Here is a 55,832-nt window from a genome sequence, read left to right as displayed (position 1 = left end):
GTCGCGGCGGCGAACCCGAACCGCTCCGCGGCCTCCTCCGCCCGGCCGGGCACCTCGTCCGCGACGACGAGCAGTTCCGGCCGCACGGACAGCTGGGGGAAGTGGTGCGGCAGGCGGGCGTACGCCTGGGTGTGCACGCGTCCCATCCAGCCGAATCCCACGACGCCGACGCCGAGCGTATTCACCATGAGCGCCCTTCTTTGGACCGTTCCAGAGGTTGGACGCTCACCATGAGTCCCAATGAAGCCGGGTGTCAAGGGGCTTTACAGGAGCCGACAGGCTATGGAACGGTCCATGCCGTGAGCTCTCCGACCATCCGTGACGTCGCCGAACGGGCCGGCGTGTCCAAATCCCTCGTCTCGCTCGTGCTGCGCGGCTCGGAGGGTGTCCGGCCGGAGAAGCGCGAGGCCGTCCTCGCGGCGGTCGAAGCGCTCGGTTACCGGCCCAACGCGGCCGCGCGCAGCCTGAGCGAGCGGCGTACCCGCACGGTGGGGGTGCTGCTCAACGACATGCGCAACCCCTGGTTCGTGGAGTTGCTCGGCGGTCTCCAGGCACGGCTGTACGACAACGGCCTGCAGATGCTGCTGGCCGACGGCCACCTCAACCGGCGCCTCGGCGAGGACCTCACCCGGACCTTCACCGAACTCCGCGTCGACGGCCTGATCGCCGTCGGCACGCTCCAGGACCCCCAGGCCCTGCGCACCGCCGCCCGTCTGGTCCCCACGGTCGTCGCCGGCACCCGCGAACCGGTGCTGCCCGGCGTGGACATCGTCGCCAACGACGACGAGCACGGAGCCCGCCTGGCCACCGAGCACCTCATCGGCCTCGGCCACCGGCACATCGCCCACATCGCCGGACAGGGCGCGGTCGGCGAGCTGCGCCGGCGCAGCTTCGAGGCCACCATGCGCGAGCACGGCCTCGCCGACACGGCGGTCGTGGAACAGGGCGACCTGACCGAGGAGGGCGGCTACCGGGCGACCGTCCGGCTCCTGAGCCGCCCGCGGCGCCCGACCGCCGTCTTCGCGGTGAACGACATGACCTGCGTCGGCGCGCTCTCCGCCGCCGAGGAGACCGGCCTCCAGGTACCGCGGGACCTCTCCCTGGTCGGCTACGACAACACCTACCTCTCCCGGCTGCGCCATCTGTGGCTGACCACCGTGGACAACGCCGGCCACGACGTGGGCCGACGTGCCGCGCAGCGGCTGCTCGACCGGATCGACGAGCCGGACCGCCCGAGCGAGGTCGACCTCGCCACCCCGGTCCTCGAAGTGAGAGGCACGACGGCCCCGCCGCTCGCCGGCGCCTGACGGCCCTCGCCGTGAAGTCGCCTCGTTATTGTGCGCCCAGAGGCGATAGAAAGGTGACATGGGTGAAGTTTCGGGTCAATCCGGGCGCGGTGTGCCTGACGCTTCCAGGAGCGCTCACGAGCCGGACCGGCACCGTCGCAGGGGAGAGGCGTGGCGGTCGCTGCTGAGCGTGCACAGCCTCGCCGGCCAGGTCTTCCTTCTGCAGCTGGCGGTCGTGGTGCTCCTGGTCGCCGCCACCCTGCTGGCCCTCGTGGTGCAGGCTCGACGCGACAACATGGCGGACGCGCGGACCCGGACGCTCGCCACCGCGCAGGCCTTCGCCAACTCCCCGGGGGTCGTGGCGGCGCTGCAGAGCACCCACCCGTCAGCCGTGCTGCAGCCGCACGCCCAGGCGGCCCGCAAGGCCGCGGGTGTCGACGCCATCATCGTGTACGGGCTGAACGGCATCACGCTCACCCACAGCGACCCGCACCAGATCGGGAAACGCGTCATCGGGCCGTACGCGCAGGCGGCGAACGGCAAGCCGTTCACGTCAACCTTCCACGGGTCCCTGGGGCTCTCCGTGATCTCGGCGGTCCCCGTCAAAAAGCCTGACGGCTCGGTCATCGCGATCGTCTCCGTGCCCGTCAGGGTCGAGCAGGTGCAGCACATGGTGAACCGGCAGCTGCCCGTCCTCTTCGGTGGCGCCGTCATGGCCCTTGCCGTCGCCGCGGGCGGCTCGGCCCTGGTGAGCCGCCGGCTGCGGCGGCAGACCCATGGCCTGGGGCCGGTGGAGATGACCCGGATGTACGAGCACCACGACGCGGTTCTGCACGCCGTACGGGAAGGCGTGCTGATCGTCGGCGGTCACGGCCGGCTGTTGCTGGCCAACGACGAGGCACGGCGGCTGCTGGACCTGCCGACGAACGCGGAGCGCAGGCACGTCAACGATCTGGGGCTGGAGGAGGACCTCGCCGGGCTGCTGGTCTCCGACCGCCCCGTCACCGACAAGGTGTACCGGGCGGGTGACCGGCTGCTCGCGGTCAGCAAGCGGCTCACCGCACCGCACGGCTCGGCCGGCAGCGTGGTGACGCTCCGGGACACCACGGAGCTGCTGGCTCTCTCCGGGCGGGCGGAGGTGGCGCGCGAACGACTGAGGTCGCTCTACGACGCCGGGCTGCGGATCGGCACCACGCTCGACGTGAAGGGGACGGCCCAGGAACTGGCCGAGGTGGCGGTGCCCCGGTTCGCCGACATCGTCACCGTCGAACTGCTGGACCCGGTCCTGCGCGGCGAGGAGCCCTCCGGTGCGACCGCCCGCATCACCGAGCTGCGCCGCAGCGCTGTCGCCGGTATGGATGCGGGCCATCTCCTCCACCCCGTCGGCGAGCTCATCCGTTTCGTCCCGGGCCACCCCGCCTCCCTGGCGATGGCCGAGGGCCGACCGGTCCTGGTCGCGGACCTGAGCACCTCCGAGGCGTGGCTGGCCCAGCACCCGGAACGTGCCCGGCGGATCCTCGAGCACGGCATCCACTCGATGCTCGTGGTTCCCCTGCGGGCCCGCGGCGTCGTGCTGGGGGTGGTGGACTACTGGCGCGCCGAGGTTTCCCCGCCGTTCGAGGACGACGACGTGTCCTTCGCCGAGGAGCTGGCCGCCCGGGCGGCTCTGTGCATCGACAACGCCCGCCGCTACACCCGCGAACACGCCATGGCCGTCACCCTGCAGCACAGCCTGCTGCCACGCGGGCTGCCCGAACAGTCCGCCCTCGACGTGGCCTACCGCTACCTGCCGGCCCAGGCCGGGGTGGGCGGGGACTGGTTCGACGTCATCCCGCTGTCCGGCGCCCGGGTGGCGCTGGTCGTGGGCGATGTCGTCGGCCATGGGCTGCATGCCGCGGCGACCATGGGCCGGCTGCGCACCGCCGTGCACAATTTCGCCGGCCTGGACCTGCCCGTGGAGGAGCTGCTGGTCCGGCTGGACGAGCTGGTGGCCCAGATCGACGCCGAGGAGATCGCCGCCGCGGAGGACGGGCAGGCGATGATCACCGGGGCGACCTGCCAGTACGCCGTCTACGACCCCACCTCCGGGCGGCTGGACCTGGCCACCGCCGGCCATCCGGGACCGGCGGTGGTCCGGCCCGACGGGAGCGTCGACCTCCTCCAGCTGCCCGTCTCCCCACCCCTGGGGCTCGGCGCCGGCCTGCCCGTCGAGACCGCCGAACTCACCGTGCCCGAGGGTTCCCGGCTGGTGCTCTTCACCGACGGACTGATCGAGGACCGCACCCGCGACCTGGACGCCGGTCTTCAGGCCCTGCGCGAGGCTCTGTCGGGGCCCGAGCGGACGCCGGAGGCCACGTGCGCGGCGGTGATGGAGGCCATGCTGTCCGACCGGCCCCGGGACGACATCGCCCTCCTGGTGGCCCGCACGTGCCGACTCGGGCCGGCGCAGGTCGCCGAGTGGGACGTGCCCCGCGAAGCGGCGGCGGTGGCCCCGGTGCGCGCCGCCTGCGCCCGCCGGCTGACGGAGTGGGGCCTGGAACACGTCGTCTTCACCGCCGAACTCATCCTCAGCGAGCTGATCACCAACGCCGTCCGATACGGCGCCGAGCCCATCGTCGTCCGGCTGCTCCGCACGGAGCCGGTCAGCGGCCCAGCCGCAGGCACCCTGATCTTCGAGGTCGCGGACGGGAGCAGCACTTCGCCCCGGCTGCGCCGGGCGAAAGCCACCGACGAAGGCGGCCGCGGCCTCTTCCTGGTCGCCCAGTTCGCCGAACGCTGGGGGACCCGCTACACACCCACCGGCAAAGTCATCTGGGCCGAACAGTCCCTCCACGACGGCGTCACGCCGGAGGCGGAAGGACTCGGCGACATCCTGCTCGACCAGTGGGACGACTCGGCGCTGTGAGCGTACGGAGGCCGCGTTCCACCGGTGCAACACGCCGGTCCGCGGGCTTCCCGTGCGGGATTCGGCCATGGAGGCGGCCGGGTACTCTGGCCTCGATGACCACTTCGTCGACGCAGTAGACCAAAGGAAGCCAGGAGACACGACGCAAGGCCTGCCGCTTCGGACCCGGTGAAGCCGCGGCGGCCGGCCGGAGCCGTGTGTCGGCGGTCCGGAGTACGTCGGCTCCCGGACCTCGGCAGCTCCCGGAACTCCTCCCTACCCCAGGAGCACAGGTGACCACACCCCGTGTCCGAGCGGCGGTCGTCTTCGGCTGCTCCGTCCTCGTGGCACTGGGCCTGAGCGCCTGTGAGCACACACCGGCCGCCAGACCCGAGAAGCCGTCGGTGGCCACCTCCGCCGAGGACATGGGCGGCATGCGCGCACTGATCGCCGCGGCGAAACGAGAGGGCAGACTCAGGGCGATCGCGCTGCCGCGCGACTGGGCCAACTACGGCGGCCTGATCGACGGCTTCGAGAAGAAGTACGGGATCAAGGTCACGGTCGACCATCCGCACGGCCACAGCGAGGACGAGATCGACGCCCTGCGGAAGAAGGGGCGCAGTCCGACAGCGCCCGACGTGATCGACGTCGGCGACACGTTTGCGCGGAGCGCGGCGAAGCAGAATCTGCTGGCGCCGTACAAGGTCACCGCTTACGACTCGATCCCCGACAACCAGAAGGACTCCAAGGCCCGCTGGTCCAACAACTACGGCGGCTACATCTCCATCGGCTGCGACGCCAACCGGGTCAAGACCTGTCCGGAGACCTTCGCCGACCTGCTGAAGCCGGCCTACAAGGGCATGGTCGCGCTGGAAGGCGACCCGCCCCGGTCGGCCACCGCCTTCGACAGCGTCTATGCGGCCGCGCTGGCGAACAACGGGTCGTTCGACAACATCCAGCCCGGCCTCGACTTCTTCGCCGAGCTCCAGAAGATCGGCAACTTCAACCCCGTCAACTCCACCACGGCAACGGTCGAGGACGGCCGTACCCCCGTCAGCATCAACTGGGACTACATCAACCTCCACTACGCCGACCAACTCCGCGCCAAGGGCGTCAACTGGCAGGTCGCGATCCCCTTCGACGGCAGCTTCGCCCAGTACTTCGCGCTGGCGGTCAACAAGAACGCCCCGCACCCCGCGGCCGCCCGTCTGTGGCAGGAGTACCTCTTCAGCCCGGAGGGCCAGAACCTCCGGCTGCTCGGCTACGCTCGCCCGGTGCTCATGGACGTCATGCGGCAGGACGGCACCCTCGACAAGGCCGCCGCCGCGCGGCTGCCGTCGGTCGAGGGGACGCCGCAGTTCCCGACGGACGCGCAACTGGAGAAGGCGAGGAAGACGGTCGACCAGGGCTGGGCGAAGGCCGTCTCCGGCTAGCTGGGACGCTTCGGCCGGGGCGGAGGTAAAAACCCGGCCACCTCTGCTCACCGGAAATCCGGAGGACACCCGCCGGAACCATTCGGAGGCGTTGAGATGGCGCCCGTCCTGGCCGGTCCGCACGCTGGATGCGGACGCCCCGCCGTCCCCGTCCGACCGCCGGGCCTTGGAGGACCTGTGACCGCTTCGTCGCCCACCACCGACACACCGCCGGCCCGGTACGACGACCTGCGCGCCCTGGTGATCAACTGCACCTTGAAGCGGTCGCCGGAGACGAGCAACACCCAGGGGCTGATCGACCGGAGCACCGCCATCCTGGACGCACAGGGCGTGCACGTCGACGTCGTACGGGCGGTGGACCACGACATCGCCACCGGCGTGTGGCCCGACATGCGGGAGCACGGCTGGGAGACCGACGCATGGCCGGATCTGTACCGGCAGGTCATGGCGGCCGACATCCTGGTGCTGGCCGGTCCCATCTGGCTGGGCGACAACAGCTCGGTGATGAAGCAGGTGATCGAGCGCCTCTACGCCTGCTCCAGCCTGCTCAACGGCTCCGGTCAGTACGCCTATTACGGCCGCGTCGCCGGCTGCCTGATCACCGGCAACGAGGACGGCGTCAAGCACTGCGCCATGAACGTCCTCTACAGCCTCCAGCACCTTGGATACACCATCCCCCCGCAGGCCGACGCCGGATGGATCGGCGAGGCGGGCCCCGGTCCCTCCTACCTCGACCCCGGCTCCGGCGGCCCCGAGAACGACTTCACCAACCGCAACACCACCTTCATGACCTGGAACCTGCTGCACCTGGCCCGGGCACTGAAGGACCTGGGCGGCATCCCCGCCTACGGCAACCAGCGCACCGCCTGGGACGCCGGCTGCCGCCGCGACTACGAGAACCCCGAACACCGCTAGCGGAACACCGATGGCAGGCCGCGGACGGCTGTCGGGTTCTCACGGGGACTTCATGTCACCGGACGCCGGACGATGTCGTCTCGGGGCACGGGGCACGGGGCACGGGGCACGGGGCACGGGGCACGGGGCACGGGGCGCCGAGGGCGGCCGAGCGTCGGCGAGTGACGGGCGTGCCGGCCGCCGGGGTCAGCGTTGGTACAGCCCCACGATGGTGCCGCTGGCCAGCTGCTCCCGGTCCAGGACGGCGTGGGCTTCGTCGGCGGTGGCGCGGTCCGGGAGCGAGATCGGGGCGGGGAGGGCGTAGAGCCGGAAGAAGTAGCGGTGGGCGTCGTCGCCGACCGGGGGCTGCGGGCCGCCCCAGCCCTGTTCCCCGAAGCCGTTGCGATGCGCCTGGCCGCCCTGTGGGGTCTCGCCGGCGTCCAGACCCCCGGCGTGGGGGTCGATGCCGGTGACGAGCCAGTGCACGAAGGTTCCGGACGGAGCGTCCGGGTCTTCGCACAGCAGGGCCAGTTCCGCCGCGTCGTCCGGCACTCCGGACCAGGTGAGCGGGGGAGAGACGTTGTCCGCGTCATGAGCGTGGTGGCGCGGGATCATGCTGTGATCACTGAAGGCTGCGCTGCTGAGTTCGATACCGGCCATGTGACCGGAGTACCCGGCGCGGGCCGGGGCATACGGCCGAACCGCACGGGATGACGGGAGAGCCCGGGGGTACCCGCTGACTGACACACCCCCGTGCGAGGAGATGACTTGCATGCGGTTCCTCGGACTGCTCCTTCTCGCGGGCACGGCAGCCTTCACGGCCCTCGCGATCGCGGGCAACCTGTCCGGCGGGCCCCAGTACACGGTGTCCGTCCTCGATCACAACGTCGCCACCATGAGCGGGCTCGCCCTGTTCAGCTCGGGACTCGCGCTGGCGCTCATCTTCTGCGCGGGCCTGGCGATCATGGTGGGCGGTGCGGCACACCCCGGCCGTCACCGCAGTTCCCGACCACGCCGGACGCGGAACACGACGATCGGCGGGACGCCGGACCCCGGTGCCCGCGGCTGAACAGCGCCCCGGCGCGAGCAGCTCGGAGCGGTGTCGCGTCAGCTCGCCCAGTCCAGCAGGCGCTCGCCCGTCTCGGGTGCCCGCAGCCGGGTGAGTGACTGCTTCTCCATCTGGCGCACGCGATCCCGGGTCAGCCCCACCTGGTCGGCCACCTGCTGCAGCGTGCGCGGATACACGTACGCTCCCCGCACGCGCACGTCTCCCGGTGTGGGGGCGGAGAGCGCGCACGCCGTTTGGCCTGCGGCGGTGCGGGAACCCGGTGCGACGCCCGTGGAAAGAGGAGCACGCTGTGCCCGACACCGAACAGGACCGCATCCGGAACCAGGCCCTGCCGCTGACTGATCCGGCGTCGCTGGACCCGCTGCTGGAGCGGATCGGCGACGCCCGCTATGTGCTGCTCGGCGAGGCGTCCCACGGCACCGCCGACTACTACCAGCTGCGGGACGTGCTGACGCGGCGGCTGATCAAGGAGAAGGGGTTCTCCTTCGTCGCGGTGGAGGGCGACTGGCCGGACTGCCAGGCCCTGCACTGCTCCGTGGTCGCCGCGCCGGACGCGCCCGACGATCCGGGCGAGGTGCTGGCGGGCTTCGGACGCTGGCCGTCGTGGATGTTGGGCAACACCGACGTGGCCGCCTTCACCCGGTGGCTGCGCCGGCACAACGAGGCCCTGCCGCCCGAGCGGCGCGTCGGATTCTTCGGGCTGGACGTCTACAGCCTGTGGGAGTCGCTGCACGCGGTGCTGTCCCACCTGCGCGAACACGACCCCGACCGGGTGCAGGACGCCCTGGAGGCGTACCGCTGCTTCGAGCCGTATGCGCGGGATCCGCAGTCCTACGCGCTGGCCACGCGCTACCTGCCCGAGGGCTGTGAGCCCCAGGTGGTGTCCCTGCTCACCGAGCTGCGGCGGCGGGCGGCGCAGGCGGCCGCCACGGACGGCTCGCTCGCGGAGTTCGCCGCCCGGCAGAACGCCGAGGTGCTGGCCGGGGCCGAGGCCTACTACCGGGTCATGCTCGACAGCGGGCCCGAGTCGTGGAACATCCGGGACCGCCATATGGCCGACACACTGGACCGGCTGATGGACCACTACGGCCCTGATGCCAAGGCGGTGGTGTGGGAGCACAACACCCACATCGGTGATGCGCGTGCCACGGACATGGCCGATGTCGGCGAACTCAATGTCGGCCAGCTGGTGCGCGAGCGGCACATGGGGAGGGGTGTGGTGCTGGTCGGGTTCGGCTCCCACTCCGGCACCGTGATCGCCGCGGACGCGTGGGGTGATGCACCGAGGATCATGGCGGTGCCGCCCGCGCGCCGGGGCAGTGTGGAGGATCTGCTGCACCGGGCGCTGCCCGGCGAGCGAGTCCTGTTCGTCTTCCCGCATGTGCAGCTCCAGCATCCGCCCTCCTCCGGGCGGGGCGAGTGGTACCACGAAGAGCACGGTCACCGCGCGATCGGCGTGGTGTACCGGCCGCAGTACGACCGCGTCGGCAACTACGTCCCGACGGTCCTGGCCCAGCGCTACGACGCCTTCTGCTATCTCGACCGCACCCACGCGCTCACACCGCTGCACCCCTTGACCGCGGAGAGCCGGGAGGAGCAGACCTGGCCCGCGGGTGTGTGACACCTGGCAGGGTACGTTCCGGTCGGCCAGGTCGCCGACGCCAACCGCATCCCTCCTTCGGTTGACCCGGTCAGGTCAGTTCGGGGTGGCCGAACAGCGCGGCGTATCCGCTCGGCAGCAGGCTGAGCAGCTTGTGCAGCTCATCGCCCGACACGGTGCTGCCCACGGCGGTGAGGACCACTTCCGCGTCCCGCCGGGCGGTCGCCTCGTCCTCGGCGGCGGCCCGGGCCACCTGGCGGACGAACTCCTGCACGCCCCAGGTCCGTCCGGTGTTGCCCACCCCGGTGATGAATTCGCCGATATCCAGCGGGAGTTGATCAGCGAGGTGATCCGCTGCGGTGGGCTGCAGCCGGTCACCGAGGGTGCAGAGGACGGCCTCGGTGACGCGGGTCGCCTCGTCGAGGTCCGTGTACTCTCCGTGCTCCCGCACGGTGGCGAGGAATTGGGCGGACGTCATGGTTCGCTCCCCAGTGGTGCTCCCTGCGACAGGTCGAACGGCGCCGGGCGGAGGTCGGGGTGGCGGATCTCGGCCAAGGCTGCGGGCTGTCCCGCACGATGACCTCGAGCGTGGGCCGGATCAGGCCCTCCAGAAGGGGACCGCCCAGACGGCGACGTGTCGGCCTGCAGGATCGGGATGTCGCCCTCGTGCCGGGCCCTGAGCCCGACCTTGCTGCCCTTTAGCATGCAAGCTTCCTATCCGACCGGGCAGGCCGGCGGCCGACCAAATTGTCCGAACCCCTCGCGCAAACCCGCCACACCCGATGGGCCCGGTGGACTCAGTGGAGGCAGAGGCAGAACGGATGGCCGGCCGGGTCCGCGTAGATCCGCCAGTTGGCCTCCGGGCGGAGCTGGTCCGTCCGCTCCAGCACGGTCGCGCCGAGGGCGAGGGCCCGCTTCTCCTCGCCGTCGAGGTCGTCCACGTCGAAGTCCAGGTGGAGCTGCTGCGGGCGCTCCTGACCGGGCCATTGGGGCGCTCGGTAGCCGTCCACCCGCTGACAGGCCAGCGGCGTCCCCTCGAACCCGTGCACCTCGATCCAGTCGGGATCCTCCGGATCCGCGACCACCCGCCCACCGAGCAGATCCGCGTAGAACTCCGCGAGCCGTACCGGATCGGCGCAGTCCAGCGCGACCGCCTGCAGCTTTCGAATCACTTCCGACACCCCTCGCTCTTCAGCCGCTTCCGCGACGCCCCCGTACGGGAAGGGTCGTACCCGCCGCAGCAGCCGGCATGCACGGTGCAGAACGACATCCGAGCCCCCAATGCGCCACACCCCCGCCCGTGGGCCGTTGCGTCAGCCCGCGGCGGCCTGGTCGCTGGGCAGGGGCTCGGTGGGCCGGCCGGCGGCACGGCAGTTGGGCGCGGTGGTGAGGAGCGGGAAGGAGCGGGCGGCCGTCAGGAAGCCGAGCGTCGTCAGTACGAACGGCCAGGTGAACGGGTGACCGCCGGACGGGGCGAGGAGAGCGGCGACGGCCGGGGTGAGGACGGTCGCGGTCGCGGCGCCGAGCAGCGCGTACAGCAGCGTCGTTGGGGTGGCGGTCAGGAACACCCCGCAGAGTGCCACCGCGACGAGGACCGCGTTGTAGCCCATCGTGCCGTCGGCGATCCGTACGGCCGGTGTGCCGAGCGCCCAGGCCGTCAGGATGCCCGTCGCGCTGCCGGCGCAGGCCGCCCACCCTGCGACCCGGCTCGCCAGGAAGAGGCCGGCCAGCAGCAGGGTTCCCGCGTACCACTGCTCCAGGAAGAAGACCTGGGACACGTTGCGGAAGAACGCTCTTCCCACCTCGTTCCAGCGCAGGACGGTGGGTCCGGAGGCGGCGCCGGGCAGTGCGGCGATGCTCCGGCCATGGGGCCAGATCCGCCGGAAGGCGGGCGCGGCGAGGGTGACCGCGCCCGCCAGGAGGCAGTAGGGCATGGTCAGGGTCGGCAGATCCCAGATGTGCAGCACTCGCGTCAGGGCCGCCGTGACGACGGTGACCACGAGACAGCCCGCGGCCGCGAGCACCACCGTGGCCGGACGGCCTGCGCCGAGGAACACGGCGAAGCAGAGTGCGGTCAGGCAGGAGTTGAAGCCCTCCAGCCCCGCACGCACCCGGTCGTGGGGAGCGCCCAGCAGGCGCGCGGCGCCGGTTCCGAGGGCGGCACCGCCCAGTGCGTAGACGCCGTACCGCCAGTCCGCCGTGGACAGCGCGAGGGCGAAGACGGCGCCTGCCCAGGCACTGTCCAGAAACATGACCTGGGCGATGCCGCGCAGCACGCGGATCACGAACCTCATGCCGAGGCCGAGCGACTTGATTCCCACATGGCGCCGCATACTCAATCCCACCCCTACAACGTTTTCCACTTGGTGGCATTGTATTTCCGCATTGCGACATTGTTGTGCCGGTGGGGGCGGGCAGGCGGAAGCGAGACGATGATGGATCGGTGCTCGGACGGCCGTGCCGCATCACTGGGAGGTTCCGAATGCTGTCGCTCGATCTCCACCCGATCTTCCGCAACAACCGCGACATCGAACTGGCGCTGCGTCAGTTCCTGTTCAAGGCGAACCATTCGGGCGAGTCCGTTGCGGAGATCATTCCGGGCAAGGGGTCCGGGCGGCTCAGGGCTCGCGTGATCGCGTTCCTGGACCAGAAGCACATCAGGAAGCTGTACGTCCGGCGCGAGGTCGACACGGGCAACACCGGCCGCATTCTCGTCTACTTCCAGTGATCGAAGCGGCTCTACAGCGGCGCGGGGGAGGAGGCGCCGGCGATCAGCAGGTGCGGGGTTCCCGAGCCGTCAGCGGGCACGCTCCACAGGTCGCTGCTGCCGACCTTGCCGTTGGCGGGGAGCGCGTAGGCGACGGTGTGGTCGTCGAGCCAGGCGGCCTGGTCGTCGACACTGTGACGTTCGGCCAGCGCCGTCTCGCGCAGGGTGCGCAGGTCGAGGACGTACTCGTGCCAGAGGTCCGTACGGGACAGCACCCGCTTCTTGAAGGCGACGCGGGTCCCGTCGGGGGACAGCGACGGGCACTCCACGTTCTCGACCAGAGTGGTGACCGTGCGCCGGGAGATCGAACCGCTCACCAGGTAGGTCTTGTTGGCGGTGTTGAGGGTGGCGTAGAAGGTGTCGTCGTCGGAGGCGAAGGTGACGCCCCAGAAGTTGATGTCCGAGGCGTGGTAGGGCTTGCCGTCCTTGACGACGGAGAACGTCTCCAGGCTGGGAGTCAGCCGCATGGTCCGGGTGTCCAGGATCGAGGTCCGGGTGGAGAAGAAGGCGGACGAATAGGACTCGCCGGAGACGAAGACGGTCCAGGCGACGAAACGGCCGCTCGGCGACACCCGGGCCCGGCTGGGGGTGCCCGCTAGCGGGAAGGTGCGTCGGGCGCGGAGGCCGGCGTCCAGGAGCAGGGCGCGGTTGCTCTGCTTGAGTACTCCGGGGTTGGACTGCAGGCAGATGCCCGTACCGGCGGCCGCGTAGAAGCGCGCGCACTTCAGGCCCGAGGCGGTTCGCCCGCCCTCGGGGTCCGTGGACGGTACCGAGGCGATCGCGGTGCGGTGCGGGCCGGGGGCCGCGTTGAGAAAGGCCAGGCGGCCCTTCTGGTCGAGAGTCAGCCTGCCCGCGCGGACGGCCGGACCGCCCGACTGCGGCTGGTTCGCCCGGTCCGCGCGGGCGGCGGCGTGCAGGACCACGGCGGTGCCCAGGCCCGCGAGCAGCAGGACCGCCGCGAGGAGTATCAGCAGACGGCGGCGCAGCGATGTCATCCGGATCCTTGTCGCTGTAGTGGTCATCGGGTGCCGCCGGTCGGCCGCAGCACCACGCACGCGACGGCCGCGCAGCACAACAGGCCGACCGACGAGCCGGCCAGCGCCGGGCCGTCTCCCCACGCCGTCCAGGCGGCGCCGAAGGCCAGCGAGCAGCAGAACCGGGCCAGCGCCTGGCTGGTGCCGACGATGGCCAGGCCGCTGGCGCGCAGGTGCTCGGGCACGAGGCCCGCGAGGGCGGCCGGGAGCACCCCGTCGGTGGCCGCGTAGAACGTGCCGTGCAGGGCGAGGACGACAGGGGTGATGAGCGGTGCGTCCGGCGCCCACAGCAGGAGGGCGTAGGCCGAGAGCAGACCCGCGTGGCCGGCGAGGAACACGGTGCGTCGCCCGACCCGGTCGGCCAGCGCGCCGACGGGCACGGCCAGCAGCAGGAACACGACGGCCGTACCCAGCGGCAGCAGCGTGAACCACTCCTCGCCGACCCCCGCCCGCCGCTGCAGGAGCAGATACACGAAGGCGTCGCTGACGGTGGTCAGGCCGAGCAGCGCGGCACAGCCGGCGAGCGCCCGCAGCCGCGGCAGGCGCAGCAGCGCCAGCACCTCCCGCACATTGACGGGCGGCCTGCCGTCCCTCACATCCGCAGCGCCGGTCCCGTCGGATTCGTATGTCAGGCCCGCTTCCTCCGCCTGCAGCCCCTGCCGTCTGCCCGTGCCCTGCTGCCCGCCGGGTACGAACAACACCAGCACCACCACACCGAGCGCGGCGACGCACGCGCTCACGCCGAACACGGCGTCGTAACCGTCCGCCGCCGCACGCAGGATGAGGAAGGCCGCCAGCGGGCCGAGCATGGCGCCGGTGGTGTCCATCGCCCGGTGCACACCGAAGGCCCGGCCCTGGTTCCCGGCCGGCGTGGACAGGGAGATCATCGCGTCGCGCGGGGCGGTGCGCAGGCCCTTGCCGGTCCGGTCCAGCGCCAGCACCGTGCCGAACGTGCCGAGGCTGCCGGCGAACAGGAGCAGCGGCTTGCACAGCGCGGACAGCCCGTAGCCGAGCCCGGCCAGCAGCTTGTGGCCCCGCACTCGGTCGGCGAGGTGACCGCCGGTGAGCTGGACCAGCGCGCTGACGCCGTTGTACACGCCGTCGAGGGTGCCGAATCCCAGCGGGCTGAAGCCGAGCGTGGTGACGAGGTAGAGCGGCAGGACGGCGGTGACCATCTCCGAGGAGACGTCCGTGATCAGGCTGACCGCGCCCAGCGCGAGCACGACCGGGGCGACCTTCGGCGCCGGGCCGCGTCTTCGGCGCCGGTCGGTACCCGCCTGGACAGGTGCGGAGCGGTCGGTGAGATACAAGACAGGGCTCCAGGTGGGGTGCGGTCAGTTCTGCCGGCTGCTCTCGTCCCTCAGCCAGGTGCCGAAGTCCTGTGCCGTGATGGCCTTTCGGGCGCCCCGGCGCGCGGTGACCGCCGCCGCGACGAAGACGACGACACCCGCGAAGAGCCTCGGCTCCCTGCGGAGCAGGGCCTTCAGATCCGCCGTGCTCGTGCGCGCCGAGGCTTCTTCCGGCCGGTGATGCTGTTCGACCTGGGCGGTGGACACCGCGGCCCTGATGCGCCGTTTGATCAAGTCCCGCCAGGTGCGCGGCGGTTGGATCACGACCCTGGCCGCGTCGACCACGCGCCGCTCCTCAGGGGCGAACGCCAGCGACGCGGCCAGGTCGTCCGCCATGAGCGGCGGCAGCGCGGCGATCCGGGCCTGCCCGGCCTTGGACACCGCGATCACGCCCCGGCCGAACAGACCCTCGCGTACGGCCGGGAGCCGCTGCCACACCTGGTAGTAGACGCGCACCCGCCAGGCGCAGGCGGCCAGCGGAATCTGCCGTTCGGGGGCGGTGGCGAGGACGCCCGAGGTGTCGTCGTTCAGGGGCTCGGTCAGCGCCCGTACGTCGGCGCCCGTGATCACGACGTCGGCGTCCACATAGAGGCGCGGGAAGCCGCGCGCGTGGTCGTCACCCGCCCGCAGGGCGGCGTGCTTGGAGGGGACGGGGATCTCGACCACCCGGACGCGCGGGCCGCGAGCGGCGGCGATCCGCGCGGTGTCGTCCGTGCAGCCGTTGCAGACGACCACGATGTCGGTCTCGTCCTCCTCGTCCTCCTCGTCCTCGGAGGAGCCGGCCAGCAGCGAATCGAGGAGCCGGCCGATGACGCGTGCCTCGTTGTGGGCCGGGATCACGATGCTCGTCACCCGGGCAGTATGGCCTCGAAGTCGCCATTGCGCTGTGTGTTCCGTCCAACTGTTCCCGTGACTGCGTCCGGTGGTCTAGATTGAGGATCGCCGGACCGGTTTGGGAGGGGTACTTGCCCTTGACGGTGCGTCAAGGTGCGGCGTCGTGAACCGGATGCGAAACAGGCAGTAACCAACATGCAGGATGCACGAGGCGGTTGGGGAACCGCTGAAGGCATCCTCGTCTTTTTCGGTGCCGCTGTGTGGAGGAGACACATGCGGTGCTGATCCAGCCCTGGCTGCGCCCATGCGACCGCAGGTCGTGCTGCGTTCGGCCAGGGAGAGCCGCGCATGTGGTGGGGGGACATGACCATTGAGGTCACGCATGAGCAACTGGCTGTGGAACACAGACGTCCAGAAGCTCGCCGAAGACACTGGGAACGGAAGTACCGGACAGTCCTGCTGGTCGCGGACGGCCTCGCCGCCGTTGCCGCGGCCTTAGTGATCCACGGGGCGTACGGCCGCTGGGCGGTGGCCCTGGCGCTGCCCCCGACGTGGATCTTGGCGATGCTGGCCCATCGCTCCTACGATCGCACTGCCCTTGGCCTGGGCACCGAGGAATACCGCCGGGTGCTGCGCGGAGCCGTCGCCCTGCCGGCGCTGGCCGCCCTCGCGTACTGGCTGTTCACACGAGATTCGGGCCTCCTTCATGACATGACCTTGGCCGCCGCGCCGGCCGCCGCGATCGCCCTGCCGGTCCGCTGCACGCTGCGCCGCCGGCTGCACAGGCGGTGGACGCGGGGCCGGGACCGGAACACGACACTGCTGGTCGGGCCCTCACGGGGCATCGCGGAGCTGGTCGCGGTGCTGCGGCGCGGCGGCGTAGAGGAACTGCACGCCGCAGGTGTGTGCCTGAGCGATCCCCAAAACGCCACGGACATCCGTAAGTTGGGGCTGCCCGTCCTCGGCGGCGTCGGCGACATGAACGACGTCGTCCGGGCCCTGGGCGTGAGCACCGTGGTGGCGCTGCCGGTACCCGGGAACGACGCCTCCGTCCTGCGCCGGATGGCCTGGACGGCGGCCGCGCAGGGTGTCGACTTCCTGCTGGCCCCCGTGCTGGCCGACGTCTCCGCCTCCCGGCTGGCGGTACGACCCACCAACGGGGTGCCGCTGCTGCGGATCCAGGCACCGAACCTCTCCCGGACCTCCCGCCTGCCCAAGGAACTGCTGGACCGCACGCTCGCGGCGGCGCTCCTGCTGCTCCTCGCGCTGCCCATGCTGCTGATCGCCCTGATCGTCCGGCTGGACAGCCCCGGGCCCGCCCTGTTCAGGCAGCAGCGGGTGGGCCGGTACGGCGACCACTTCACCATGCTGAAGTTCCGCACCATGCGGCCGGACTCGGAGGCTCTGCGGGCGGAACTGGAGCACCTCAACCAGAACAGCGACGGCCTGCTGTTCAAGGTGAAGGAAGACCCCCGGATCACCCGGGTCGGCTCGTTTCTGCGCCGCAGCTCGCTCGACGAACTGCCACAACTGCTCAACGTCGTCAAGGGCCACATGTCGCTCGTCGGCCCCCGCCCGCCGCTGCCCGAAGAGGTGGAGGAGTACACGCCGGACATCAAGCGCCGGCTGCTCGTCAAACCCGGCCTCACCGGACTCTGGCAGGTCAGCGGTCGCTCCGACCTGCCCTGGGAGGAGGCGGTCCGGCTCGACCTCGGATACGTGGACAACTGGTCGATGAGCCTCGACCTGTCGATCCTGCTGCGCACCGGGTCCGCGGTGGTGCGGGGAACGGGGGCCTACTGATGGACCGCCGGACGGACCGCCTGCCGATGGACCGCCTACCGATGGACCGCCTACCGATGGACCAAGGGGAGAGGAACCAAGTGACGCAGACCACGGAGCCGTTGGGGGTCGCGGTCGTCGGGGCCGGCTACTGGGGCCCCAACCTCGTCCGCAACTTCCAGGCCAGCGAGCGGTTCCGGCTGCGCCTGCTGTGCGACCTCGACGTGGACCGGGCCCAGCGGGTCCTCGGCGCCTACTCGACGGTCGAGGCCACCGCGGACTACGCGGCCGTCCTCGCCGACCCTTCCGTGGACGCGGTCGCCGTGGCCACGCCCGCCGGGACCCACCTCGACATCGCCCTGGCCGCCCTGCGCGCCGGCAAGCACGTCCTCGTGGAGAAACCGCTCGCGGCGACCTACGCCGACGGGATGCGCCTGGTGACCGAGGCGGAGGAGCGCGGGCTCATCCTGATGTGCGACCACACCTACTGCTACACCCCCGCCGTGGGCCGCATCCGGGAACTCGTCCGCTCCGGCGAGCTCGGCGAGATCCACTTCGTGGACTCGGTCCGGATCAACCTCGGGCTCGTCCAGAAGGACATCGACGTGCTGTGGGACCTCGCCCCGCACGACCTGTCGATCCTGGACTTCATCCTCCCCGACAACGTCGAGCCGGTCGCCGTCGCCGCCCACGGGGCCGACCCGATCGGCGCCGGACAGGCCTGCGTGGCCTACCTGACGCTCACCCTCAACACCGGCGCCATCGCCCACGTGCACGTCAACTGGCTGTCCCCGACCAAGGTACGCACCACCATGGTGGGCGGCGCCAAACGCACCCTGATCTGGGACGACCTCAACCCCCTGCAGCGGGTGGCCGTTTACGACCGGGGCGTGGACCTGGCCTCGCCCCAGGAGATCGGCGACGACGAGCGCCGGGACATGCTCGTCTCGTACCGCTCCGGAGACATGGTCGCCCCCGCCATCGGCGAGAAGGAGGCGCTGCGCAGCATGGTCGACGAGTTCGGCGACGCCATCGGACAGGGCCGGGCACCGCTGACCGACGGCCGGGCGGGCCTCAGGGTGCTGGACATTCTCGAGGCGGCGTCCCGGAGTCTCGAATTCAAGGGCGCGGTCGTCGGCCTGCGCGCCGGACGTTGAGCGAAACCGATTCAGAGAGTCCGATTCCCTGAGAGGGCAAGGAAGTTGAGCAGCGTACGCGGCAAGAAGATCCTGGTCACCGGGGGCGCGGGCACCATCGGCTCCAACCTCGTCGACCTCCTGGCCGAGGGCGGAGCCCGCGAGATCGTCGTACTGGACAACCTCGTGCGCGGGCGGCGGGCCAACCTCGCCCAGGCCCTGCCCAGCGGCGTCGTGGAGATCGTCGAGGGCGACGTCCGCGACGCCGCCACCGTACGGAAGGTCACCGAGGGCGCCGACCTGGTGTTCCATCTGGCCGCGATCCGCATCACCCAGTGTGCGGAGGAGCCCCGGCTGGCCAACGAGGTCCTGGTCGACGGCACCTTCAACGTCCTGGAGGCGGCGGCCGAGGCCGGGGTCGCCAAGGTGATCGCCTCCTCCTCGGCGTCCGTCTACGGCATGGCCGAGACCTTCCCGACGACCGAGCGCCACCACCCGTACAACAACGACACCTTCTACGGCGCGGCGAAGGCCTTCAACGAGGGCATGCTGCGCAGCTTCCACGCCATGTACGGACTGGACTACGTGGCGCTGCGCTACTTCAACGTCTACGGCCCCCGGATGGACATCCACGGCCTCTACACCGAGGTGCTCATCCGCTGGATGGAGCGCATCGAGGCGGGCGAGCCCCCGCTGATCCTCGGCGACGGCACGCAGACCATGGACTTCGTCGACGTCCGTGACATAGCCCGGGCCAATGTGCTCGCCGCCGGGTCGGATCTCACCGATGAGGTCTTCAACGTCGCCAGCGGTACGGAGACTTCGCTGAAGGAGCTCGCCGAGGGCCTGCTGGAGGCGATGGGGGCACAGGGCCTGGAGCCGGTGCACGGGCCCGCCCGTGCGGTGAACGGGGTGACCCGGCGCCTCGCGGACACCTCGCAGGCCGCCGAGCGGCTCGGGTTCACGGCGCGGATCGACCTGCGTACCGGGCTGCGGGACCTGGTGGAGTGGTGGCGCGCGGAGCGGGAGGCGGCCAAGTGAGCACCGACCGCATCCCGGTGATGATCCCCTGGCTCGGCGAGGAGGAGGCCCGGGCCGCCTCCGAGGCGGTGCTGTCCGGCTGGGTCGCCCAAGGGCCCCGGGTCGCCGCCTTCGAGCGGACCTTCGCCGAGCGGGTGGGCGCCGAGCACGGCATCGCCGTCAGCTCCTGCACCACCGCCCTGCACCTGTCCCTCGTGGCCCTCGGCCTCGGTCCCGGCGACGAGGTCGTGGTGCCCTCGCTGTCGTTCATCGCCACCGCCAACGCCGTACGGTACGTGGGCGCCGAGCCGGTGTTCGCCGACGTCGACCCGGCCACCGGCAACCTGACCCCGGCCACCGTCGACGCGGTCCGCGTCCCCCGCACCAGGGCCGTCCTCGCGGTCCACCAGGGCGGCGTACCGGCCGACGTGCACGCCCTGCGCGCCGCCTGCGCCGACTGGGACCTGCCCCTGCTGGAGGACGCGGCCTGCGCCATCGGCTCGACCGTCGGCGGCAAGCCCGTCGGGCACGGCGCGCTGCTCGCCGCCTGGTCCTTCCACCCCCGCAAGCTCGTCACCACCGGCGAGGGCGGCATGATCACCACCGACGACCCCGAGTGGGCGACACGCCTGCGCCGGCTGCGCGAGCACGGGATGAACGCCTCGGCGGCCGAGCGCCACGCGAGCAACAAGCCGGTCCTGGAGAGCTACCTGGAAGTCGGGTTCAACTACCGGATGACGGACGTCCAGGCGGCGATCGGCCTGGTCCAGCTCGGCAGGCTCGACGCGATGATCGCCCGCCGACGCGAACTGGCGGCCCGCTACGACACGTTGCTGCAGGACGTCCCCGGCCTCACCCCCGTACGCGACCCCGCACACGGGCAGAGCAACTTCCAGTCCTACTGGGTACTGCTGGACGAGGACTTCCCCGTCGGCCGGGACGACCTGCTCGCCGCGCTCGCCGAGGCCGGCGTCTCCGCCCGGCGCGGGATCATGGCCGCACACCTCGAACCCGCCTACGCGGGCCACCCCTGCGCTCCGCTGCCGGTCACCGAGCGGATCACCCGCGATTCGCTGATCCTGCCGCTGTTCCACACGATGACCGAGGCCCAGCAGGACCGCGTCGTGACAGCGCTGCGCGAACAGGCCCGAAGATGAGCGGGCTGCTGATCGTCGGCGCGGGCGGGTTCGCCCGGGAGACCGCACAGGCCGTACGGGACGCGGGCGAGTTCAAGCTGCTCGGGCACGTCGACGACAACCCGGCCCTGCGCGGCACCGAGGTGGACGGCGTCCCCGTCCTCGGCGGCTGCGAGCTGGTCCACGACCTGCCCGACGCCCAGGTGGTGATCTGCGTCGGCAACCCCAGGGACTACGCGGCCCGTGCCCGGCTGGTCCGCAGGCTCGCCCTGCCCGCGGACCGCTACGCCACCGTGATCCACCCGACGGCGGTGGTGTCGGCGACCTCCGAGGTCGGCCCGGGCTCGGTCCTGCTCGCGCACTGCGTCCTGACCGCCACCGTGCGGGTGGGCGCGCATGTCGCGGTGATGCCGCAGGTCGTCCTCACCCATGACGACGTGGTCGAGGACTGCGCCACACTTGCCTCCGGCGTCCGCCTGGGCGGGGGCGTACGGCTGGAACGAGGCGCCTATGTCGGCTCCGGGGCGCTGGTCAGGGAGGGCACGACGGTCGGCGCGTGGTCGCTGATCGGGATGGGGAGCAGCGTGCTCGGCGACGTTCCGCCGGGCGAGGTCTGGGCGGGGAGCCCGGCCCGGCGGCTGCGCGCGGCGGACACGCCCGCGCTCGACGAACTTTCGACGCGAACAGGACGTGCGACGCGCACAGTGGGGGGACCGCTGACATGAACCAGATTCCGCTCGTGGACCTCAAAGCGGCCCACGAGGAGGTCGCCGACGAGGTACGGGCCGGATTCGACCGGATCCTGGCCGGCACCGCCTTCATCGGAGGCGACGAGGTCCGCCGATTCGAGCAGGAGTACGCGGACTTCGGCGGCGTCGGGCACTGCGTCGGTGTCGCCAACGGCACCGATGCCGTCGAACTCGCCCTCCGCGCAAGCGGGGTGGGGCCCGGCGACGAGGTCGTGATACCCGCCAACACCTTCATCGCCACCGCGGGTGCGGTGACCAGGACCGGCGCACGACCCGTCCTTGCGGACTGCCGGCCCGACACCTACCTGCTCGATCCCCAGGCCGCGCTGGACGCGGTCGGCCCGGCCACTCGCGCGGTCGTCCCCGTCCACCTCTACGGGCAGATGGCCGGCGTCACGGAGCTGTCGGGCCAACTGCCCGATCGGGTAGGGGTCGTCGAGGACGCGGCCCAGTGCCAGGGCGCGACCCGTGACGGCCGGTCGCCGGGCAGCGGCTCCATCGCGGCCACCAGTTTCTACCCGGGCAAGAACCTCGGCGCGTACGGCGACGCGGGCGCGGTGCTGACCGACGACGAGGAACTGGCCGGCCTGGTGCGCGCGACAGCCAACCACGGCGGCGTCGCCAAGTACCGTCACGACGTGCCCGGGTTCAACAGCCGTCTGGACGGGCTGCAGGCCGTCGTCCTGCGGACGAAGCTGGCACGGCTGGCGGACGGCAACGCGGCCCGGCGGGCGGCCGCGGCCCGCTACGACGCGCTGCTCGCCGACCTGGCGGCCGCCGGACGAGTCGTGCTCCCGACGACGGCGCCCGGCAACGTCCACGTATGGCACCTCTACGTCGTCCAGGTCACCGGCGCGGACCGCGACGCCGTCTGCGGCAAGCTCAACGCGGAGGGCATCGGCGCGGGGGTGCACTACCCCGCCCCGGTCCACCTCACGCCGGCGTACCGCCATCTCGGCCACTCCCGCGGCGACTTCCCGAACGCCGAGAAGGCGGCGGAACGGATCCTGTCGCTGCCGCTCTACCCGCAGATCACCCCCGACCAGCAGCAGCGCGTCGTGGACGCGCTCGCCGACGCGCTCGGAAGCTGACCGGTCCCGGTCCTCACGCTCCACCCCGGCCGCACGGGCCGGTCCTGCACAGCACCGCTGAGAGGTACACATGAACAGATGGAGCAGACGGCTCCGGGGCGGCCGCCTCGCCGTCGTAGCAGCACTGATCTGGGCGGTGCTCCCGCAGGCCGCGACCGCCCAGGCGGCATCCGACCCGTGCGGAACGGGCTCGAACCCGGTCGTCTGCGAGAACTCCAAGCCGGGCAGCCCCAAGTCCGACTGGTTCTCGCCCAACGCGTACGGCGACATCCAGGGCTTCTCCACCAAGGAGAGCGTCCAGGCCGGCGACACCGTCCAGTTCAAGGTCCAGTCGAAGGTCCCGTACCACATCGAGATCTACCGGCTGGGCTGGTACGGCGGCGACGGCGCGCGCGAGATGTCCACCGCGACCCAGGCGGCCGTGACCCATCCGGCCAACTACCTCACCAAACCGGCGAGTTGTACGACCAAGAGCGGCACCGGACTGGTCGACTGCGGCAACTGGCCCGTGACCGCGAGCTGGACGGTGCCCAGCGACGCCGTGTCCGGCCTGTACATCGCGAACCTGACGCAGACGGACGGCGACGGCCTGATGCCGTACCCGTTCGTCGTCCGCAAGGACTCCAGTACCTCCGACGTCGTCGTACAGACCAGCGACCAGACCTGGCAGGCCTACAACGACTACGGCGGCCAGGACCTCTACGGCGGCGCCGGGCCCGCGCCGGACGGCCGGGCCTACGAGGTCAGCTACAACCGGCCGCTGGACATCGGCGGCGACAACGGCATCTACGGCTCCGAGTACATGATGCTGTCCTGGCTGGAGCGCAACGGCTACGACGTCAGCTATCTGTCCGGCGTGGACGTGTCGTCGGCCGGCGGTGCCACCCTGCTGGAGAAGCACAAGGCGTACATGTCCTCCGGCCATGACGAGTACTGGACGCAGAGCCAGTACTCCAACGTCCTGGCGGCCAGGAAGGCCGGCGTGCGGGAGGCCTTCTTCAGCGGCAACGAGGTCTTCTGGAAGACCCGGCTCGCCCCGAGCATCGACGGCACGAACACGGCGGACCGGACCCTGGTCTGCTACAAGATGACCAAGATGGCGCAGAACAACGGCATCGCCGACCCGAGCGGCAGTTGGACGGGCACCTGGATGGACCCGGCCAGCACCCACTACGGGCAGGACTACCAGCCGCCGAACATCCTCACCGGCTCCATGTTCCAGGTGAACGGCTATCGCAGCGACGCGATCACGGTGCCCGGCTCGTACGGCAGGAACCGGATCTGGCGCAACACCTCCATCGCGAACCTCACCGCCGGCCAGACCGCCACCTTCCCGACGGGCACCCTCGGCTACGAGTGGGACAGCGACATCGACAACAGCACCAGACCCGCCGGAGCCATCGACGTGTCGTCCACGACGGTGGACATCAACGACGGCAAGCTCCGCATGGACTGGGGCAACGTGTACGGCAACGGCACGGCAACGCACAACCTGGTCGAGTTCCGCGACCAGGACTCCGGGGCACTGGTCTTCGGCTCGGGAACCGTGCAGTGGTCGTGGGGCCTGACCAACGTCCCGACCTACAACCCCGCCGACACGGTGGTCACCGAGGACTCCCGTATGCAGCAGGCGACGGTGAACATCCTCGCCGACATGGGTGTCCAGTCGCTGACCCTGCAGAGCAACCTCGTCGCAGCCGGCGCCTCCACCGACACCACCGGCCCGACGGTCACCGTGTCGAGCCCCGCCTCCGGTGTCACCGTCCCGGCGCTGAAGCCGGTCACCATCACCGGTACCGCCACCGATTCCGGCGGAGGCGTGGTGGCCCGCGTGGAGGTGTCCACGGACGGCGGAACCACCTGGAAGGCCGCAAAGGGCCTCGCGTCCTGGAGCTACAGCTGGACCCCGACGAGTCCCGGCACCGCGTCCATCAAGGTCCGCGCCGTCGACGACAGCGTCAACATCGGCGCCGTCGCCACCGTCCCGGTCACCGTCGGCCCCCAGGCCTGCCCCTGCACCGTCTTCCCGGCCACGGCCGTGCCCGGCACCGTCAACGGGGGCGACGGCAGCTCGGTGGAGCTCGGCGTCAAGTTCCGTACCACGGCGGCCGGCTCCATCACCGCCGTCCGCTTCTACAAGTCACCGGTCAACACCGGAACACACACCGGCAGCCTGTGGAGCGCCTCCGGCACCCGCCTGGCCACCGGCACCTTCACGGGCGAGACGGCCTCCGGCTGGCAGCAGCTGAACTTCGCCACCCCGGTGAGCGTCAAGGCCAACACCACCTACGTCGCCTCGTACTTCGCCCCCAACGGCGGATACTCCTACGACGGCGGCTACTTCTCCGACAGCGACGCCGGCCTCGCCCCGCTCACGGCACTGAAGTCCGGCACCGACGGCGGCAACGGCGTCTACCACTACGGCTCGACCAGCGCGTTCCCGTCCTCGCAGTCCTCCGGCAGCAACTACTGGGTCGACGTGGTGCTGGACACCTCGACGGCCAGCACGACCCCGCCCACCGTCACCTCCACCTCCCCGACCTCCGGGGCGACCGACGCGTCGATCACGGCCCCGGTGTCGGCGACCTTCAGCTCGGCCGTCGACCCCGACAGCCTGAGGATCAGCCTGAAGGACCCGGACGGCAACTCCGTGCCGGGAGCCGTCACCTTCCCCGCGTCGAACAAGGCGACCTTCACCCCGTCGACGGAGCTGGCGCTGCACACCGCGTACACCGCCTCCGTCCAGGCCTCCGACGTGTGGGGCAACGCCATGACGGACCCGGTGACCTGGTCCTTCACCACCAGTTCCACCCCGCCCGCGGTCACCTGCCCCTGCACGCTGTGGAGTTCCTCCGCCGTGCCGGCCACCCCCGACATGACCGGCGACGCCAACTCCGTCGAGCTCGGCACCCGGTTCACGTCCTCGGCGAGCGGCTGGGTCACCGGCGTCACCTTCTACAAGGGCACCGGCAACACGGGCACCCACACCGGCAGCCTGTGGACCGACGACGGCACGCTGCTCGCCACCGGCACCTTCACCGGCGAGACGGCCTCCGGCTGGCAGCAGTTGACGTTCGCCACGCCGGTGGCCATCACCGCCGGAACCCCGTACGTCGTCTCGTACCACGCGCCGAACGGCAACTACGCGGTGGACGGCGGCTACTTCGCGGCGGCCCACCAGTCGTATCCGCTGACCGCCACCGCCGACACCACCGCGCACCACAACGGGCTCTACCGGTACGGCGCCGGCTCGGCCTTCCCCAACAGCTCCTACGGATCCGCGGACTACTGGGTCGGCCCGATCTTCACCGCCGACAATCCCAGCGGGTCTCTGGCGGCGGCCACCGCCTCGGAGGCGACCGCGTCCTCGGCGACGCACACCGCCGACGCGGCGAGCGCCCTCGTCATGACGGTGACCGACAAGTCCGTGTCGTCCGTGGAGGCGACCGTGACCATCCTGCCGGGCCCCGAGGCGGCTGCCGCCAGGAAGCTCCACGTCACAGCCATCACCTCCTACGACCGGGCCACCCACAAGGTGTCCGTCCACCTGTCCGCCCCGCTGCCGGACGGCACACGGTTCACGGTCACGGTCACGGCCCGGGACGGGCACCACCACACGGTGAGGTCCCGCAGCTGGACCCTGACCAGCAAGACCGTCCGCAAGAAGAAGAACTGACCGACCCGAGCGCACCGCTGGTGGTCCCCGCGCAACCCGGAGGCCACCAGCGGGGATTGGCTTGCCCACCGATGAGCACCGTCAGTGTTGTGATCCCCTGCTACAAGTACGGCCATTTCCTCGCCGACTGCGTCAGCAGTGTCCTGGACGAGCAGAACGGCGTCGACGTCCGGGTGCTCATCATCGACGACGCCTCGCCCGACGACTCGGCGGAGATCGCGCACAAGCTGGCCGCCGCCGACCCGCGCATCGAGGTCCGCGCGCACGAGACCAACAAGGGCCACATCGCCACCTACAACGAGGGCCTGCTGGAATGGGCCGACGGCGACTACGTCGCGCTCCTGTCCGCCGACGACCGGCTGGTCCCGGGCGCGCTGGTCCGGGCCGCCGCGCTCCTGGACGCCCACCCCGAGGCGGGATTCGCCTACGGCCGCCCTCTGCGCTTCCAGCACGGCGGCCCGCTGCCGAAGGCCCGTACGCGGAGTACCGGCTCGGTCGTCCACCCCGGCCAGTGGTGGCTGGAGCGGCGCTTCCGCGAGGGCACCGGCTGCATCACCTCCCCGGAGGTCGTCGTCCGCACCAGCCTGCAGCGCACGGTCGGCGGCTACGACCCCGAACTTCCGCACGCCGGCGACATCGAGATGTGGATGCGGCTCGCCGCACACGCCGACGTCGGCTACGTACGCGGCGCCGATCAGGCCTTCTACCGCGTCCACGGCAAGAACATGTCCACGACCGACTTCGGCGGTCAGCTGGACGATCTGCGCCAGCGCCGACTTGCCTTCGACTCGGTGCTCGCCAAATGTGCCGACCGGCTGCCCCACGCCGACCGCCTGGCCCTCGAGGTGCACACCCGGCTCGCCCGTTTCGCGCTGCGCCGGGCCTACCGTGCCTACGACCGGGGGCGCACAGGGGTCGTACCGGTCGATGACTGTGTGGCCTTCGCCGAGCAGTGCCTGTCGGGGTACAAGGCGCTGCCCGAGTACCGCGCCCTGCGGTTGCGCAGGCGGATCGGTCCGAGGGCGATGCCGTATCTGCAGCCGCTGGTGTGGTCGGCGGTGGCCGAGCGCGGGCGGGAGTGGCTGTGGTGGGAGTCCTGGAAGCGGCGCGGTATCTGATGAGCGACCAGTTCTGCTCAGCCGGTCGCGGGAACGGGACCGGCGTGCCGGCCGGGCGCGACCTGACGGCGGCCCCTCACATACCGGTCGAGCCACAAGGCGCCGAGAACGCCCCCGGCGAGGCCCAGCAGGGCGGTGCCGGCCAGGCCCCGGCTCTTGTCGCCCTGTACCTCGGCGGCGCTCGGGGAGGTCAGGACGGAGGCGGTGATCCGCGACCCGGCGGGGACTCCCTGGACCGTCTGCATCTCTTCGACGTGCTTGGTGTAGACGTCGATGATGCGTCGCACCGCGGTGACGGCGGCGTCGGGGTCCGACGCCTGCGACTGCACCTGCAGGGAAGGGATCAGGTAGCGCGGCGTCGCGCTGGTGCCGCTGTTGCGGGGGACGAGGTGGTAGGCCCCGCGGACGCCCGCCGCAGTCAACTCCGCGGCACCAGTGGGGGATTGCAGCTGCTGGATGACGGCGTAGGAGACCACGGCGAGCGGCGGCTGCAGATTGGTGAGCTGGTTGGGCTGGTTCCGTGTCACCGGCGGTTTGAGGACGACCACCGCGGAGCCGACGTACTGGGGGGCGGGGCGCAGCACGTGGTACGCCCCCGCGGCCGTCAGCAGCAGCGCGACCACCACGACGTACCAGCGGCGGAGCAGCGCATCGGCGACGTTCCCGGGCGACATACGAGTTCCTTCCGTCACCTCCGATACTGGCAGGACGCGCGGCTGGATGCCACCGAATGGGGGGATGGTTCGTGAGCCTTGGCGAGATATGGGCCATTCTGCGCAGACGCTGGTACTTCATGGTGCCCCTCACCCTGCTCAGTCTGCTCGGCGGCGCCTATCTGTACGTGACCGTGCCCGTCTCCTACCAGTCGCAGAGCTCGGTCGCACTGCTGGACTCCTCGGCCGTGGCCCGGCTGGCCCCCACGTTCGGCAACCCCATCTCCAATGCGGGCGGTTCGCTCATCGTCACGGCCGACGTACTGATCAGAACCCTTGAATCGGCCGACGCCGCCAAGGAGTTGCACAGCCGGGGCGTCACGGATCCGTACACGGCCGGGTTCGCGCCGGAAAGCGAGAGCCCGCTGCTCTCGCTCAGCGTCACCGGAACCGACCGGGCCAAGGTGCTCAAGGAGACCAACACCCTGACGGACTTCGCCGGCGAGCAACTGAAGGCCCTGCAGGCCGCCGCGAAGGTCCCGCCCACCTACTTCGTCCAGACAGCGCCGGTCGTCCTGCCGCAGACCCCGGTGTCGAAGTCCAAGACCCGCTATCAGGACATCGCGGCGGTCGTCATCCTGGGCGTCGTCAGCGCGTTCCTGCTGTCGATCCTGCTGGAGGGCGTCGCGGTGGTCCGCCGCCGGCGCCGCGCCGGGAACGGCCTCGTCCCGCGACCGCAGGACGCCCCCAGCCGCCGACGGGTACGAGCAGGCCTGCTCGCCCGACGGGTCGACGCCACGGCGGTCCTCACCGTCTACCTGGCGCTGGCCTTCTTCATCCCGTCGAACCTGGCGCTGCCCGCGCTCGGCGGCGTCGGCACCCCGGCCAACGTCTTCGCCCTGCTCGGACTGTTGTGGTACCTCGCGACCTGGCTCGGCGGCCGTGTCCTTCCGGCGCCGGGGACCAGGACCCCCCGGGTCGCGCTGTGCGGGCTCGGTCTGGCCGTGCTGGCGGCGTACGTCGCGGACGCGATGCGCGAGAGCTCGCACGAGGAGGTCCTCGGGGCCGACCGAGGGCTCATCGGGTTCCTGGTGTGGGTGTCGCTCGTCGTGCTGACCTCGGCGGCCGTGCAGGAGCGCGGCCGGCTGGACGTCCTGATGCGCCGGATGGTCGTCATGGGATCCGTCGTGGCCGCGATCGGCTTCTACGACTTCTTCGCCGCCACCAACATCGCCGACTCCATCCACATCCCCGGGCTCCAGACCAGCGTGGCCCAGGTGAGCGTCATGGACCGCGGCGCCTTCACCCGGCCCCGGGCCACCACGGCCCAGCCGCTGGAGTTCGCCGGCATGCTGGCGATCCTCCTGCCCTTCGCCGTCCAGCAGGCCCTGGACCCGGTACGACGCCACCTCCACGCGCTGCGCCGCTGGGGCCCGGTGCTGCTGATGGCCGGAGCGCTGCCCCTGTCGGTGTCGAGGACCTCGATCATCGGCCTGCTGCTGGTGGCGCTGGTGATGGTACCGCGCTGGAAACCGGCCCGGCGCTGGGCCGCGATCGGCGTGATGACGGCCTCCGTGGCCGTCTTCAAGGCCCTCGTGCCGGGTCTGATCGGCACGATCACGGGCTTGTTCGCCTCCTTTCTGTCCAACTCCGACAGCAGCACTCAGGCCCGCACGGTCAAGTACAGCGCGATCACGCCCTATCTGAAGGAACATCCGTGGTTCGGGCGGGGCTTCGGCACCTTCACTCCGGACCTGTACTTCTTCACGGACAACCAGTACATGCTGGGCCTGGCCGAGATGGGCGTGCTCGGGCTCGTCGCCCTGCTCGTCCTGTTCATCACCGGCATCCACCACGGCGGCGCCATCCGGCGCCTGGCCCGCACCGAGTCCGACCGCGAGCTGGGCCAGGCCTTCTTCGCCTCGTCGCTGGTCGCCCTGGTCATCAGCGCCACGTTCGACTCGCTCAGCTTCCCCATGTTCGCCGGCATGTTCTTCCTCATTCTGGGGGCGGGGGGCAGCTGTCTGGGCTTCGTACGGCGCGAGGCTGCCGCCGCAGCAGTGCATGACCCCGGTCAGACCGCAGGAGTCCAGCTCCCCCAACTCGTGGAGTCCCGATGAGTCCCGTCGCCGTCATCGTCGTCACCTGGAACAGCGCCCCGGTGCTCCCCGGGTTCCTCGCCGCGCTCGGCGAGGGCATGGCCGGCCTCGACTGGCGGCTGGTCGTCGCCGACAACGACTCGGCCGACGACACCGTCGAGGTTCTCCAGACGCTGGCACCCGACGCCACCATCGTCCGGACCGGCCGCAACGCCGGATACGCCGCCGGTATCAACGCGGCCCTGGGCGCCGCCGGTGAGTACGGCGTCGCTCTCATCTGCAACCCCGACATCCGTATGCGGCAGGGCTGTGCCAAACGGCTCGTCGAGCGCCTCGGCGACGGAGTGGGGATCGCCGTACCCCTTCTGTACGAAGAGGGCCGGGACACCCCCCACTACTCGCTGCGCCGCGAGTCGAGCCTGTCGAGGGCCCTCGGTGAGGCCGTCATCGGCAACCGCCGGGCCGGGCGTTTCCCGCGCCTCAGCGAACTCGTCACCGACCCCGCCGCGTATCGACGGCCCACACGGGCGGACTGGGCGACCGGCGCGCTCATGGCCATCTCGGCCGACTGCCTGGCCGCTTGCGGTCCGTGGGACGAGTCCTTCTTCCTCTACTCGGAGGAGACCGAGTACTGCCTGCGCGCACGGGACCTGGGATACGGCACGCATCTGGAGCCGACGGCGGAAGCGGTGCATCTGGGGGGCGACTCCCAGGTCTCGCCCCGGCTGTGGACCCTGCTCACGCTCAACCGGGTGCGGCTGTACGAACGGCGTCACGGCGCCGTGGCGACGGCGTGCTTCCGCGGTGCCGTGTTCCTGCGTGAGACGTCGCGGGCCGCCCTCGGCAGGAGGGCCAGCCGGGCGGCGGCGGCCGCCCTGCTCAAGCCGGGCGCCCTGCGCGTCACTCCAGGACCTCAGCCGGACCAAGTCGTGTAGAAACTCCCGGGGTTCACCAGATACCGCACGGTGGCGTACGGCACATGGCGCACGCGGTACCGGCGGCTGTACCGGCGGACCAGCTCCCAGTCCTCACGCGGGAGCACGTCCGGGGTACGCCGCAGACGGCTGAAGTGCAAGGCCCGGTTGCGTCTCGCGACGAACGCGTTGGTGTCCAGAAAGGACTCCCGAGCGGCCCGGCGACGGTCGAACGGCACGGACAGGATGTCGCGCTCGCTCCCGTCCGGCAGGACGCGGCGCAGCGCCGTGTAGACGCCGTCCGGCCCGCCGGGGGACTCCAGGACCGCCAGCGCACGTTCCAGGTGGTCCGGTTCCCACTGGTTGTCGTCGTCGAGGAAAGCCACGTACCGCGAGCGGGTGAGGCGGACGCCGACATTGCGCACGACTCCGGCCACGCCGGTGTTGCGGGCCAGCGAAACGGCGAACAGCCTTGGATCGTCGGGGAGTTCGGTAAGACCGGCGCCGTCGTCGACGACGACCACGACCTGATCGCGCACGGTCTGGGCCAGGGCCGACCGGACGGCCGCCCGGAGTTCGTCGGGGCGGCGGTGGGTGGCGATGACCGTGGCGACGAGGGCGGCGGGCAGGGGCGCGGCGGCGGCCTCGAGGCGACGGACCTCTGCGGTTTCGAGACGGCGCAGCCGCAGCGCGGAGGGCAGCAGCAGCACCTTGTTGCGCAGTTCGAAGAGGACGAGCCAGCCGAAGGTGCGCTTGAGGAGCTCCCAGGTGCCGCGGGTGATGCGTCGCATGATCCTCTTTCTCAGCCGGTCGGCTCGGGAGTGATCGGGGTGCCGTCGGAGAAGCGGTTGTTGCGCCAGACGTTGCCCGGACCGCGGGCGTTCCAGGCGGTTACGGCTCCGTAGACGCCGCTGTTGCGGTGGTACCGGGTGGAGAAGACGTTGTTCGTGACCGAGATCCCGGTGGCGCCCGCGCCACCCCCGTAGAGGGCGTACGCGCCGCCGGCCAGCAGATTGCCGTCGACGACGGTGTCGGAGACATGGCCGGTGTCGGCGAACAGGCCCAGGGCGGCGGACGCTCCCCGGTCGACGGCGACGGGGTTCAGCAGGGTGTTGTGACGGATGATCAGCCTGCCCTTGCTGCCGCCGCCGCTGATCACCGCATCGGCGTGCTGCCACTCGCCGCCGTTGTTGCGGAAGGGGACGAGGTCGTGGACGTAGTTGTCGTGGAGGTGACCCTGGCCCATGGAGAGGGCGTTGCCGAAGACGGAGACGTCGCACCAGCCGACCTCGACGGAGCTGGTGCCCATGTTGGAGACGGCGTAGTCCACTCCGCCGTTGTCGGGGCCCTTGCCGGGGACGGCGGTGATCGTGGTGTGGAGGACCCTCAGGCCGTGGTAGCCGGGGCGCAGGTTGACCCCCCACCAGTTGGCGGAGGTGATCTGGCTGTCGATGACGGTCACGTCGTTGGCGTAGATGTCGAGTGAGCCGGTGATGTCCCACCCTTTGATGACGGTCCCGTCGGTCCTGACGCTCATGTTCCCCGTGGAGTGCGGTGTCAGGGGGATGCGTGGGCCGGTGGTGCGGGCGTCGGGGAAACCGGCTTCGCCCGGTGCCGCGGTGGCGGTCGGAGACGTGCCGGGGGAGTGGCTCCGGGCGGGCGGCGCGGAGTCGGTCCCCGAGGAGCCCGAAGTGCAGGCGGCGGACAGCAGGAGAGCCAGGACGGCGAGCAGACGGCGGAGCCTCGTCATACGGTCTCCGGTGTCCGGGAGCCGAGCAGGAAACGGCGGCTGGGCAGCACGCACAGCACATAGCAGGCCAGGGCGAGCGCGCCGATGCCGAACAGGGCGAGGGCGCCGTCGCCCAGGAACCGCTTCGCGGCGAGGACGACCAGGGTCATCACGGCTCCTCCGAAGAAGGGCCAGGCGCAGGCCCTGGCGATGGGCACGAGGCCGATCCCGGCCCGGCCGAGGGCGTACAGGAACGCGGGCACGACGAGACCGGCGGCGACCAGCACATGGCCCTGGGAGACGCCGACGATGCCGTGAAGGCGTGCGCCGACGACGAGGACGGGGATCAGGGCGACGACCCACAGCCCCTGGGTGAGGATCAGGGAGCGGCGCTGCCCGGTGGCGACGAGACAGTCGTAGGCGAGTTCACAGCCGATGCGGACCAGACCCAGAGCCATCAGCCAGGGCAGCGCGTCAGCGGCGGGCAGCCACTTGCTCCCGTACAGCAGGTGGACCACGGGGGCGGCGAGGCCGCCGAGCAGCACGCACAGGGGTACGGTGCCGGTGACCAGGACGCCCAGCGCGCGGCTGAAGCCCCGGGCGAGGGCCTGCGGGGAGTCGGCGAGGCGGGAGAAACCGGCGAAGGAGACGCGGCGGGCGGCCTCGGAGATGACGCGCACCGGCCAGCCGGACATGTTGAAGGCCAGGACGTAGAAGCCGAGGGAGACTCCGCCGAGCGTGGAGCCGACGACCATGGTGTCCACGTTGACGACGGCGAGCGCGAGAAGGCTCGCGCCGGCCAGCGGAAGCCCGAACCCCAGCAGTGCGCGGGCCTGTTGGGGGTCCCAGCCGAACCGCAGCGTGCCGGGGGCGGCCAGGGCGCAGCCGACGAGGGCGGCGATGTTGCCCGCGACCGCGCCCCAGGCGAAGCTCATCGCTCCCCAGCCGGCGAAGGCCAGCACCAGCGTCACGCCGGTGCTGAGGACGAAGTTGACCGCGTCGACGAGCATCCGCCTGCCCTGGGCGAACTGCCGGGTCAGGAAGCCGGCGGGCACCTGGGCCACCCCGTCGATCACCAGACACAGACACATCACCCGCAGGACGCCCGAGGCGTCGGGCGAGTCGAGCAGCCCGGCCACCGTCGGTGCCGACACGAAGAGGGCGGCGTACAGCAGGCCGCTGGATGCGGTGGCCAGGGTCAGCACGGTCGGCGCGAAACGGCGGGGATCGCCGTCCCAGCGGACGATGGCCAGGCTGACACCCAGTTCGTTCGCGGAGAGCAGGACCAGGAGCACGGTCTGGGCGATGCCGTACACGCCCCACTGGGCCGGTCCGAGGGCGAAGCGCGCCAGCAGGATGCCGGTGGCGAAGTTGCCGAGGCGCATGACCACGGTGTTGATCAGGCTCCACCGGGCCGCCGAACGGACCTTCCGGCCGAGGGAGTCGGGAGCGGGAGTGTCGCTCGGCTCAGCGGTCTCGCCGGCCGGTGTGCGAACGCTGTCCATGAGTCGACTCCTCGTCGAGCGGCTCGGCGGCGGGCGCCACGGCCACGACGGGCCGCCCGGCCCTCGGTTCCGCGGCGGACCGGTTCTCGGCGGACCTGTTCTCGGTGGGCCGCGACCAGCTGGGCGTGGACCGGAGGGCGATGGTCTGTTCCGCGTCCGGCTCCCCGGCCGTCGGCTCGGGGGAGGCGGCGACCGGCTGCGCGGGTTCTTCCGATCGCGCGGACGTCCGTGACCGGCGGCGCGCCTCCACGTAGAAGACGGCGACCAGGCTCAACACCAGGCCCAGGCACCCGGCCATGACCATGTACTCGAGCCGGGTCTTGGTCTGCGCCACCGGGTTCTGCGGGGGCACGACTGTCGTCATGCGGATCATGGCCTTCGGGGCGACCGACTGCTGTTGCTGGAACTGATCCAGGCGCTCCTCGGCAAACGCGGTCAGGACGCGGTCCGAGGACAGGACAGTGGCCTCGTCGGTGCCGGTGACGGTCAGCCACATCAGCGGCCCCTGGGCGTTGTCGGCGAGCTTGGCCTCGAAAGACCCCTTGGCGCCACGGGACTTGAGCTCGCGCACCGAGCCGTCGGAGTTGAGATTGCGGGCCAGGCTGTCGGCCATGCCGGTGAGCGAGGTCTGGGCGCTGAGGAACGGGTTGCCGTCGTAGGCCACGGTGGCCTTCTGGGAGTTCAGCAGCACCACCGTGCTCTGCGACTGGTAGGTGACCGGAACCAGCAGGGCCACGGCGACCGTCAGACCGGCGGTCAGCAGTAGCCCGGGCAGCAGGACGTACCAGCGCCTGCGCATGACACGGAAGATCTCAGCCAGATCCATGGTGGTCCCCCCTCGCGACCCGACGTTCGACGAGCATATGTCGCAAGCGGATCATATGGGGAACGTTCGGTCGGTGGGCCGCGGTCGTGTGCTCGCGGTGCCTCCCTCCAGCAGCACGTCGGCGATGCGGTCGCTCGCACGACCGTCCCACAGGTCGGGCCGGCGCGGCGCGGGCGGATCGTCCAGAACCCGGTTCACGATGGTCACGATGCGCGCCGGATCCCGGCCGGCCAGCACGTTGGTGCCCTGCTCGACGGTGATGGGCCGCTCGGTGTTGTCCCGCAGGGTCACGCACGGCACACCCAGCGCGGTGGTCTCCTCCTGTACGCCGCCCGAGTCGGTCAGCACGAGCCGGGCGGAGTCCTGCAGGGCGATGAAGTCCAGATATCCGGCGGGCGGCACGAGCCGGATGCCGCCGGGGATGCCGATGTCGGCCAGCCGCTGCGCCGCGCGTGGATGCACGGGCAGCAGCAGCGGGCAGCGGCCGGCGATCTCGCCCAGGGCCTTCAGGAGCGCGGCGAGGATCCCGGGATCGTCCACGTTGGCGGGGCGGTGCAGCGTGACCAGGCCGTACTCGCCTCTGGTCAGCCCGAACCGGCTCAGGACGTCCGAGGCCCTGGCCCGCTCCAGGTTGGCCAGCAGCGTATCGATCATGACGTTGCCGACGAGGCGGATCTGGTCGTGCCGGTACCCCTCCGCCCGAAGGTTGTCGGCGGCGTCGGGCGAAGGCGCCAGCAGGTAGTCGCTGACGCGGTCGGTGGCGACGCGGTTGACCTCCTCCGGCATGCTCCAGTCGCGGCTGCGCAGCCCGGCTTCGACATGCGCCAGCAGCGGCCCGGCCTTGGCCGTGACGAGGGCGCAGGCCAGGGTGGAGTTGATGTCGCCGACCACGACGACGACGTCCGGGGAGACCTCGCCGAGGAGGGGCTCGAAGGCGGTCATCACGCGTCCGGTCTGCTCGGCATGGGTGCCGGACCCGACCCCGAGGAAGCGGTCGGGCGGACGGATGCCGAGGTCGGAGAAGAACACGTCGTTCATGGCCGGGTCGTAGTGCTGACCGGTGTGGACGAGGAGCACCTCGGCGCCCCGGCGTTCCAGGGCGTCCATCACCGGTTTGATCTTCATGTAGTTGGGTCGCGCCCCGGCGACGCAGACGACTCGCGGCATGGCTCAGAGCACCTCGATCGTGGTTCCGGAGGGCAGCCGTCGACGGCAGTCGAGGACGAACGGGGCGTGCTCGGCGATGAGTTCGTAGTCGAAGGTGTCGTGGTCGGCGAGCAGCACCACGACATCGGCGGACGCCAGCTCATCCTGCGTCAGTTCGACCCGCACCAGCCGGGTGTCCACCGACAGGCCCTCGACGACGTGCGGGTCCGCCGCCTTGACCTGGGCCCCCATGTCGAGCAGCAGTTGGGAGATGCGCAGGGCGGGGGACTCGCGGGCGTCGCCGGTGTTCTTCTTGTACGCCAGGCCGAGCAGCAGGATCCGCGAGCCGTTCACGGACCGACGTCTTTCGTTGAACAGGTCGCTGATCCGGCGCGCCACGTACTCGGGCATGTGGTTGTTGATGTCGTTGGCCAGTTCCACGAAGCGGAAGCTCTGGCCGAGTTCGCGCTGCACCCGCCAGGACAGGTACGAGGGATCGATCGGCAGGCAGTGGCCGCCGACGCCCGGTCCTGGCGTGAACCTCATGAAGCCGAAGGGCTTGGTGGAGGCGGCGTCGATGGCCTGCCAGACGTCGATGTCGAGGTGATGGGCGAACATCGCGATCTCGTTGACCAGCGCGATGTTCACATGACGGAAGGTGTTCTCCAGCAGCTTGGCGAGTTCGGCCTCCTTGGGCGACCTCACCGGCACGGTGGTGTCGACGAGCTGTGCGTAGAAGTCCTGAACGGCCTTGAGTGACGCCGCGTCGACGCCGGACACGACTTTCGGGGTCTCCTTGAAACCCCAGACGGCGTTTCCCGGATCGATCCGCTCCGGGCTGTAGCCGAGGTGGAAGTCGGCGCCGGCGGCGAGGCCCGAGCCGTCCTCCAGGATCGGGGCGAACAACTCCTGGGTGGTGCCGGGGTACGTGGTCGACTCGAGGACGACGGTGGCTCCGGGGCGCAGGTAGCGGGCGAGGGTGACCGCCGATTCCTTGATGTAGCGGAGGTCGGGAGTGCCCTCGTGCAGCGGGGTCGGAACGGTCACGACGGCGACGTCGAAACCGCCGCAGTCGCGGGCCGATTCGCTCGGGCGGTAGGTGCCCCGGTCCAGTGCCGCGCGGATCCGCTCGGAGGAGACGTCCTCGACGAACGACTCACCGGCGGAAAGGCTCTTGATCCGCCGGGCGTCGACGTCGTAGCCGATCACCTCGTGCCCGACCTCGGCGGCGCGGATGGCCAGTGGCAGGCCGACGTATCCCTGTCCAACCACGACGACGCGCATCAGTGACTCCTGTTCGCGGGAGCGGTCGACGGGGTGAGCCGGAGGAACTCTCGCGCCGTCATGAGGACGAAGGCAGCATTGGTGGTGAGATAGCGCCGGCCCAGGCGGCGCGGCTCCTGCAGCGCGCGGTAGAGCCATTCGAGCCCTCGCCGCTGCCAGGACTCGGGCGCCCGCCTGGTGACCCCGGCGAGGACGTCGAAGGAGCCGCCGACCCCGTGGACGACGCGGGCGCCGGTGCGTGCGCCGTGGGCGGCGGTGAAGATCTCCTTCTTGGGCGAGGTCATGCCGAGGAACAGCATCTGGGCGCGGCTGCGGGCGATCGTGTCCGCTATCGCCTCCTGCTCGGAATCGTCGAAGTAGCCGTTCCGGCTGCCTGCCACCTTCAGGCGGGGGAAGCGGTCGGCGATCCGGCGCAGCATCTGCTCCAGCGCGTCCTGTCTGGCGCCGAGGAAGTACACGGACATGCCGGCCGATTCCGCCTCGGCCAGCAGGCGCAGGAACAGGTCGATACCGGCCACCCGTTCCGGCAGCGGGGCGCGTAACACCCGGCCGGCCCAGACCACGGCCTGTCCGTCGGCGAGGACGAGATCGCAGCCGGTCACGGCCCGGGCGAGCCGGGCATCCCGCCGCATGTTCACCAGCTTCGCGGCGTTGACCACCCCGATCTCGAGCTGTCTGCCGTCCCGGACCGCCTCCAGGCAGCGCTGTACGGTCTCGTCCATGGTCAGCGGGTCCAGCTCGATGCCGAAGAGGGACCGGCGCGCCGTCATATCCGGCCCCCCTGCCAGGCGTGGAGCATCCAGCCGAACTCGTACGGCCGGCATTCGCGGTCCACGCAGAGCGGCCGGTACAGCCGGTCCAGGGTCTTCAGGCGGAGGCTCGGAGCGACGCGGGTGCCGAGACCCCTGGCGGCTCGTACGGCCTTCTTCGGGTCGCCGCGGTAGACCTTGCGCCAGGTGGCGCCGAGCTCGTCGCGGATCAACGGCTCCCGGAGCTCCGGGCGTTCGGCCAGCTCGGGCACGTCCGTCATCCAGCGCAGGCCCTTGCGGACCGACGCGCCGAAGTCCGTGCCGCCGGCGTCGGCGAGGTCGAACAGTGCGGTCGGCGCCATCGCGTGCTGGTGGACGCTGTAGACCGGGTAGCCCTCCACGACACCGCCGGTGCGCGCGTCGTAGTGCCACCACCACTGCCCGCCGGCGCCCTGCAACTCGCAGATGCGCGCCGCGCACGCATCGGCCGCGGCCAGCGCCTGCGGATCGCCGCCGCCCCCGACGCCGCTGGCGTGGGCGCGGGCCAGGGCCTGGAGCGGGTACGTCTGGTCGGCGAAGCAGCTCACATGGGCGCGGTACCAGGGCACCAGGCCGGGCCCGGTGGCGTGCGGGAACAGCGGGCTGCCGCCGATCCGGGCCCGCAGCAGACGGTCGCGGGCGGCGGTGAAACGGCTCTCCACGTCGAGCGTGCCGCGTGCCGCCGCCAGGGCGGACAGCACCCACGCGGCCTCGACGGTGTACTGCGGCCGGCCGTCCTCGTCCAGGGCTCCGACCCGCGCGACGGCGTCGGACAGTTTGGGATGTCCGGTCTCCGCGGCGGCCCAGGCGATGAGTGCCGCGTCGCCGAGGTTGGTCACCCCGGGCAGCGACTCGACCAGCAGACCCGTGAACTCCTCGGCGGTACGCCCGCCGAGCACCGCGCGCTGGCGGTCCTCGGGCAGGAACCTTGCCCCCAGCGCGGTGATGGCCGCGTACCGGGCACTCGTCCCGCGACGCTCCAGCGTCCAGGAACCATCGGGCGCCTTCCGCCCGGCCATGGTGAAGGCGAAGGCCTCGCCGCCGGGAAGCAGCATCGACGGAAGCCCCGACTCGGCGACCGCGAGCAGTCGCCGGGCCAGCGCGAGCAGCGGCGGCTCCTCACGGCCGAGCGCCGCCAGACGTGTGATCGTCATCTTTTGCGCACACCAACCCCCCTGTGGGTCCACTTTTTGCGCAGGCTCGTGATCGCCGCGTCGCGGATGGCGATGCGGCGGAAAGGCAGACGTCAGAGCGTCAGGCGTCGGAGCGGTGGCCGCTCCTCGCTTCGGACACAGGTGTCCCCACCCGGTAACCCCCCCCTGGGCACTGGTTTGTGCGCCAACTGTGCCCGGTCTGCACAGTTCGCACACATGTTATGCCTGCGCGTGTTCGAGGATCTGTGTTTTGGGAGAATCGGACGTCATGCGCGCTCCACGAGACGTCATGCGCGCGCTCGGTGAAGTGTCATGCGTGCTCGACGAGTTGGCCGTCCTTCTCGCCGTACAGCGCCCCCGTCTCGGGGCACTCCCATCCGCCCGCCTCGCCCTCCCGCTCGACCAGCCGCACGCCGGCCCGGCCGACCCAGCCGATCCGGCGCGCCGGAACGCCGGCGACGAGCGCGAAGTCCGGCACGTCCTTCGTCACCACGGCACCCGCCGCGACCAGCGCCCAGCGTCCGACGCGCACCGGCGCCACGCACACCGAACGGGCCCCGAGGGATGCTCCCTCGCCCACCACCACCGCCACGGGCTCCCAGTCGCCACCGCGCTTGAGCCGGCCCCGCGGGTCCACCGAACGGGGGAAGCAGTCGTTGGTGAGCACCGCCGCCGGACCGACGAACGCGCCGTCACCGAGCTCCGCCGGTTCGTAGACCAGCGCGTAGTTCTGGAGCTTCACGTTGTCGCCGATCCGCACCCCTGGGCCGACATAGGCTCCCCGGCCCACGATGCACCCGCGGCCCAGCCGGGCGTCCTCCCGTACCTGGGCCAGGTCCCAGACCGTCGACCCGTCACCGATCGAGGCCGTCTCGTCGACCTGAGCGGTCGGCTGGATCCTGAAGTTCACCGGGAAGAGCCCTTCTTCTCGTCTCGCAGAGCCGGGAGAGCCGCCTGCAGCGCCTCGCGCCAGGGGCGGATCGGTTCGATCCCCGTCCGGCGCCAGCGCTCGTGCCCCAGGACGCTGTACGCAGGGCGGGGAGCGGGCCGTGGGAAGGCCGTGCCGGTGGTCGGCCGGACCCGGCCGGGGTCCGCGCCGAGCAGCCGGAAGACCTCCCGGGCCAGGCCGAACCACGTCGTCTCCCCACCGCTGGTGCCGTGGTAGACCCCGGCGGGCGCCGAACCGGCGAGTCCGGCCCGCCCGAGCCGTACGAGCCGGTCCGCGAGGTCCACGGTCCAGGTGGGCTGCCCGCGCTGGTCGTCGACCACGTCGACGGTGTCCCTGACCGACTCCAGCCTGATCATCGTGTCGACGAAGTTCCCGCCTCCCACGCCGTACAGCCAGGCCGTACGCACGACGTACCCCGCGTCCGGGAGCGCCGCCAGCACCGCCCGATCCCCTGCCAGCTTGGTGCGTCCGTAGGCGCTGCGCGGTGCCGTCGGGGCGTCCTCGGGATACGGGCCGGTGGCGTCGCCCGCGAACACGTAGTCCGTCGAGACCTGGATCAGACTGGCGCCCGTCTTCGCACACGCCTCGGCGAGGTGTCGGGGTCCGTCGCCGTTGACCCGCAGGGCGTCAGCCTCGTGCGCCTCGGCGTCGTCAACGGCCGTCCACGCGGCGCAGTTGACCACGATCCGGGGCCGGTGCGCGCCGATCGCGTCGTGCACGGTGTCGGCGTCCGTGATGTCGAGAGCGCCCCGGGCCAGGCCGACGGCCTCCTCGCCGTCCCGGCGCAGCCGCGCGAGGACATCCAGCCCGAGCATTCCGGTGGCGCCGGTGATCAGCCAAGTGGTGGTCATGGTCACCTGTTCGTCGTCGAAAGGGTGTGGCTGCGGCTCTGGAGCGCCGCTCGCTCCTTCAGCGGCTCCCACCAGCCGCGGTTCTCGCGGTACCAAGTGACCGTCTCCGCAAGGCCGGTGGCGAAGTCCTGGCGGGGGCGGTAGCCGAGCTCGTCGCGGATCTTCGTGCAGTCCACGGAGTAACGGCGGTCGTGCCCCTTGCGGTCGGCGACGTGCTCGACGCTGGTGTCCCAGTCCGCGCCGCAGGCCTCCAGCAGCAAAGAGGTCAGCTCCTTGTTGGTCAGCTCGGTGCCGCCGCCGATGTTGTAGACCTCACCGGCGCGCCCCTTGGTGCGCACCAGCTCGATGCCCTGGACGTGGTCGTCGATGTGCAGCCAGTCGCGGACGTTGCCGCCGTCGCCGTACAGCGGGACCTTCCTGCCGTCCAGCAGGTTCGTGATGAACAGCGGAATGACCTTCTCGGGGAAGTGATGGTGCCCGTAGTTGTTGGAGCAGCGGGTCACCCGCACGTCGAGGCCGTGGGTACGGTGGTGGGCGAGCGCGATCAGGTCGCCGGCCGCCTTGGTGGCGGCGTACGGGGAGTTGGGGCGCAGCGGGTCCGTCTCCGGCCAGGAGCCGAAGTCGATGGAGCCGTACACCTCGTCGGTGGAGACGTGCACGAAGGTCTTCGGACTTCCGTGGCGCAGGGCGGCGTCCAGCAGTGTCTGAGTGCCCAGGACGTTGGTCCGGACGAACTCGGCGGCGCCCAGGATCGAGCGGTCCACATGCGACTCGGCGGCGAAGTGGACGACGTGGTCGTGCTCGGCGAGGAGGCCGTCGACCAGCTCGGTGTCGCAGATGTCGCCCTTGACGAAGGTGAATCCCCGGTGGGCGCGCACCTCGTCGAGGTTGGCCGGGTTGCCGGCGTAGGTGAGCTTGTCCAGCACCGTGACCGCCACATCACCGGGGCCGGCCGGGCCGAGCAGCGTCCGGACGTAGTGCGAGCCGATGAAACCGGCACCGCCGGTCACCAGAATCCGGGTCGGGTGGGTCGGAGTCGGAGAGGCGGGGGCCGTCATGACGAGATCTGCACCTTGCTGTGGTCACCGAGGACGAGACGGTGGGCGGCTGGCTTGCGGGGAGCGGGAGTCACCTCGACGTTGCGTCCGATGAGGGAGGCCTCCACCCGCCGTACCCCGCTCACCGAGGAGTCGCGCAGCACGATCGAGTACTCGATCTCGCTGTCGTCGATCCTGCAGTCACCGGCTATGGAGGTGAAGGGGCCGACGTACGAGTCGGTGATCACGGTGTTCGCTCCGACGACCACCGGTCCCACGATCCGGCTGCCGGTGACCTTCGCCCCGGGCTCGATCCGCACCCGGCCGATGATCTCGCTGTCGTCGTCGACCGTCCCGTCGATCCGGCGCTCCAGCGTCTCCAGGACCGAGCGATTGACCTCCAGCATGTCCGTGACGTTCCCGGTGTCCTTCCAGTACCCGGAGATGGTCGTGGACCGCACATCACGTCCCGCGTCGATCAGCCACTGGATGGCATCCGTGATCTCCAACTCGCCGCGCCAGGACGGCCGGATGGAGCGCACGGCCTCATGGATCGCGGGGGAGAACAGATACACGCCCACCAGCGCCAGCTCGCTCTTGGGATGCCGGGGCTTCTCCTCCAGGCCGATCACCCGGCCCGCCGCGTCCAGCTCGGCCACCCCGAACGCCGTCGGGTCCGGCACCTTCGTCAACAGGATCTGCGCCTCCGGCCGTTCGGTGCGGAAGCCGTCCACCAGATCCGTGATGCCTCCGACGACGAAGTTGTCACCGAGGTACATCACGAAGTCGTCGTCGCGGAGGAACTCACGGGCGATCAGCACGGCATGGGCCAGCCCCAGCGGCGCCGCCTGCGGGATGTAGGTGACGTCCAGTCCCCACGCGGAACCGTCGCCGACCGCCTCCCGGATCTCCTCGGCGGTGTCCCCGACGATGATCCCGACCTGGGCGATGCCCGCCTCGGCGATCGCCTCCAGACCATAGAACAGCACCGGTTTGTTCGCGACCGGTACGAGTTGCTTCGCCGAAGTATGGGTTATGGGGCGCAATCGGGTACCTGAGCCACCAGACAACAAAAGTGCCTTCATGCATATCACCCTACTTACGGCGGACTTGGTGACGGGGGGATTCCGGTAACGGGCGGGACCGAACGGAACCCGGTGGCCACCGACGGGGAGAACGAGCCTGCTGCTCTTGGCGGCCATCTCGTTCGCCAGATCAGATAGCGTGCACAGGCATGGGTGAGCTGATATTGATCAGGCACGGCCAGACCGAGTGGAGTCTGTCGGGCCGGCACGCCGGCCGCACCGACGTTCCGCTGACTGATGCGGGGGAGGCGGCGGCGAAGGCTCTCGCTCCGAGACTGGCTCCGCGCCGACTGGTCGCCGTGTTCAGTAGTCCGCTGAGCCGCGCCATGCGGACGGCCGAGCTGGCCGGTCTGACCGGCGTCAGGCCTGATCCCGACCTGGTGGAGTGGGACTACGGCGGCTACGAGGGCCTGACGGCCGTGCAGATCCGTGAGAGGCGACCCGGCTGGGACCTGTGGCGGGACGGCGTCGTTCCCGGCGATGCCGACCATCCCGGCGAGCAGCTCCAGCAGGTGGCGGCGCGCGTGGACGCGGTGCTGGACCGGATCCGGCCGCTGTTGAGCGACGGCGACGTCGCCCTCGTCGCCCACGGTCATCTGGCGCGCGTGCTCACCGCGCGCTGGCTTGGCCTCGACGCGTCCGACAGCCGGCTGCTCGGCCACCCGCATCCGGGCACTCTGGGCTTCCTGGCCACCGACGGCGGGCAGCCGTTCATCGCTGCCTGGAACGTCCCCTAGCCGCGGCACGGTGGCTCACGCCCGTTGCGAGAGGCGCCCGACGCAATGAGCGCCACGGTGATGCCGGCGACGGCAGGGAGGCGGTCGGCCCTGTGTTCGTAGCGGTGGTGGCCGTGGTGGCGGCAGCCGCGAGCCAGGCCGTGGTGCGTTCGATGGTTCAGCGACGGCGTTTCAGCCGGTGGGAGTCGTCGATCCCTTCGCGGGCGATCCGGTGCCGGACGCCTCGCGCCGACAGGCATCGCTGCAGATGGGCGTGCCTGGCTGTAGTGCCCCCACATAGTCCGGACGAGGGGGCACTACCGGGAGCGCGTGGAGGCCGGCGAAGGGGGCGCCGTGGCCGAGGGATCGAGCTCCACAGCCTGGCCGCCGGGAACGGTGCGTGGACGCAGGCCACCGACCAGGCCGAGGATCAGCACGGCGATGCCCAGCCACACCGACGGCCGCGGCGCACCGCTGCCCGAGACGGCGCCGACGACCGCCGCGGCCAGCGGCGCGATGCCGGTGAGCAACCCCGCTCGCCCCGACCCTGCGGCGCGGACCGTCGAATACCACAACACGAAGGCGACCGCCGTCACCATCAACGCCAGATAGCCGGCGGCCGCCCACTGTGACCCGGACAACTCCCGTACGGCCGACGGGCCTTCCGTCGCCGCTCCGAGGACGGCCAGCAGCGCACCGGCCAGCCACATCGCGTGCACGGACACTCCCCACGGCGAATGCCGCCGCAGTACCGGCACCGCGAGCAGCGTGAACGCGGCCTCGCAGCCCAGGGCCAGCGCCGCCCAGGCCACACCCACGGCATCGGTACGGCCCGTGCCCTCCACCAGCACCGCGCCCGCCATGACGACAGGCGCCGCGCACAGGACCTGCCGGCTCGGCCTGCGCCGCTCCAGTACCGGGCCCACCACCCCGAGAACCACCGGTACGCACGCGACCGCGACAGCGATCACCGCGGGCTCCGCGTGGCCGACACCTCGCACCACAGCCACGTTGAACAGCACCAGACCGGTGACCGCGATCCCGGCCAGCCACAGCCACTCCCGGCCCCGTGGCCACACCAGCCGAGCACCGGCGAGCCGCGCCATGACCAGAAGGATCACGGTCGCGGCCGCGTACCGGACCGCCTGGGTGGTGAACAGCGGGGCGTCGACGAGCGCGCGCGAGACGCTCACGCTGCTGCCGACCAGCGCCATCCCGACCATGCCAGGGACGAGCTGGGCGAACGGAGCGGAAGGTGTGTCCATGCCGACCACGCTGCCCTCACCACGGACGTCGTGGACAGGTCCACAATGTCACCGGTGCAGGGGTCCATATTTCCCCTCGACGTGGCCCTGACCACCATCTCACCGCCCTGCCGGGACGAGAGAGCGCACTGCGTGCCCATGTGAGCCCTGTACGCGCCCCCGTCCGGGCGAGAAGACTGCCCTGGCGAGGGCGGTTGGCCGGAACCTGACTCACCGTCTTCGGTCAACTCCTGAGGAAGGCAGGCCGGTCGCTGTGTTGTTGCGTCTCCCCACGTCGGTGTCCGAAGCGCAGGAGTGCCTGGCCGAGGGGGCCGTGCCGATCGGCGGGGCCACGCTCCTCTGGGCCGCATGGCAGCGCGAGGGCTTCCCCGAACTAGCCATGTCTCTACGGGAGTTGCCGGATGCCAACGTCCTGGGTCGGGAGACGGTGGGAGGCGCCGTGGTCCTGAACCGGATGGACGACCGCGTGCCGGACGTGCTGCGCCTGGCGGCCGCCGCGGTGGGCACCGGGGCCGTGCGGCGGACGGCGACGGTCGGCGGGAACCTCGTCGGCAGCACACTGCGCTGTCTGCTGCCCGCGGCGATCGTCCTGGACGCCCGGGCGATGGTGCTGGAAACCGACGGCGTCCATGAGACGGACCTGGCCGAGCTGGTGGCCAAGCGCCCCCTCCTGCTCAGCCTGCGCTGGCGTGAACCCATCGCCTGCGCGTACCGGAAACTGGCCGGCTACGCAGGCGGACCGCCGCCCCTGGTCGTCGCCTCGGCGGTGCACGCCGACGACGGTGTCGAGCGGCTGCGGGTCGCGGTACGCGACGGTTACGACGTGCTCAGCGGCAGCACCCCGTGCGCCACCGACACCGATCAGGCCCTGCACGCGCTGCACGCGACGGCCTTCGGCGACCTGCCGACCGCCGCGTGGGACGTCGTACGCTCACAGGTCACCGGCCTGTTGGGCCAGGGCTGAAGCAGCCACGAAAAGTTTCACCAATGCTTACGGGTGATATGCCCGGTGGGTGGGACCGGAGCACGCTTCGTCGGCCATGACCGGGCCGTCACCGACCACCCGAGGAACCCGCCGGCCCTGTACGGCGCTCGAGCGGGGCGAGGTCAGCTGGACGAGGTCGGGCCGGTGTCGCGCGTACGCGCCTCGGCCGAGCGGGATCCGACCAGGAGCAGGCAGAGCACGGCGACCCCGGCTCCGGCGAAAGGGGCTCCAGCGAGGTGTCGCCCGTGCCGAGGCTCCCGGGGACGCGCAGCCGGGCGGTGCCGCCCGCCACTGGTTCGATCGCGGTACCGGTGAAGGTGAGCAGTGCGCCGCCGCGCGCGTCGCCACCCAGCGTGAGGCTGGGCGCGCAGTCCTCGGGGTGCGGGGCGACGGCCAGTGTCGCCGCCGGTACGTCGGCGCGCCGACGCAGGGTGACCAACGGGCCGTCGGTCGCCGCTCCCGACACCGTGGAGACCTCACCCGGGCGAGCGACGGCCACTTGACCCATGGCGCGAATAAGACCAACAATCGTTGGTGAAATAGCCGACGGGCACTCAGGGGTGAGGTGCCGTATGACCGTGAACAGTGATCTCAGGGGCCTGCGACAGGCGAAGCAGCCCGTCAGTGGCGCGCTGGCCGGGCCGTACGGACATCCGTTCCATCCGATCCTGGTCACCGTGCCGATCGGCGCCTGGGTGTGCAGCCTCGTCTTCGACGTCTCCTCGCGGATCGTCCACCGGCCCGCCTTTCTGGCCCACGGCTCTGCCTGGCTGATCGCGGTCGGCGTGCTCGGTGCGCTGGCGGCGGCCTGCGTGGGCTTCCTGGACCTGTTCGCCATCCCCGCGGGCACGCCGGCCTTCCGTACGGGCCTGGTGCACATGGGGCTGAACCTGGTCGTGACCGCCGCGTACGCGGCCGGTTTCGCCTGGCGGCAGGGCGGCGGATACCCGGAAGGGCACGGCGTCGGATACGGGCAACTGGCGCTCTCCGCCGTCGCGCTCGCCGCCCTCGGCGTATCCGGCCACCTCGGCGGCAAGCTCGCCTACCGCTACGGCGTACGCGTCGCCGAGGAGTCCGTACAGGCAGAGGGATACCGCACCCCGCACCACCCCTGACCGACAGCCCCGTCCTCACCACATCCGCACCCCGGAACCACTGGAGTACGACATGGACATCGCCGCTCTCGTCGCCTGGGTCGTCACCGCCCTCGGCGGATTCGTCCTCCTCGCCCGCTGGATCGCCCGCGGCGGCCTGCGCCAGCAGCAGACGGGGGCGACCCGCTTCCCGGCCTCCGTCGTCTTCGGCCACTTCCTGCTCGCGGCGGCCGGACTGGTCGTCTGGATCGTCTATCTCGCGGCCGACCGGTCGGCGCTGGCCTGGACGTCCCTCGGCATCCTCGTCGCCGTCGCACTCCTCGGCTTCACGATGTTCGCCCGCTGGGTCCCCGTGTACCGCACCGCCACAGCCGCCGGAGGGGAGGAGACGACGCCCGCGGAACGGCATCTGCCCGTTCCCGTCGTCGTGGCCCATGGCGTTCTCGGTGCCGCGACGCTGGTGCTGGTGCTGCTTGCGGCACTCGGAGTGGGCGGGAGCTGACCCCGGCAGGCGACGCCGCGGGAATCCCGCTCGGCCGTCGCCGACTTGCACAGGCTCCCGGGTGCCTTGGTGTCGGACACCGTGGCGCCGGGTGCCGTGCGGGCCGTGGGCGAGATGCCGGCCGATTCGGTCGGTGGAGCTGGTGTTCGTCTCGGCGACATGCAGGAAAGGCAGTTCGTTCCGAGACGGGATGCGTGAGGCGAGCGCGCTGACCAGGCGGGCGGCATGACCTCGCCCGCGTGCCTCGGGGGCTGTGCAGACGGCGCTGATCTCGGTCCACCCCGAACGCCGGAGCCGTTCGCCCCCCCATCGCCACCAGTCTGCCGTCGTCGCGGATGCCGAGGTCCGCGCCGGGCTCGTGAGTGCGCGACCAGAACGGCCCCGGGACGGAGACCGGCTCCCAGTCCGCCGAGTCGGGATCGGCCGAAACTGATCGGTGGCCGTCATCCTCGTACGGTCGTCAACGGTCCGGAGTGAGAAGGGGTTTGACGTCCAGGATCGGGGTCGAGTCGAGCGCTTCGAGGCTGCGGACGTGGACGCGCGTTCCGGCGATGGCGAGGATGTGGACGGTGTGCAGGCCGATCGGGTTGGGCCGGTCGGGGGCGCGGGTGGCGAAGACGCCGGTGAGCGGGCGGGTGGTGTCGCCGCGCGGGCGGACCGTGAGGGTGTCGCGGTCGGCGCGGTCGAGCCAGGTGAGCAGCAGTACCTCCGTGCCCGGGGTCAGCCCGTCGAGGGCGGGGGCGTACCGGTCGTCGAAGACGAGCCAGGCGTCGGGGGCTCCTTCGTCGGGCTGGCGGGGGGCCGCCGCCCGATCGGTCAACGGTGATTCGACGCGCCCGATCGGGCGCACTGTGTATGCCGTCAAGAGTCCTCAGTCCTTTCGCGGCCGAGCAGGTGCAGAGAACGGCCGCCATGTGGAGTCGGCCTCGTGCCTCGGCAGCCGTCGGGCTCGGTACCCGTTGGCACGCCGTACCCAGCATGCCAAGTCGTGGGCGAGGACTCACCGTTGCGTCGGGTTGATCGACCGTGGTGCGTACGTCTGCCGGGTCCAGGTGATCGTCGCGGTGGCGATGCACCCTATCGTGGTCGGCGGCGGGATCGCCGTCAGCCGCTTCCTCGCCATCCCGGCGGGCCCTGGTCCCCTGGAGGAGCTGGCCCGCCGCGGTCCGGAGGCGCTCACCGACCGGGAACGGCAGATCACCGCACTGGTGGCGACCGGCTGTCCGACGACGAGATCGCCGGCCGGCTCGTGCTCAGCCCCGGATTGGTGGTGCTCAACTCGTCGTCTTCGCCCACCGCAGCGGCCTGGCCGAGTCACCGTGGCGCCCGGGGCCGGCACAGGCCGCCCTCATGACCCTCCGGTTTCCGCTCACTGGTTTTCGTACTCGTCGTGGCGGTGCCACCAGAAGCCGGTCTCGTTGCGGCCGAGGGGCGCTCGGTCGAGCCACTGGTACATGCCCCACAGGCCGTCCAGCCCGCGCGCGTACGCCGAGTAGGTGTGGTAGACGGCGCCGTCCTGCAGCGCGAACGCGCTCACGCCGGGGCCTTCTCGCCGGTAGGTCTCCCAGTCCGTACCGACGACCGACTGGCTGAAGGCGTCGCGGGAACCCTTCTCCTCGGCCGTCGCCGGCCGCAGGTCCTCCTCACCGAAGTTGTACGCGACGAGTCCGGCTTCCCACTCCTCCTTGGTGTGCGCCGCCCCGAAGTCGAAGTTGAAGTCACTGCCGTGGGAGGACGCCCACGGGAACGTCCAGCCCATCCGCTGCCGGTACGCGTGGAGCTTGGCGAGCGGGGCTCGCGAGATCGCCCAGAACATGACGTCGTGGTGGGCGAGGTGGACCACGGAGCCGTTGAAGCCGTCGGCGATCGCCGAGCAGGACGGGCATCCGGCGGTGTAGTCGGGCCCGAACATGAAGTGGTAGACGAGCAGTTGCGAACGTCCCCGGAACAGGTCGGTGAGGGAAGCCGTTCCCTCGCCGGTGTCGAAGCGGTAGTCCTTGTCCACCCGGACCCAGGGCAGCTCCTGCCGTCGCCGGGCCAGTTCGTCGCCCCGCCGGGTCAGCTCCTTCTCCGCCTCGAGCAGCTCCAGCCTCGCGGCGAGCCATTCCTCGTGGGTCCCCGTCTTGTGACCGGTCATCACCTGTCTCCTTGTCCTGCCTTGTTCCGTGTGGTCCTGTCTTGTCTTGTCTCTCGTCGCTACGTCATCGGTGGCATGAGCCCCGGAACCAGCGAGGGCGCGACCACGATGACGAGTCCGAGCCCGACGATCGCCAGCGCCGGCGGAACGTCGAGCGCGGTCTTCGCGGGCAGCAGCTTCTGGGCGGATGCGAGGACGGCGACCAACGACATCCACAACACGCTCATCGTGCCCAGTGCGACCAGCATCGCCATCAGCCCGCCGCTCGATCCGGCGCAGTACAGTCCGAACCTCAGCCCGGAACCGGCAACCTCGTGGCAGCGTCGCCGGAAGTACCGTTTGACCGGCGTGAGTTCGTAGACACCCGCGGCGATCACCACTGCGCCTGCGGCCGTCGACCCGTGCGGACGGTCCAGTGCGTACGCCACGACACCTGCCGGCGCCCAGACGGTGAGGTACGCCCCGGCGAACAGCGGCGCGCCGCGCAGTCCGCCGACCATTCGGGCATGCCTCGCGACCGCCGGGGCCGCGCCCGGCAGCATCATCGCCGCCATCATCGTCATCCATGTCGCGGCAAAGAACCCGAATGACCCGGTCCGGGACGCGACGCCCATGTCCATGCCCCGCATCAGCCGGACCGCGGCCACCCAGCACACCGCGGCGAGCCCGAGCGTCACCCCCAGCACGCCGGCAGACGCTGCCGGGCGCCGGACTTCCACGTTCACCGTCGGTTCTCCCTCCGGTGTGTCCGGCGGCGATCCCTGTCACGAGGATCCGCGCGCCTGTTCATCGAGGTGATCTTTCAGTGCGCCGAGCGGGCTGTCCCAGTCACGCGCCAGCGCGGCCAGGAACTGCTGCGCCACCTGCATCGGCGCGGACCGCAGCCGGTATCGCACCCGACGCCGCTCACCAGGTTCGGCCGTCACCAGGCCGGCATCCGCGAGCAGGGCCAGGTGTTTGGCGATCGCCTGCCGAGTGATCGGCAACCGGCCGGCCAGGTCCGTGGCCGTGGCCGGCCCCCCTGAAGCCAGCGCGGCCAGGATGGCGCGCCGGCTCGGGTCGGCCAGAGCGGCGAAGACCTGTTCGGCGATCGCCTCGATGTCAGGCGGCGGCATCGAGGTAGTCGACCAGTTCGCCCAGTTCGCGGGCCCAGCCCTCGGTGTGACCGCCGTACTCCTTGCGGTAGACCTCGTCCGGGAGCTGGGCGAAACCGGTCTCGACCACCGTCAGCCGGGTGCCGGTGCCGACCGGTTCGAGCGTGAACTCCACGTAGGTGCGGCGCGGATCGTCCTCGGGGAGTTCGGCCATGCGCCAGGTGAAGCCGAACACCGTCGGCTCCTCCACCCGTTCCACCCGCATGTCGGCGGAGTGGCCGCCCTCCCATTTCATCCAGGCGGCGCCGCCCGGGCGCAGATCGATCCCGGCCTCGTTGCCGAACCAGGCGCTCAGTCCCTCGGCCGTGGTGAGCGCCGTCCACACCTTCGCCGGCGGGTGCGCGATCTCGATGGTCCGCTCGATTCGATCAGGGAATGCCATGACTGCCTCCACGGGTATAGCAACCGACTGATTGCGACATTATGGCAACCGATGGGTTGCGTCAAGTGGATCGACGCGAGGTCCCGGGGGTGCTTTCGTTTGCCGCGATCGACCTTGGCCGCATCCGGGCGCTAGCACGGCCCAACCGCTCCTGATGCAGCGACACGCCGCGTCATGCGAGGTGAGGAGGCATCAGGAGATCAGCCGAAAGGGCTAATGCCGCATCAACCCGCCCTTCGATGACGCGACTTGACGCCCTTTGATGCCGGGGGAGAAGCGTCGCGCGGTGCCAGAAATACCCCGATCGGCGCCTCGCACCGGTCATTCGATATGACCGGTATGACTGTTCTAGGTACTTTTTGATCACGGCCGGCTGACGGGCCGGTATCTCTGAGACAGCAGACAGGAGAAGCGATATGAAGGTCCCCCGTTCTACCGTGGTCACCGCAGGTGTCGCGGCCGCCGCTGCTCTGGCCGCAACCGGCATCACCTACGCGTCGGCGGCCTCCGCCCCGGCGCCCCAGTCGGCTCCGGCCGCTGCCGCGGCAGCGCCTCTCGACGGTATGGTCGGGCCGGGCAAGGGCAACGAGGGCCGTGGGGGCGGTCGCGGTGGCTGGGATTGGGGTCGGATCCAGATCAACGAGCGGTCCTACTCCGCACACCCCGGCGACTGCATCACCGTGATCAGCGGCCTGGGCGCGAAGACCCTGAACATCCGCAACGACAGCCACAAGGTGGTCGAGGTCTTCCGCGGAGCCGTCTGCGACAACGGCGCCCCCGTCGCCATCGTCGGCCCCCACAGCCAGAGCGATGGGGTCCGCGTCCACCGCACCGACGACATTCATGTCAAGGACGGCGTGGTCGGCAGCTTCCGCGTGGTCGGCCACGACGGCTGGGGCTGGGGCTGGGGTGGCAATGGCGGGGACGGAGGGCGGTAGCCCAGAACCCGCCGCATGACATGGGGCCCCGGCCTGCCGGAATCGGGCCGGGGCCCCAGCACTGACCATTGTCCGACAACACGCGCGCCGGTCGCACCCCGCCGGAGCAGGACACCGGGCGCTGCTCGCCCGCTGCCCGGGCGGCCGTCCTTTCGTCCACCGGCCGAACCGCCCGGTGATTTCCTGCCGAGCGCCTCCCGTCGGAACCTGTGCCGACGCCATGCCCGTCGGCTTCCTTCTCGGTGTTTCCCACCGCCGAACGGGTGAACGAGGCACGAGACGAAGCTTCCCGTACACATCCTTGTGGCCTCGCTGTCGCCTCCCGCGCCACGGGCCAGGCTCACGGACCCAGCGCGGCCCGCCGTACTCGTACGCGCCTGTGGCCCTCCGGCATCGGACCCGTATGGCGGCGGTACCGCCGACCGCGCCCGTGCGTGCACCGGACCGATCGGCCGCCCTCCCCGCCGGCCGTCGTCAGCAGGCTCGCCGGCCCCACTCCCGCTGAGGAGCGAGGATCCGCAGCACGGTCACCTTGGCGCTGACACCGATCGGGCGCCCGGTCCCGGCCGACCGGCGGCGCCGTAGCCGAGCGGGAGCGGAAGGCCGGTAGGCCGCCCGCAGCGGATCGCCGGGCGTAGGAGCAGCAACGCGACTCCGTCGACCGGTGGGCGACTGCCCGCAGCGGCCCGGAATCGCGATCACTCGGAGAAGACCGCGCCGATCGAGAGCGCGCTTCCCGCGCAGCCGCGCAGCCCGGCAGTTGCTGGGGTCTGCCCAGGGCCCGACGAAAGTCCTAGCCGCGCTGTTCCGGCCCGTAGAGTGCCGCGATGTCTTCGGAGGAGTTCCACCGGCTGTAGGTCGGATCCTGTGGCCAGCCGTCGGGCGAGTCCTGCCATTCCTCCTGTCGCCCGTACGGCAACACGTCGATCAGCGCGAAGGAGTGACTGAGCTGCTCCGTGCCACGACCGCTGGTGTGCCAGGTCCGGTGGACGGTGTCGCCGTCACGCAGGAAGACGTTGACGGCGAATCCCCCGCCGGGCGGTGCGCCGACGTCGCTGCCGAACGGGCTGTTCGCCGTCGAGTACCAGGTCATCCGGTTTCCGGCTCGCCGCCGGTACGCAAGTGCCTCGTCGATCGGCCCCTGGGTGACGACGACGAACCGGGCGTCATAGGCGTCCAGGAACTCCAGTCGGGTGAACTGCGAGGTGAAGCCGGTGCAGCCCGGGCACTGCCACTGCTTGCCGGGGAACCACATGTGGTTGTAGACGATCAGCTGCCTCCTGCCCTCGAAGACGTCCACCAGCCGGACCGGTCCCTTCTCGCCCTCAAGGGTGTACTCGGGCATGCGGACCATGGGCAGACGGCGACGCTGGGCGGCGATCGCGTCCAGTTCTCGGGTCGCGGCCTTCTCACGGACGCGCAGGGCGTCCAGCTCTCGTTGCCAGGTTTCGGCGTCTACGACGGGCGGTAGTGCGTTGCTGCTCATGGTCCGTTCCCTCACTGTCGTGTGCGCAGCTTGCGGTGCTCAGGTGTAGACCCCGCCCGGCAGCCGAATTCATCGGCGATCGGAGCGGTGGAGGCAGGCCTGATTTCCATCGCTGCGATCACTGGTCCCATCGCCCGGGCAGCCTCCGGCCCGGCCCTCCACCGCAGCTGCCGACGCGCGGCCTGGCGGACACGGCCCGCCCCTCCACCGGGGCCGCGAGCCGCCCCTCCCGGCCGGCGCTCCGACTGAACGCCGCGAGTCCGATGTGGGATGCAACCATGTAGGAGATGCACCCCAACGGCGATTGGTCAGGGCATCAGCCGGCGGAAGGAACGGGCGAGTATGAGCGAGCAGAGGGTCCCCACTGTCCCCGCCGGTACGACGGCCGGCGCCTTCTCACCGGACAGTGCCGCGCTGCGCCGCCGCTACCGTCGGGTTCTACGGCAGCTCGGCCTGTGCGTGCTGTTGCTGGTCCCCTGGACCGTGTATCTGGCGGTGTCGCTGCCGGATCGCTTCGAGGCTCGGTACTGGCCCATGGTGTGGGTGGGCTTCGACGTGATGCTGCTGATGTCGTTGGCCGGCGCCGGAGTGGCGGTGTGGCTGAGGCGGCAGGCCATGATCCCGTTGTCGTACGTGGCGGCCACACTCCTGATCTGCGATGCCTGGTTCGATGTCTCCTTGGACTGGGGAAGAGCGGATGTGTGGGGGAGTGCCGCCTCGGCCGTACTGGTCGAGGTGCCCCTCGCCGTCCTGCTCATAGTGCGGGCGCGACGGGTGCTGAAGGTGTCGGTTCGGCTGGCCTGGCAGCGGCTCGGCCTGCCGGGATCACCTCCGCCGCTGTACAGAATGCCGCTGTTCGTCGGCCTCGCATCAGCGCCGGGGAACGAGTCCGTTTCGGCGGGGGCCGACTGCACCTGAGGGAAGGGCGGCTCCGTCTGCGGCGGGGCCGATGCCGTCGGACATCTCGTCCCTGCATCCGCTGCGGCCGGCCGGCACGGTGATCCGCTCACGCACGCTCGGTCCCCGGCTCAGTGCCGGGTCGGCAGAAGAGGACTCCGCCGGGCCAAACCGCTCCGTCATCGCCCTGTAGCCTCCATGCCGACGTCGGATCCGGCGAAGGGGAGCGCATGGCGAAGTACGAGCGGGCAGTGGTCCTTGGTGCGGGAGGAGTCGTCGGCACCGCCTGGATGGCCGGCCTCGTCGGCGGTCTGCGCGGAGCCGGTGTCGACCTGGCTGAGGCGGATCTCTTCGTCGGCACATCGGCAGGAGCGATCGTCGGCGCAGTGCTGGCCACCGGCCAGGCCTCTGATCGGCTTGCCACCCCGCCGCACGCGCCCGACTCGCCCAGCAGCCCACCACAGGTGGACCAGCACCGACTCGGGGAGGTCTGGACCGTACTCGGCGCTGCAGGCTCCGATCCCGTCGCGGCTCGGCGCCTCGTCGGCGAGCTCGCGCTCGCCGCGGAGACCGGGCCCGAGCAGGCTCATGTCGGGCGCATGCACGCCTTGGTCGGCACGGATCGCTGGCCGGACCGGGCGCTGCTGATCACGGCCGTGGACGCGCGGACAGGCGAGCCGGAAGTCCTCGACCACACCAGCGGCGCCTCACTGCCATCAGCCGTAGCCGCAAGCACCGCCTTCCCGGCAATCTACCCACCCGTGACGATCAACGGCCGCCGCTACATGGACGGCGGCCTGCGCTCGGCCACCAGCGCCGATCTCGCCGCAGGCACCCACGCACTGGTCGTCATCGAACCGCTGGCGCACCTCTTCCCCCGGGAGCCGCTCACCCGGGAACTCGACCAAGCCGGGGCGGACTCAGTGGTGACGATCAGCCCCGATCAGGCGGCGATCGAGGTCTTCGGCAGTGATCTGCACGACCGAACGGCATGGCAACCGGCCTACCGAGCCGGAGCCCGGCAAGGTGCCGCGGTGGCCGACCAGGTCCGCGCCATATGGGACGAATCCGCTGCGACAGCCGATACGCAGCCGGTGCAAGCAACGGCCCCCGGGAACCGGCACCCCGGAACGCCCGGCCGACACCCCTGACCGGCAGGCGCACCCGGAGACGATGGACTGTCGGAGGCGCAGCCGATGACCTTCCGCCGCACCGGGAGTCGTACTCGCTGGACAACCTCGACCGGAAGGCCACCGATGAACGCTCTGTACGACACCCTCAACCGGTACGTCGACGAGGGGAGGGTGCCCGGCGCCGTCGGCCTCGTCGCCCGCGGCCACGACGTCGAGGTGGTGACCGCCGGCTCGGTGGACGCCGACGGCACCGCCCCGATGGCAA

The 55,832-nt window shown here is 71.0% G+C and carries 54 protein-coding genes and 2 pseudogenes (2 of these 56 cut by a window edge); 25 read left to right on the top strand and 31 right to left on the bottom strand.

The window, feature by feature from the left end; genetic code table 11:
* A protein-coding gene (locus ACWGJ5_RS34285) for a Gfo/Idh/MocA family protein (RefSeq protein ID WP_453313534.1) crosses the window boundary here: on the bottom strand, positions 1–188 show its beginning. It extends 967 nt beyond the left edge of the window; 188 of the gene's 1,155 nt are visible here — the first part of the coding sequence; it begins with the start codon at positions 186–188; its stop codon lies beyond the left edge, outside the window.
* Positions 189–299: 111 nt separating this feature from the next.
* On the opposite strand from ACWGJ5_RS34285, the gene ACWGJ5_RS34280 reads away from it, so the two are divergent.
* The 4 genes from ACWGJ5_RS34280 (at position 300) to ACWGJ5_RS34265 (ending at position 6,518) form a co-directional block, all read left to right on the top strand.
* Positions 300–1,307 carry a LacI family DNA-binding transcriptional regulator gene (locus ACWGJ5_RS34280; protein WP_453313533.1) on the top strand — a complete coding sequence of 336 codons (1,008 nt, stop codon included), beginning with the start codon at positions 300–302 and terminating at the stop codon, positions 1,305–1,307.
* 58 nt (positions 1,308–1,365) lie between these two features.
* Positions 1,366–4,191 carry a SpoIIE family protein phosphatase gene (locus ACWGJ5_RS34275; RefSeq protein ID WP_453313532.1) on the top strand — a complete coding sequence of 942 codons (2,826 nt, stop codon included), beginning with the start codon at positions 1,366–1,368 and terminating at the stop codon, positions 4,189–4,191.
* Between the two features lie 272 nt (positions 4,192–4,463).
* Positions 4,464–5,603 (top strand): ABC transporter substrate-binding protein, encoded by a 1,140-nt coding sequence (locus ACWGJ5_RS34270; RefSeq protein WP_453313531.1) that lies wholly within the window; start codon positions 4,464–4,466, stop codon positions 5,601–5,603.
* A 177-nt stretch (positions 5,604–5,780) separates the two neighbouring features.
* On the top strand, positions 5,781–6,518 hold the full coding sequence (locus ACWGJ5_RS34265; protein ID WP_453313530.1) for a flavodoxin family protein: 738 nt from the start codon (positions 5,781–5,783) through the stop codon (positions 6,516–6,518).
* A 186-nt stretch (positions 6,519–6,704) separates the two neighbouring features.
* Here ACWGJ5_RS34265 and ACWGJ5_RS34260 read toward each other — a convergent pair whose 3' ends face one another.
* Complete coding sequence (locus tag ACWGJ5_RS34260) at positions 6,705–7,157, bottom strand: YbhB/YbcL family Raf kinase inhibitor-like protein (protein WP_453313529.1); 453 nt, start codon at positions 7,155–7,157, stop codon at positions 6,705–6,707.
* A gap of 112 nt (positions 7,158–7,269) precedes the next feature.
* Between ACWGJ5_RS34260 and ACWGJ5_RS34255 the strand changes: the two genes are divergently transcribed.
* Positions 7,270–7,566 carry a hypothetical protein gene (locus tag ACWGJ5_RS34255; protein WP_453313528.1) on the top strand — a complete coding sequence of 99 codons (297 nt, stop codon included), beginning with the start codon at positions 7,270–7,272 and terminating at the stop codon, positions 7,564–7,566.
* Between the two features lie 38 nt (positions 7,567–7,604).
* Here ACWGJ5_RS34255 and ACWGJ5_RS34250 read toward each other — a convergent pair.
* A pseudogene (locus ACWGJ5_RS34250) lies at positions 7,605–7,736 on the bottom strand (sigma factor-like helix-turn-helix DNA-binding protein); the annotation flags it as partial.
* A gap of 119 nt (positions 7,737–7,855) precedes the next feature.
* Here ACWGJ5_RS34250 and ACWGJ5_RS34245 point away from each other — a divergent pair.
* Complete coding sequence (locus tag ACWGJ5_RS34245) at positions 7,856–9,187, top strand: erythromycin esterase family protein (RefSeq protein WP_453313527.1); 1,332 nt, start codon at positions 7,856–7,858, stop codon at positions 9,185–9,187.
* 70 nt (positions 9,188–9,257) lie between these two features.
* On the opposite strand, the gene ACWGJ5_RS34240 is transcribed toward ACWGJ5_RS34245, so the two are convergent.
* From ACWGJ5_RS34240 to ACWGJ5_RS34230, 3 genes are all read right to left on the bottom strand, one after another.
* The gene (locus ACWGJ5_RS34240) at positions 9,258–9,644 is read right to left on the bottom strand and encodes a DUF2267 domain-containing protein (protein ID WP_453313526.1); all 387 of its coding nucleotides are present in this window, start codon (positions 9,642–9,644) and stop codon (positions 9,258–9,260) included.
* 319 nt (positions 9,645–9,963) lie between these two features.
* Complete coding sequence (locus ACWGJ5_RS34235) at positions 9,964–10,338, bottom strand: VOC family protein (protein WP_453313525.1); 375 nt, start codon at positions 10,336–10,338, stop codon at positions 9,964–9,966.
* Between the two features lie 141 nt (positions 10,339–10,479).
* Positions 10,480–11,487, bottom strand: coding sequence for an urea transporter (locus ACWGJ5_RS34230; protein WP_453313524.1), 1,008 nt, complete (start codon positions 11,485–11,487; stop codon positions 10,480–10,482).
* Positions 11,488–11,648: 161 nt separating this feature from the next.
* On the opposite strand from ACWGJ5_RS34230, the gene ACWGJ5_RS34225 reads away from it, so the two are divergent.
* Complete coding sequence (locus ACWGJ5_RS34225; protein WP_453313523.1) at positions 11,649–11,894, top strand: Smr/MutS family protein; 246 nt, start codon at positions 11,649–11,651, stop codon at positions 11,892–11,894.
* 11 nt (positions 11,895–11,905) lie between these two features.
* Here ACWGJ5_RS34225 and ACWGJ5_RS34220 read toward each other — a convergent pair whose 3' ends face one another.
* Genes ACWGJ5_RS34220 through ACWGJ5_RS34210 form a run of 3 tightly spaced genes read right to left on the bottom strand, consistent with a single transcriptional unit; the run spans position 11,906 to position 15,168 of the window.
* Positions 11,906–12,928: a TolB family protein gene (locus ACWGJ5_RS34220; RefSeq protein WP_453313522.1), complete on the bottom strand. Its 1,023-nt coding sequence runs from the start codon at positions 12,926–12,928 to the stop codon at positions 11,906–11,908.
* A 23-nt stretch (positions 12,929–12,951) separates the two neighbouring features.
* Positions 12,952–14,277: an MFS transporter gene (locus ACWGJ5_RS34215; RefSeq protein WP_453313521.1), complete on the bottom strand. Its 1,326-nt coding sequence runs from the start codon at positions 14,275–14,277 to the stop codon at positions 12,952–12,954.
* Between the two features lie 24 nt (positions 14,278–14,301).
* A complete protein-coding gene (locus ACWGJ5_RS34210; protein ID WP_453313520.1) occupies positions 14,302–15,168 on the bottom strand; it encodes a glycosyltransferase in 867 nt (288 codons plus the stop codon).
* A 345-nt stretch (positions 15,169–15,513) separates the two neighbouring features.
* Here ACWGJ5_RS34210 and ACWGJ5_RS34205 point away from each other — a divergent pair, with 345 nt between their 5' ends.
* From ACWGJ5_RS34205 to ACWGJ5_RS34170, 8 genes are all read left to right on the top strand, one after another.
* Positions 15,514–16,953 carry an exopolysaccharide biosynthesis polyprenyl glycosylphosphotransferase gene (locus tag ACWGJ5_RS34205; RefSeq protein WP_453313519.1) on the top strand — a complete coding sequence of 480 codons (1,440 nt, stop codon included), beginning with the start codon at positions 15,514–15,516 and terminating at the stop codon, positions 16,951–16,953.
* A gap of 80 nt (positions 16,954–17,033) precedes the next feature.
* Positions 17,034–18,089 carry a Gfo/Idh/MocA family protein gene (locus ACWGJ5_RS34200; RefSeq protein ID WP_453313518.1) on the top strand — a complete coding sequence of 352 codons (1,056 nt, stop codon included), beginning with the start codon at positions 17,034–17,036 and terminating at the stop codon, positions 18,087–18,089.
* 45 nt (positions 18,090–18,134) lie between these two features.
* Positions 18,135–19,109, top strand: coding sequence for an SDR family NAD(P)-dependent oxidoreductase (locus ACWGJ5_RS34195; protein ID WP_453313517.1), 975 nt, complete (start codon positions 18,135–18,137; stop codon positions 19,107–19,109).
* The gene (locus tag ACWGJ5_RS34190) at positions 19,106–20,245 is read left to right on the top strand and encodes a DegT/DnrJ/EryC1/StrS family aminotransferase (RefSeq protein WP_453313516.1); all 1,140 of its coding nucleotides are present in this window, start codon (positions 19,106–19,108) and stop codon (positions 20,243–20,245) included. Before ACWGJ5_RS34195 ends, ACWGJ5_RS34190 begins: the two co-directional genes overlap by 4 nt.
* Entirely contained in the window at positions 20,242–20,949 is a 708-nt protein-coding gene (locus ACWGJ5_RS34185) for an acetyltransferase (protein ID WP_453313515.1), read from the top strand. Before ACWGJ5_RS34190 ends, ACWGJ5_RS34185 begins: the two co-directional genes overlap by 4 nt.
* Positions 20,946–22,064, top strand: a complete 1,119-nt coding sequence (locus tag ACWGJ5_RS34180; protein ID WP_453313514.1) for a DegT/DnrJ/EryC1/StrS family aminotransferase — start codon at positions 20,946–20,948, stop codon at positions 22,062–22,064. The genes ACWGJ5_RS34185 and ACWGJ5_RS34180 overlap by 4 nt, the downstream gene beginning before the upstream one ends.
* Positions 22,065–22,134: 70 nt before the next feature.
* Complete coding sequence (locus ACWGJ5_RS34175; RefSeq protein WP_453313513.1) at positions 22,135–25,740, top strand: DUF4082 domain-containing protein; 3,606 nt, start codon at positions 22,135–22,137, stop codon at positions 25,738–25,740.
* A 71-nt stretch (positions 25,741–25,811) separates the two neighbouring features.
* Positions 25,812–26,858, top strand: a complete 1,047-nt coding sequence (locus ACWGJ5_RS34170; protein ID WP_453313512.1) for a glycosyltransferase family 2 protein — start codon at positions 25,812–25,814, stop codon at positions 26,856–26,858.
* Positions 26,859–26,875: 17 nt separating this feature from the next.
* Here the strand turns inward: ACWGJ5_RS34170 and ACWGJ5_RS34165 are convergent, their stop codons facing one another.
* Positions 26,876–27,532: a hypothetical protein gene (locus tag ACWGJ5_RS34165; protein ID WP_453313511.1), complete on the bottom strand. Its 657-nt coding sequence runs from the start codon at positions 27,530–27,532 to the stop codon at positions 26,876–26,878.
* Positions 27,533–27,603: 71 nt separating this feature from the next.
* On the opposite strand from ACWGJ5_RS34165, the gene ACWGJ5_RS34160 reads away from it, so the two are divergent.
* Both ACWGJ5_RS34160 and ACWGJ5_RS34155 read left to right on the top strand, forming a co-directional pair.
* The gene (locus tag ACWGJ5_RS34160) at positions 27,604–29,631 is read left to right on the top strand and encodes an O-antigen ligase family protein (protein WP_453313510.1); all 2,028 of its coding nucleotides are present in this window, start codon (positions 27,604–27,606) and stop codon (positions 29,629–29,631) included.
* Positions 29,628–30,545 (top strand): glycosyltransferase family 2 protein, encoded by a 918-nt coding sequence (locus ACWGJ5_RS34155; RefSeq protein ID WP_453313509.1) that lies wholly within the window; start codon positions 29,628–29,630, stop codon positions 30,543–30,545. Before ACWGJ5_RS34160 ends, ACWGJ5_RS34155 begins: the two co-directional genes overlap by 4 nt.
* On the opposite strand, the gene ACWGJ5_RS34150 is transcribed toward ACWGJ5_RS34155, so the two are convergent.
* The 12 genes from ACWGJ5_RS34150 to ACWGJ5_RS34095 form a co-directional block, all read right to left on the bottom strand.
* On the bottom strand, positions 30,524–31,315 hold the full coding sequence (locus ACWGJ5_RS34150; RefSeq protein ID WP_453313508.1) for a glycosyltransferase family 2 protein: 792 nt from the start codon (positions 31,313–31,315) through the stop codon (positions 30,524–30,526). The genes ACWGJ5_RS34155 and ACWGJ5_RS34150 overlap by 22 nt on opposite strands.
* An 11-nt stretch (positions 31,316–31,326) precedes the next feature.
* On the bottom strand, positions 31,327–32,274 hold the full coding sequence (locus ACWGJ5_RS34145; RefSeq protein ID WP_453313507.1) for a hypothetical protein: 948 nt from the start codon (positions 32,272–32,274) through the stop codon (positions 31,327–31,329).
* A complete protein-coding gene (locus tag ACWGJ5_RS34140) occupies positions 32,271–33,758 on the bottom strand; it encodes an oligosaccharide flippase family protein (protein WP_453313506.1) in 1,488 nt (495 codons plus the stop codon). The genes ACWGJ5_RS34145 and ACWGJ5_RS34140 overlap by 4 nt, the downstream gene beginning before the upstream one ends.
* Positions 33,721–34,584, bottom strand: coding sequence for a Wzz/FepE/Etk N-terminal domain-containing protein (locus ACWGJ5_RS34135; RefSeq protein ID WP_453313505.1), 864 nt, complete (start codon positions 34,582–34,584; stop codon positions 33,721–33,723). Before ACWGJ5_RS34135 ends, ACWGJ5_RS34140 begins: the two co-directional genes overlap by 38 nt.
* A 51-nt stretch (positions 34,585–34,635) precedes the next feature.
* Positions 34,636–35,751 (bottom strand): non-hydrolyzing UDP-N-acetylglucosamine 2-epimerase, encoded by a 1,116-nt coding sequence (gene wecB / locus ACWGJ5_RS34130; RefSeq protein WP_453313504.1) that lies wholly within the window; start codon positions 35,749–35,751, stop codon positions 34,636–34,638.
* A gap of 3 nt (positions 35,752–35,754) precedes the next feature.
* Positions 35,755–37,014, bottom strand: coding sequence for a nucleotide sugar dehydrogenase (locus tag ACWGJ5_RS34125; RefSeq protein ID WP_453313503.1), 1,260 nt, complete (start codon positions 37,012–37,014; stop codon positions 35,755–35,757).
* On the bottom strand, positions 37,014–37,784 hold the full coding sequence (locus tag ACWGJ5_RS34120; RefSeq protein WP_453313502.1) for a WecB/TagA/CpsF family glycosyltransferase: 771 nt from the start codon (positions 37,782–37,784) through the stop codon (positions 37,014–37,016). The genes ACWGJ5_RS34125 and ACWGJ5_RS34120 overlap by 1 nt, the downstream gene beginning before the upstream one ends.
* Positions 37,781–38,956, bottom strand: a complete 1,176-nt coding sequence (locus ACWGJ5_RS34115) for a hypothetical protein (RefSeq protein WP_453313501.1) — start codon at positions 38,954–38,956, stop codon at positions 37,781–37,783. Before ACWGJ5_RS34115 ends, ACWGJ5_RS34120 begins: the two co-directional genes overlap by 4 nt.
* A gap of 310 nt (positions 38,957–39,266) precedes the next feature.
* On the bottom strand, positions 39,267–39,866 hold the full coding sequence (locus ACWGJ5_RS34110) for an acyltransferase (protein ID WP_453313500.1): 600 nt from the start codon (positions 39,864–39,866) through the stop codon (positions 39,267–39,269).
* A complete protein-coding gene (gene rfbD, locus ACWGJ5_RS34105; protein ID WP_453313499.1) occupies positions 39,863–40,756 on the bottom strand; it encodes a dTDP-4-dehydrorhamnose reductase in 894 nt (297 codons plus the stop codon). The genes ACWGJ5_RS34110 and rfbD overlap by 4 nt, the downstream gene beginning before the upstream one ends.
* A gap of 2 nt (positions 40,757–40,758) precedes the next feature.
* Complete coding sequence (rfbB, locus tag ACWGJ5_RS34100; RefSeq protein WP_453313498.1) at positions 40,759–41,814, bottom strand: dTDP-glucose 4,6-dehydratase; 1,056 nt, start codon at positions 41,812–41,814, stop codon at positions 40,759–40,761.
* Positions 41,811–42,878 (bottom strand): glucose-1-phosphate thymidylyltransferase, encoded by a 1,068-nt coding sequence (locus ACWGJ5_RS34095; RefSeq protein WP_453313497.1) that lies wholly within the window; start codon positions 42,876–42,878, stop codon positions 41,811–41,813. The genes rfbB and ACWGJ5_RS34095 overlap by 4 nt, the downstream gene beginning before the upstream one ends.
* 149 nt (positions 42,879–43,027) lie before the next feature.
* On the opposite strand from ACWGJ5_RS34095, the gene ACWGJ5_RS34090 reads away from it, so the two are divergent.
* Positions 43,028–43,615 (top strand): histidine phosphatase family protein, encoded by a 588-nt coding sequence (locus ACWGJ5_RS34090; RefSeq protein WP_453313496.1) that lies wholly within the window; start codon positions 43,028–43,030, stop codon positions 43,613–43,615.
* A 296-nt stretch (positions 43,616–43,911) separates the two neighbouring features.
* On the opposite strand, the gene ACWGJ5_RS34085 is transcribed toward ACWGJ5_RS34090, so the two are convergent.
* On the bottom strand, positions 43,912–44,859 hold the full coding sequence (locus tag ACWGJ5_RS34085; protein ID WP_453313495.1) for a DMT family transporter: 948 nt from the start codon (positions 44,857–44,859) through the stop codon (positions 43,912–43,914).
* A gap of 253 nt (positions 44,860–45,112) precedes the next feature.
* On the opposite strand from ACWGJ5_RS34085, the gene ACWGJ5_RS34080 reads away from it, so the two are divergent.
* Complete coding sequence (locus ACWGJ5_RS34080) at positions 45,113–45,823, top strand: FAD binding domain-containing protein (protein WP_453313494.1); 711 nt, start codon at positions 45,113–45,115, stop codon at positions 45,821–45,823.
* A gap of 88 nt (positions 45,824–45,911) precedes the next feature.
* Here ACWGJ5_RS34080 and ACWGJ5_RS34075 read toward each other — a convergent pair whose 3' ends face one another.
* Entirely contained in the window at positions 45,912–46,343 is a 432-nt protein-coding gene (locus ACWGJ5_RS34075) for a hypothetical protein (protein WP_453313493.1), read from the bottom strand.
* A gap of 73 nt (positions 46,344–46,416) precedes the next feature.
* On the opposite strand from ACWGJ5_RS34075, the gene ACWGJ5_RS34070 reads away from it, so the two are divergent.
* Both ACWGJ5_RS34070 and ACWGJ5_RS34065 read left to right on the top strand, forming a co-directional pair.
* Positions 46,417–46,959: a DUF2231 domain-containing protein gene (locus ACWGJ5_RS34070; RefSeq protein WP_453313492.1), complete on the top strand. Its 543-nt coding sequence runs from the start codon at positions 46,417–46,419 to the stop codon at positions 46,957–46,959.
* A 52-nt stretch (positions 46,960–47,011) separates the two neighbouring features.
* The gene (locus ACWGJ5_RS34065) at positions 47,012–47,440 is read left to right on the top strand and encodes a hypothetical protein (protein ID WP_453313491.1); all 429 of its coding nucleotides are present in this window, start codon (positions 47,012–47,014) and stop codon (positions 47,438–47,440) included.
* A 135-nt stretch (positions 47,441–47,575) separates the two neighbouring features.
* Here the strand turns inward: ACWGJ5_RS34065 and ACWGJ5_RS34060 are convergent.
* The 6 genes and pseudogenes from ACWGJ5_RS34060 to ACWGJ5_RS34035 form a co-directional block, all read right to left on the bottom strand.
* Positions 47,576–47,828: pseudogene (locus ACWGJ5_RS34060) on the bottom strand (GNAT family N-acetyltransferase); the annotation flags it as partial.
* 72 nt (positions 47,829–47,900) lie between these two features.
* Positions 47,901–48,305 (bottom strand): tRNA (N6-threonylcarbamoyladenosine(37)-N6)-methyltransferase TrmO, encoded by a 405-nt coding sequence (tsaA, locus tag ACWGJ5_RS34055; protein WP_453313490.1) that lies wholly within the window; start codon positions 48,303–48,305, stop codon positions 47,901–47,903.
* A 504-nt stretch (positions 48,306–48,809) separates the two neighbouring features.
* Complete coding sequence (locus ACWGJ5_RS34050) at positions 48,810–49,577, bottom strand: DUF899 domain-containing protein (RefSeq protein WP_453313489.1); 768 nt, start codon at positions 49,575–49,577, stop codon at positions 48,810–48,812.
* 59 nt (positions 49,578–49,636) lie between these two features.
* On the bottom strand, positions 49,637–50,302 hold the full coding sequence (locus tag ACWGJ5_RS34045) for a copper chaperone (protein ID WP_453313488.1): 666 nt from the start codon (positions 50,300–50,302) through the stop codon (positions 49,637–49,639).
* A gap of 39 nt (positions 50,303–50,341) precedes the next feature.
* On the bottom strand, positions 50,342–50,692 hold the full coding sequence (locus tag ACWGJ5_RS34040; protein WP_453313487.1) for an ArsR/SmtB family transcription factor: 351 nt from the start codon (positions 50,690–50,692) through the stop codon (positions 50,342–50,344).
* Positions 50,679–51,113: an SRPBCC domain-containing protein gene (locus ACWGJ5_RS34035; protein ID WP_453313486.1), complete on the bottom strand. Its 435-nt coding sequence runs from the start codon at positions 51,111–51,113 to the stop codon at positions 50,679–50,681. The genes ACWGJ5_RS34040 and ACWGJ5_RS34035 overlap by 14 nt, the downstream gene beginning before the upstream one ends.
* A 416-nt stretch (positions 51,114–51,529) precedes the next feature.
* Between ACWGJ5_RS34035 and ACWGJ5_RS34030 the strand changes: the two genes are divergently transcribed.
* Positions 51,530–52,051, top strand: coding sequence for a hypothetical protein (locus tag ACWGJ5_RS34030; protein ID WP_453313485.1), 522 nt, complete (start codon positions 51,530–51,532; stop codon positions 52,049–52,051).
* A gap of 793 nt (positions 52,052–52,844) precedes the next feature.
* Here the strand turns inward: ACWGJ5_RS34030 and ACWGJ5_RS34025 are convergent.
* Complete coding sequence (locus tag ACWGJ5_RS34025) at positions 52,845–53,537, bottom strand: DUF899 domain-containing protein (RefSeq protein WP_453313484.1); 693 nt, start codon at positions 53,535–53,537, stop codon at positions 52,845–52,847.
* A gap of 342 nt (positions 53,538–53,879) precedes the next feature.
* Between ACWGJ5_RS34025 and ACWGJ5_RS34020 the strand changes: the two genes are divergently transcribed.
* The 3 genes from ACWGJ5_RS34020 to ACWGJ5_RS34010 all read left to right on the top strand — a co-directional run.
* The gene (locus ACWGJ5_RS34020; protein WP_453313483.1) at positions 53,880–54,455 is read left to right on the top strand and encodes a hypothetical protein; all 576 of its coding nucleotides are present in this window, start codon (positions 53,880–53,882) and stop codon (positions 54,453–54,455) included.
* 209 nt (positions 54,456–54,664) lie between these two features.
* Positions 54,665–55,585, top strand: coding sequence for a patatin-like phospholipase family protein (locus ACWGJ5_RS34015; RefSeq protein ID WP_453313482.1), 921 nt, complete (start codon positions 54,665–54,667; stop codon positions 55,583–55,585).
* Positions 55,586–55,690: 105 nt separating this feature from the next.
* Positions 55,691–55,832, top strand: partial view of a serine hydrolase domain-containing protein gene (locus ACWGJ5_RS34010; RefSeq protein ID WP_453313481.1) — the beginning only. Its footprint extends 1,004 nt past the window's final position; the window shows 142 of its 1,146 coding nt (coding positions 1–142); the start codon lies at positions 55,691–55,693; its stop codon lies beyond the right edge, outside the window.

Source organism: Streptomyces sp. NPDC054783 (assembly GCF_053611725.1).
The sequence above is the reverse complement of the archived record's forward strand: the minus strand, read 5'-3'. Positions and strand labels throughout refer to the sequence as shown.

Bases quoted from the DNA above. Each gene is read 5' to 3' on its own strand.
- ACWGJ5_RS34275 (WP_453313532.1), top strand. From the start codon at position 1,366: ATGGGTGAAGTTTCGGGTCAATCCGGGCGCGGTGTGCCTGACGCTTCC.
- ACWGJ5_RS34260 (WP_453313529.1), bottom strand. From the start codon at position 7,157: ATGGCCGGTATCGAACTCAGCAGCGCAGCCTTCAGTGATCACAGCATG.
- ACWGJ5_RS34255 (WP_453313528.1), top strand. From the start codon at position 7,270: ATGCGGTTCCTCGGACTGCTCCTTCTCGCGGGCACGGCAGCCTTCACG.
- ACWGJ5_RS34240 (WP_453313526.1), bottom strand. From the start codon at position 9,644: ATGACGTCCGCCCAATTCCTCGCCACCGTGCGGGAGCACGGAGAGTAC.
- ACWGJ5_RS34225 (WP_453313523.1), top strand. From the start codon at position 11,649: ATGCTGTCGCTCGATCTCCACCCGATCTTCCGCAACAACCGCGACATC.
- ACWGJ5_RS34220 (WP_453313522.1), bottom strand. From the start codon at position 12,928: ATGACATCGCTGCGCCGCCGTCTGCTGATACTCCTCGCGGCGGTCCTG.
- ACWGJ5_RS34205 (WP_453313519.1), top strand. From the start codon at position 15,514: ATGACCATTGAGGTCACGCATGAGCAACTGGCTGTGGAACACAGACGT.
- ACWGJ5_RS34185 (WP_453313515.1), top strand. From the start codon at position 20,242: ATGAGCGGGCTGCTGATCGTCGGCGCGGGCGGGTTCGCCCGGGAGACC.
- ACWGJ5_RS34180 (WP_453313514.1), top strand. From the start codon at position 20,946: ATGAACCAGATTCCGCTCGTGGACCTCAAAGCGGCCCACGAGGAGGTC.
- ACWGJ5_RS34175 (WP_453313513.1), top strand. From the start codon at position 22,135: ATGAACAGATGGAGCAGACGGCTCCGGGGCGGCCGCCTCGCCGTCGTA.
- ACWGJ5_RS34170 (WP_453313512.1), top strand. From the start codon at position 25,812: ATGAGCACCGTCAGTGTTGTGATCCCCTGCTACAAGTACGGCCATTTC.
- ACWGJ5_RS34165 (WP_453313511.1), bottom strand. From the start codon at position 27,532: ATGTCGCCCGGGAACGTCGCCGATGCGCTGCTCCGCCGCTGGTACGTC.
- ACWGJ5_RS34155 (WP_453313509.1), top strand. From the start codon at position 29,628: ATGAGTCCCGTCGCCGTCATCGTCGTCACCTGGAACAGCGCCCCGGTG.
- ACWGJ5_RS34150 (WP_453313508.1), bottom strand. From the start codon at position 31,315: ATGCGACGCATCACCCGCGGCACCTGGGAGCTCCTCAAGCGCACCTTC.
- ACWGJ5_RS34145 (WP_453313507.1), bottom strand. From the start codon at position 32,274: ATGACGAGGCTCCGCCGTCTGCTCGCCGTCCTGGCTCTCCTGCTGTCC.
- ACWGJ5_RS34140 (WP_453313506.1), bottom strand. From the start codon at position 33,758: ATGGACAGCGTTCGCACACCGGCCGGCGAGACCGCTGAGCCGAGCGAC.
- ACWGJ5_RS34135 (WP_453313505.1), bottom strand. From the start codon at position 34,584: ATGGATCTGGCTGAGATCTTCCGTGTCATGCGCAGGCGCTGGTACGTC.
- wecB (WP_453313504.1), bottom strand. From the start codon at position 35,751: ATGCCGCGAGTCGTCTGCGTCGCCGGGGCGCGACCCAACTACATGAAG.
- ACWGJ5_RS34125 (WP_453313503.1), bottom strand. From the start codon at position 37,014: ATGCGCGTCGTCGTGGTTGGACAGGGATACGTCGGCCTGCCACTGGCC.
- ACWGJ5_RS34120 (WP_453313502.1), bottom strand. From the start codon at position 37,784: ATGACGGCGCGCCGGTCCCTCTTCGGCATCGAGCTGGACCCGCTGACC.
- ACWGJ5_RS34115 (WP_453313501.1), bottom strand. From the start codon at position 38,956: ATGACGATCACACGTCTGGCGGCGCTCGGCCGTGAGGAGCCGCCGCTG.
- rfbD (WP_453313499.1), bottom strand. From the start codon at position 40,756: ATGACCACCACTTGGCTGATCACCGGCGCCACCGGAATGCTCGGGCTG.
- rfbB (WP_453313498.1), bottom strand. From the start codon at position 41,814: ATGACGGCCCCCGCCTCTCCGACTCCGACCCACCCGACCCGGATTCTG.
- ACWGJ5_RS34095 (WP_453313497.1), bottom strand. From the start codon at position 42,878: ATGAAGGCACTTTTGTTGTCTGGTGGCTCAGGTACCCGATTGCGCCCC.
- ACWGJ5_RS34090 (WP_453313496.1), top strand. From the start codon at position 43,028: ATGGGTGAGCTGATATTGATCAGGCACGGCCAGACCGAGTGGAGTCTG.
- ACWGJ5_RS34085 (WP_453313495.1), bottom strand. From the start codon at position 44,859: ATGGACACACCTTCCGCTCCGTTCGCCCAGCTCGTCCCTGGCATGGTC.
- ACWGJ5_RS34070 (WP_453313492.1), top strand. From the start codon at position 46,417: ATGACCGTGAACAGTGATCTCAGGGGCCTGCGACAGGCGAAGCAGCCC.
- ACWGJ5_RS34065 (WP_453313491.1), top strand. From the start codon at position 47,012: ATGGACATCGCCGCTCTCGTCGCCTGGGTCGTCACCGCCCTCGGCGGA.
- ACWGJ5_RS34050 (WP_453313489.1), bottom strand. From the start codon at position 49,577: ATGACCGGTCACAAGACGGGGACCCACGAGGAATGGCTCGCCGCGAGG.
- ACWGJ5_RS34040 (WP_453313487.1), bottom strand. From the start codon at position 50,692: ATGCCGCCGCCTGACATCGAGGCGATCGCCGAACAGGTCTTCGCCGCT.
- ACWGJ5_RS34035 (WP_453313486.1), bottom strand. From the start codon at position 51,113: ATGGCATTCCCTGATCGAATCGAGCGGACCATCGAGATCGCGCACCCG.
- ACWGJ5_RS34030 (WP_453313485.1), top strand. From the start codon at position 51,530: ATGAAGGTCCCCCGTTCTACCGTGGTCACCGCAGGTGTCGCGGCCGCC.
- ACWGJ5_RS34025 (WP_453313484.1), bottom strand. From the start codon at position 53,537: ATGAGCAGCAACGCACTACCGCCCGTCGTAGACGCCGAAACCTGGCAA.
- ACWGJ5_RS34020 (WP_453313483.1), top strand. From the start codon at position 53,880: ATGAGCGAGCAGAGGGTCCCCACTGTCCCCGCCGGTACGACGGCCGGC.
- ACWGJ5_RS34015 (WP_453313482.1), top strand. From the start codon at position 54,665: ATGGCGAAGTACGAGCGGGCAGTGGTCCTTGGTGCGGGAGGAGTCGTC.